Raw genomic sequence first — 57,671 nt, forward strand, 5'->3', positions numbered from 1 at the left:
CTTGCTTTCAATTTGCCGAGTGCAGCTTTTCTTCTGCAAAGATACGACTTTTCCTCATAACTTCCAAGGTTTTAGGAAAAAAATGTTGAGAGGGGGATAAAGAAAAAATAGGCGACTCCCGGATTGGAGGAGAGTCGTCTATTCTATGAGTTTTTAACCAAATCAAATGCTAGTGCGTACATACTGCCTCCTTTACTGGTTCAAATAAGTCTTTATATCCAAAGAAGATGTTCCCATCTGCGGTTTTTGCGGAGATGACAATTCCTACGAAAGGATTGTTCTCAACTTCAATCACTTCGCCCTGTGTCCAGTCTTTGGCATGTGTCAAGTCTGGAGATATTAATACTTTGTCGCCTGTTCTCATAATCATAAAAATATAAATGTTGTATTTATTCGGTGCAAAGAAAATGCAAACGAGCGCCAAGAAAACTTGCTTTCAATTTGCCGAGTGCAGCTTTTCTTCTGCAAAGATACGACTTTTCCTCGTAACTTCCAAGGTTTTAGGGAAAAAATACTTGAAAAGGATGGGGAGAAAGAAAAATAGGCGGCTCCCGGAATTGAGAGCCGCCTATAATGTATTATTAAAATAAATGTTTATTCTGCAACAGCAATGATAGCATACTCGAGAGTAATATCATTGAAGAAGATGCGGTATTTGCCAGCAGCAATCTTAATATCCTTACTGCCTCCGCTTGTAATCAACTTACCAGTTGAAGAGAATTTCTGACCCTCTGCAAAGCCCCAGTTGGCTGCATCGTTCCACTCATGGTTAGCACGGATCTTGAAGCTACCTTCAGGGATGGTTTTTTCAATAAACCAGTTGTGAGGAGTAACCTCTGTCATGTCAACATCATTGTCCCAATCGCCACCAACACCGATAAGACCAACTTTCTCGTATGCTGTAGGATTCTGGTTCTCGAGCTTTGTCCATTTGTAAGTCATGGTAGAGAAATCTGCAGTAAAGGTATAGAATGCACCTTTTTCAGGGCAAATGATGGCACCAGCATTATTGTCAGCTTTTAAGCTACCTGTTGGAGTATTGGCGTCAGCCATTGTTGCACTACCATAAGCATTTTCCCATTTTCCGAAATCGCTACCAAGCATAATCTTTAGATTTGCATCGCCATTCCACTTAGTAGTATAGCTCTGAACCATAGGAGTTTCTGCATACATGAGACAAGTCTTGTATTCAGGTTTATCAGCTTTCCAGTCCTGCAATGCACCTACAAGGTAATATTCTGGTGCAATCTGCTTGATGGTATAAGTGTAGTCCATCATGTTGATTGTCATCTGATACATACCTGCCTTGGCAATCTTACCAGCGCCAGCCTTATTACCCTTAGAGTTGGTAGTAAGAAGTTTACCGCTCATAGCGTTATCTCCATCTTGTTCAATACCAACAACACCCTTAGGAGCATTTTCTACAGCCCAAATGTTACCAGCATCTACATTTCCCTGTGGAATTATCTTCCAGCATTGATTGTCCTTAGTTGTTGTAAACATAAGGGTGAATACAGGATCCTCATAAACGTCTACATCAGAGTGAGCAAATTTCAATTTGGTATCCAAACCCCATCCGGTCAAGTCACCTACGAGGTAGTAAGCTGCATCTATGAATGGAGCCTCTGGAACAGCCTTTACCTGGAATTTTGCAGATGTAGCCATCTTTGCGGCTGTTGAACCATTGCTTAGCCATGCGTCAAGAGTGGCATCAAGGTCGCGCTCTGTTGGGCGCTTGCCAAACTTACCTGTGATGTAATTTACCAAGTCAGCTTTTGCCATGTTACCATTAGCATCAATGTCGAATGACTGACCATCGAAATTAATCTTGAAACTAGGCGTGTAAGTATCTTTGGTAGAAGTAGGAGCAACAATGCTCGCTACTTTTACCTTATCTCCTGTAACATCTGCCAAGTTGATGACACCTTCTGGAGTAACGCTACCGTTTCCAAATGATACAGCTTCCTCCTCAGGATTGCTCTGTGGGTTACCCCAATCTGTGTAGTCCTCGGTACAAGATACCATAGACATCAGCAGGGTCATTCCCAATAATATTTTCTTAATCATAATTGTCTATACTTTAAGTGATTTACAATTTAACGATGCTGAATGCACCTGTGATGTCGTTGAATGAGATGACATACTTGCCTTCTGCCAAGCCGAGGTTAGAGTTACCACCTGTACCACATTTACCATACATGTTGATAGCGCCATCTTCTGCGCCATATCCCCAGCTTGTATCCCAAGATCCTGCAATCTTGAACTTGAACTGTGCAGTCTCGCCAGCAGGAACTTCCATTACGTAGTACCAAGCATGGTTCTCAACGCCCTCAGTATTGTAAGGAAGCATTGGAGTATCTGCCCAATCGTTGAATGAGCCAGCAATCTGGATAGTACCATAATCCTTCACTGTACCCTCGTATTCTTTCATTGTAGCAGTATTGTCTGCAGTGTTAATTGTGATTGTGAAGTAACCTGCTTTTGGAGCTACGATGTGACCACTTTCGCCCTCAGTAGCACGATATACTATTGTGCCCGCAGTGTTGCCCTTGGAATTCATACTGTGAGTCCAATCGAAGTCTGACTGAATCTTGAAACCTGCTCCATCAACGTCTCCATTGTCCTTGTAATCACCCGTAATGAAGTAGTTTGTGTATTCTACCTCGCCTGCACCAGTCTTCTTGTCGTAAGAGTAGTTAGGCTTCAGGAACATAGGGAAAGCTTTTACGCCAATATCTTCCTTCTTATCGCCCCAATTGCCTCCGAACATGTTACCTACAAGATACCACATGATAGGAGTAGCATCCTTCAACTCTATGTAGTAAGGCTTTACGTTAAGCTTTACTGAGTTTGATGCGATAGGGTTCAGATGATTTGTGCCTTCCAGAATGAAAGCGTTCATACGAACGTACACCTCCTGCTCAGCAGGAACATTGTCTTCTTTCCATTTCAGAATCTTCACCAAAGCTTTGTCAACTTCTTCAGCAGAGGCTGAAATATCACATCTCTGTGTGGTATTGCTAAGAACAGCGTAGTCTGGCACCTTTTCGCCACTTTCGTCTGCCGCAGCTTCGTCAGTAGAAACTGTGAAAGAGTTAGTAGGAGAAACCTGTATCTCGTATGTTACATTGATTGGAGCATTGTCTGCTGTGTACTTAGGCTGTGACCATGTAAGGCCTAATTCTGTAGAATGCGCCAAGTCAATAGTAGAATTTACATATTCTGGAGTATTCAACTTGAACTCCGTAGGCTGAATCAGCGTTGGGTTTGAGTCGTTGTCATCCGAACATGATGCGAATAAGCTGATGATGCCGATAAGCAGAGCACCAATTATATATTTATTCTTCATATTGTGTTTTCTTTTATAATTCTATTATACTTTAGTTTTGAACCTCGTTGTATCCATCAATCTGTGTCAAGTTCTTGTTAGAACGAACCTCTGAAGATGGGAGAGGATATACATTATAGGTCTTGGTGAAGGTTGTACCATTAGTACTACCACCCTTAAGTTCCCATTTGTATGTAGCCTGAGTTCCACCAAACTGATTGAAACGAATCAAGTCGGTACGGCGCAGACCTTCGCAATACAACTCACGGGCACGCTCATCGAGCACGTCGTTAAGAGTATAAGAAGCACGTACGGCTGCGTGGGCACGATTGCGGAGAGCGTCGATATAACCCTTAGCCTTAGCCGAACCCTCGCCATTGATGTGCATCTCTGCCTCTGCTGCATTGAGGTAAGCCTCAGCTACACGGAAGAGGAAGAAGTCTATATCTACGTTATAGCTGTCGTGAGGAGTACCACCATTAGAATAGTTGTTATTCCATTTTGGTGTTGCAATACCCTTGACGAACTTATCGTTAGCACCAATCTCCAAAGTACGATCGCCGTCACTGTTGCCCTTACCCCAAAGGATAGCACGGTCGTCAACGTTCATAGCACGGATTTCGGAAGCTGACTTGTTTACAACAACTTTTGGATCGGTGAAGAACTTCTCTACGAATTGTGGACGAACACGCATACCTGACCATGTGTTGGCAGTAGTGGCAGCATCCTTACCTGTAACAGTCTGCATCGTAGCATCCCAAAGAGCTGCTACATAGAACATAGAACCACCCCATCCCTGAGTCTTTTCTCCATCTTGCATCAATGGGAGAAGAGCCTCGCAGCTTGCACCATTTGAACCATTGTCGCCCATGAAGAGCAGGTCGTATGGCTTGTAGCCATTAGCCTTTGCCTCATTAGACATCTTGCTGTCATCGAAGAGCTTATAGTCTGAATTGATAACCTTCTCGGCATATTCGAGAGCCTTATCCCAATATTGATTGTTCTGACCATCGTTATTGAGGTATGTACCAGCATTGAGGTACAGACGGCTTAAGAGCAACCAGCATGTGCCTTTGTCAATGCGACCATAGTCTGGGTCGCTGTCAGTCTCAGGCTTTGCTGCCAGCAAGTCTGGCTCTGCTGCCAGCAATTCGTCCTTTACCCAGTTGAACAGGAATTCACGGCCCATCTGAAGAAGCTCTGCGCGAGTGTAGCTCTTGCCTTCCTCAAAATTAGAGTTGTAAGAGTGAGCCTGACGCGGTGTCTCTGCAGAAATCTTGTCAATGAATGTCGGGTCTCCGAAGAAGTCGAGCATCAAGAAATAGCTGTAGGCACGAAGTACACGTACCTCTGCATACTTAGTTTTATCCTCTTTGGCTGCGTCGAGGCTCAAGAAATGATTCTCGTAAGAGATGTTCGACATCAGACGATAGTAGAGGTTCTTCAGAGTAGCATTACCCGGATCGAACTTATTGTAGGCAACATCTGCGATACCGCCATCCGACCACCAGCAGACAGCTTCGTCGGTAGGTACCTCGTTGAAGTTGAACAGGTTGCGTAGAAGGGTTGACTTACCATTGTCGTCGATAGTGAAATCGGCATTACCGTCATTACCCTCCATGATAAGACCAGCATAGCACTTGCTGTATAAGCCCATAATATTAGGATTGGCATCAACAGTAGGGTCAATGTTTCCCTTGTTCAAGTCATCCATGCAAGAGCTCAAGCTTGCTGAAAGCAGAAGAGCTGCTGCTGGGGCAATTATTTTGAATTTATTGAGTTTCATATCGAAATCTATTTTAAAATGTTAGAAGTTAAGGTTCAGACCGAGCAGGAATGTGCGGCAACGAGGATAGATGTTGTCGTCCTTACCTGATGTTACTTCAGGGTCGATACCTTTATACTTGGTGATAGTAAATACGTTAGAGCATGAGGCGTAGATACGGCCAGAGATGCCCTTGTAGTTGCCACCCTTCAGCAGATTGTTGAAGTTATAGCCCAGTGTGATGTTGTCGCACTTCAAGAAGCTACCATTCTGAACGAAGTAGTCAGTAAGAGGATAGTTGTATGAAGTCCAGCCCAAATTTACAATATCCTTTGTGCTGTTTTTGTAATATCCCTTAGCACTACAAATTTCTTTCGTATTTATTGCACCCTCAGCGTATCCATTGTAGAGATAGTTTCCGAAGCTTGCACGGAAATTACTGCCGAGATCCCAGTTCTTGTATGCAACCTTGAAGCTGAAACCGCCTGTCCAAGGAGCCACGATATTCTTATAGAAGTATCTGTCGTTCTCGTCAATTGTACCATCGCCATTACGATCTACGTAGCAACCCATGATTGGACGTCCGCTCTCATCGTAAACCTGCTGGTAAACCAAGAATGAGTTGGCTGGCTTTCCTACCTTATGATAGGTGATAGCCTGGTCCTGACCTACCTTCATTCCTGCCTCCATCAAATCACGACCGCCTGCAAGTTCGGTAATCTCGTTCTTGTTGTAAGCAGCGTTGACGCTCAATTCTACAAACCAGTCCTTGGTCTGGATAGGACGACCTGTGATAGCTACCTCAAAGCCCTTGTTTTCCAATGTACCTGCATTCATCAAGAGCGCATTGTCAAAGTTCTGACCTGCAGCGATGGTTGTTGTGCTGAGCAAGTCGGTTGTCTTGCGGATATAACCATCAAGGTTGATGGTGAGTCTCTGGTCGAACATACCATAGTCGAGACCTACGTTCCATGTAGTAGTCGTCTCCCAAGTCAATTCGTCATTGTATGCCAATGGACGGTAGAGCAAACCTGGGTTGTTGGCAATACCACCGATTGGATAGAGGAAGTGATTACTTGTACTCTTCTTATAGGTAGCGGTGTAGTACTCTTTACCTGTATCCTGCTGACCGGTCTTACCCCAACCAAGTCGGAGTTTCAAGTCGCTGATAGCATCAACATCTTTCAGGAATTTTTCGTCTTTGATACGCCATGCGAAGGCTGCTGATGGGAAGAAACCCCAACGGTGTCCGTCTGCAAAGCGGCTTGAACCATCATAACGGGCAGTGAATGTAAGGAGGTAACGATCCAACAGAGAATAGTTGGCACGTCCATACCAGCTCACGAGGTAAGTCTGTCCCTTCCAGTTGCTTGTATCGTAAGACTTCACGGTTCCTGCAAGAGCTTCGCCCTTGTCGTTCTTACCTTCGTAGGTAGATGGATACATAGACTTGCTCCACTGGTCTCCCCAATATTTCATGTGGCTATACTCATAACCAGCCATGATGTCGAAGTGGTTAGCCTTGTTGAAGTCCTTGGTGTACTGAGCATAGGCAGTAGCTACAACGTTATACTTCTTCTCCTTATTTTCGCTGTTGCCACCATAGTAGAATCCGTATGTAGATTGTGGATTGTTGGTGTTGTACTCTCCACCAGTGCTATATTCTCCAGCTATGTTGGCGTGAAGATGAAGGTCTTCGAAACCATGTATCTTATAGTCTGCCTCTACATTACCCAAGAGAATATGCGCACTCTTGTAGAAATCGTAGTTTTCAACTTTTTCTACAGGGTTTGTAGGAGCATCGTCGTTACGGTTATATGGGAATGTTGGGTCATATGAGGTAGTAGGTAATGCCCACTGCCAATAGCCACCCCAGTTCTTGAATTTCTCGTCGCTGCTCTTTACAGGGCGAGTAGGATCCATAGAGACAGCTGCACCTACTGCATCCTGTCCACCTGGATTTGTTTTTGAGTAAGAATACTTACCGTTGATGTTCAGGTTGAGGTGCTTGTCGAGCAATGAAGGATTGATGTTGAAGCCTGCGGTAACGCGCTTATAGTCAGAACCCTTCAAGATACCTTCCTGACCAGTGTAGCCTACGCTGACACGATATGGCATAGACCAAGACTGCTTGCTGATGCCACCTGTTAAACTTACATTATGCTCATGGCTGACAGCTGCACGGTAAATCTCGTCCTGCCAGTCGGTATCGTATGTGCCGGCAGAATAATCTGGAGTTCCATCTTCATTGAACTTCTTCCAGCCTAAACCTTTGTAGGCAGAAGAATCTTCACCATAATAGTTCTTGATGAAGTCTGTATATTCGGAAGCATTCATCACATCCATCTTCTTGGCAACAGTACTTACTGAAAGTGTACCATTGTAAGAAACCTGTGGCTTCTGACCGCTACGACCCTTCTTGGTGGTAATGATGATGACACCATTAGAACCACGGGAACCATAGATGGCTGTAGCTGAAGCATCCTTCAATACGGTGAAGCTCTCGATATCGTTAGGATTGACAAGAGAAAGAGGGTTGTTAACACCCTTTGTATTATTGTTATCCATAGGCATACCATCGATAACAATCAATGGGTTGTTGCTCGCAGTAAGAGAAGCACCACCACGGATACGAATCTGTGCACCATCACCAGGAGCACCCGTTGATGAGTTTACATTTACACCGGCAATTTTACCCTGGATCATATCCTGTGCGGAAGTAATGATACCATGGTTCTTCTCATCAGGCTTGATAGCTGTAACGGAACCTGTCAAGTCGTTCTTCTTTGCCACACCGTAGCCGATGACAACGACTTCGTTCAAAGACTTAGAGTCATCTTCCAAGGTAATGTTCATGTTACTAGATGCCTTCACAGTCTGTGGTGTCATACCCAGATAGGTGAATGTAATCTTGGCACCTGGCGCTGCATCAACTGAGAAGTTACCATCCATGTCGGTAATGCCCACTGCCTTACCGTTAACTGTAATGGTAGCACCCATGATAGGCTCACCAGAAGCATCCTTCACATGTCCCTTAATTGCATTACTCTGCGCAAAGGAACTCACCGTCAGAAGCAGACCGCTTGCTAGGGTCAACGCTCTGAGAGGCAATTTAATTTTTACCTGCTTCATCATTTGCTTGATTTTTAAGTTAATGTATTATATTTATTTACTTTTTCTTCTTTTCTTCTTGGCTTAAGTTGTTGTCGTTCCTACTCAAAATGCCGTTCTGGCTCTTGTTTAGTCTTTCTGGCATCTTACTTATATTATATAAGGTAGGAATGGGGCGTTTGCCCATAAACTTGTCGTTTCTGTGTGCAAAATTAAGTTCTTTTCTCTAATGTTGTACTATTTTTGTGTTAATTCCGTTATTTATTTTGTGCAAACGTTTGCACTGAAATTACTTGATTTAGGTCAAGATTTTTGAACTGATATTGAGGATATTTCGTAATTTTGCAGCAGATCTAAAAACAATGGGTGATAAAGAAATAATAACAATGAAAGATATTGCTCGCGACCTGGGCGTAAGTGTTGCCACAGTGAGCCGGGCATTGAAGGACAGTTCTCGTATCAGTACTGCCCAGAAGGAGCGTATTCAGAAATACGCGCGTGAACATAACTTCTTTCCTAATTTCCTGGGTGAAGCTTTAAGACATAATAAGGTGAAGCCGATGAAGGTGATTGGAGTTATTGTGCCTCAGGTGGTACACTATTACTTCATGTCGGTGCTTTCGGGTATAGAGGAAGAGGCTAGAGCCAGAGGTTACCGTGTGATGGTGGCGCAGAGTAACGAGCGTTACGATAAGGAGGTGGCCATCTGTGAAGACTTCTATCAGAACAAGGTTTGTGGCATCATCGTTTCACAGGCGAAGGATACCAAGCAGTATGACCATTTCGAAAAGCTGCTGCAGAAAGGGGTGCCGCTCATCTTCTATGATAGAATATGTACGGGCGTGAACTGCTCGCGAGTGGTGGTAGATGACTATATGGGTGCCTTTACTGCCGTTACCCACATGATTGATACGGGCTGCAAGAAGATTGCCTTCTACGGCTCGCCGATGAATCTGGAAATCTCCAAAAACCGATATAACGGTTATCATGATGCGCTGGTAAAGCATGGTTTGACGGAGAACCCTGACTGGGTGAAGATCTGTGATGACCGTGCCAATGCCGAAGCAATAACGCCGGATATTCTGATAGAGGAAGATCGTCCGGATGCTTTCTTTGCCATCAATGATGATACGGCAATCGGCATCCTCTATACCGCCAAGCGGATGGGGTTCAAGGTGCCTGAAGAAATCAGCATCTGCGGATTCACCAATGGTGACCGTGCCAAGGCGTGCGACCCGATGCTTACTACGGTTGAGCAGCGAGGTGTAGCCGTAGGCGAGGAAGCTGCCAATATTCTGATTGGTCAGGTGGAAGGCTCCATCCCTAGAGATGAGGTTGAGAAAAGAGTGGTGAGAACACGACTCGTGGTGAGAGGAACAACAAGATAAAAATATAAAAACAATATAACGATGAAACAAAAACCTGATTTAAGTTTCTGGAAGCTCTGGAACTTGAGCTTCGGATTTTTCGGAGTACAGATTGCCTACGCCCTACAGAGCGCCAACATCTCCCGAATCTTTGCAACGTTGGGTGCTGACCCACACAACTTGAGTTATTTCTGGATTCTCCCTCCTCTGATGGGAATCCTGGTTCAGCCTATCGTGGGCACGTTGAGCGATAAGACGTGGTGCCGCTTCGGTCGCCGCATCCCTTATCTCTTTGTGGGTGCTACGATTGCCGTCCTGGTAATGTGCCTGCTGCCGAACGCCGGTTCGCTCGGACTGACCGTGAGCGGTGCGATGCTCTTCGGACTGATAGCGCTGATGTTCCTCGATACGAGCATTAACATGGCGATGCAGCCGTTCAAGATGCTGGTAGGTGATATGGTAAATGAAAAACAGAAGGCAAAGGCTTACTCTATCCAGAGTTTCCTCTGCAATGCCGGTTCTGTAGCCGGATATATCTTCCCGTTCCTCTTTACCTTCCTCGGTATCAAAAATTATGCTGAGAAGGGTGTGGTTCCTGATTCTGTCATCTGGTCGTTCTATATCGGTGCGGCTATCCTGATTCTCTGTGTTATCTACACCACGATGAAGGTGAAGGAGTGGAATCCACAGCAGTATGCGGAGTATAATGAAGCGAAGAGTGAAGAGGGAGGAGTGAAGAATCCTAATGCTGAGGCTTCTGAAGACAAGGCCGGTTGGATTACTTTGCTGCGCAAGGCGCCATCTACCTTCTGGAAGGTGGGACTGGTTCAGTTCTTCTGCTGGGCTGGTTTCCTTTATCTCTGGAATTATTCTACGGGAGCCATCGCTGAAACCGTATGGAATACTACCGACCCTGCTTCTGAAGCATTTCAGGAGGCAGGCAACTGGGTGGGCATTCTCTTTGCAGTTCAGGCTGTAGGTAGTGTTATCTGGGCTGTGATTCTCCCTCAGTTTAAGAATACGAAGGTGGCATACGCTGTCAGTCTGGTTATCGGCGGTGTGGGTTTTGCCCTGATACCATTCCTGCATGACCAGTATCTGCAGTTTGTTCCGTTCCTGATGATTGGTGCCGGTTGGGCAGCCATGCTGGCGATGCCTTTCACCTTTGTTACCAATGCTTTGCAGGGATATGGTCACATGGGTGCTTATCTCGGTCTGTTTAACGGAACAATCTGTATCCCTCAGATTGTGGCTGCCATCTGCGGTGGAACTATCCTGGGGCTGGTGGGTTCTCGTCAGAGCGATATGATGATTGTGGCAGGTATTCTGCTGATTGCGGGTGCGCTGTCTGTGAGCATCATCAAGGATAAAAAATCAGAATAAAATGAGATGAACGATTAATTGATTGTTTCTACGGAGTGGGGATGTGCAAACGTTTGCATGATTTGTGAGAAAAAAATATGCAAATTTCTGATACGTTTTTCATGCGTTTTTCTTACCTTTGTGGCAGCAAATATAAATTATAACATTTTCAAGAGCCTTTAAGAGTCTTATGACAGTACAGTTTAATATTGAGTATAAAGCAATGTTCGGCGAACAGATCGTCGTAAACATTCAGACGGAGGAAGGTGAACTGAAACTTCCTCTCGAGACAACAGATGGTGAAAGATGGGCATGCGACTGGTGTGTTGAATCACCAGAAAAATCGTATACCTATTATTATAGTGTAGAACGTGAAGGAAGAGCAGTCAAGACCGAATGGCTTATGATTAAGCATCAGCTCGATGTAAATGCCAAGAAGGCTGCGGTTTATACCCTTTACGATCATTGGAAGGCAATGCCTGAGGATGCTTACCTCTACAGCAGTGCCTTTACCGATTGCATCAATCATCAGGCTCCACAGGAGATGAAGCCGGAAACGGGCAGCAAGATTGTGCGTCTGATAGTCCGTGCTCCTCAGCTTCGTGATGGTGAGCGTCTGGGTGTATTGGGTGCAGATAAAGTATTGGGTGCCTGGGATGTGCAGAAGATTCTTCCGATGACTCAGCATACCTATAATGAATGGGTTGCTGATATTGATGTGACTCATCTTGAGGGCAGCCATCTGGAGTTTAAGTTCGTTGCTTTCAGAAATGCAAAGAACGAGCTTCTCTGGGAAAACAGCATGAACAGAACCGTGGATTTGCCGGAGATGAAGGCAGGTGAGTTGGTATCTTATGAACTCGACCAGGCTTTCTTCGCTCTGTATAACCGCAAACTTGCCGGAACGCAGGTGCCAGTATTCTCATTGCGTACCCGTAAGAGTGCCGGTATCGGTGATTTCGGTGACCTGAAGACCATGATTGATTTTGTGGCTTCTACCGGTCAGAAGGTGCTCCAGCTCCTTCCTATCAATGATACCACCATCACTCATACATGGACCGACAGTTATCCATACAGCTGCATCAGCGTCTTCGCTATTCATCCGCAGTATGCCGACCTCCATGCTCTCCCAGAGCTGAAGGATGCCAAGGCTCGTGCTGAGGCTGAGAAGACACGTGCTGAGTTGAACGCACTGGATAAGATAGATTACGAGAAAGTAAATGATTTCAAGATAAATTACTTGCGCCAAATCTTTAATCAGGAAGGTGAAAAGATGATGAAGACAGCCGAATATAAGGCTTTCTTCCAGGATACTGAACTGTGGCTGGTTCCTTACGCACAGTATTCATACCTGCGTGATAAGAATGGTACGGCTGATTTCAACCAGTGGCCAGATCATCAGGTATGGGATGAGGCTGAGCGCAAGGCGCTTGCCGACCCTAAGACTGCTGCTTACAAGAACGTGGCGTTCTTTTATTTCGTACAGTTCGTACTGGACCGCCAGATGCAGGAGGCTCACGAGCATGCCAAGGCTAAGGGCGTTATTTTGAAGGGTGATATTCCAATCGGCGTAAACCGCAATGGTTGCGATGTATGGACGGAACCTAAATACTTCAACCTCAATGGTCAGGCGGGCGCTCCACCTGATGACTTCTCTGCCAATGGTCAGAACTGGGGATTCCCTACCTATAACTGGTTTGAGATGCTGAAGGATGGCTGCCAGTGGTGGAACCGCCGTTTCCAGAACATGGCAAGATATTTTGATGCTTACCGCATCGACCACGTATTGGGCTTCTTCCGTATCTGGGAGATTCCGGTACATAGCGTACATGGATTGCTCGGACAGTTTGCACCGGCGCTTGCCATGAGCCGTGAAGAGATAGAAAGCTATGGTTTGCACTTCCAGGAAGACCGTTTTACCCGTCCGTTCATTACCGATTGGGTATTGGACCGCATGTTCCATGAGCGTGCCGGCGAGGTAAAGGAGAAGTATCTCGACCGTCTGGATGACGAGCGTTATCAGATGAAGCCTGAGGTAGATACCCAGCGCAAGGTAGAGGCTCTATTTGCTGATGCAACAGATGAGAAGGAACTTTGGCTGCGTGATGGCTTGTATGCCCTGATCAGCGATGTACTCTTTGTACGTGATCATACCAACCCTAGCGTCTTCCATCCACGTATCTCAGCCCAGCTTGACTTTATCTACGAGTCGCTCTATGATAATGACAAGGCTGCGTTCAACCGCCTTTACAACGACTATTTCTATCGCCGCAACAACCAGTTCTGGTATCAGGAGGCGATGAAAAAGTTGCCTAAGCTGGTTCAGGCTACCCGCATGCTGGTTTGTGCAGAAGACCTTGGTATGGTGCCTGATTGTGTGCCATGGGTAATGAACGAATTGAAGATGTTGGGCTTGGAACTCCAGAGCATGCCAAAGGATCCATCGGTTAAGTTCGGACATCTGAGCCGTAACCCATACCGCTCGGTATGTACTATTTCGAGCCACGATATGCCTACTCTGCGCATGTGGTGGGATGAGAATATCCAGCGTACCCAGGAGTATTACAATACGATGCTCTACCGTCAGGGACCAGCACCTCATCCACTCCCAGGCTGGTTGGCTAGCGACATCATCAGCCGCCATCTCACCTCTCCATCCATGCTCTGCATATTGAGCATCCAGGACTGGTTGGCTACCGATGAGGCTCTCCGTCTGCCTGATGCTGATGCTGAGCGTATCAATATCCCGGCTAACCCTAAGCATTACTGGCGTTACCGCATGCACCTCAACATAGAGGATCTGGCAGCTGACAAGCGTTTCGTGCAGAATATCACCGAAATGATTTCGCAGTCTGGAAGAGTCTAACTAACATGATTATATATACCGTGCAAACGTTTGCACACTCATTTGCAGAAAAATACCCTCCCAAATGTGGAGGGTATTTTTGTTTTTTGTATCTTTGCACTATCTTAAGAATAAACAGATAATGATTGAGATAAACTAACGAAGATTCAAAAACAAGAATAAACAACAACTGAACAGTATGAAAAAACTGAATGTATTAGTGATGGGTCTCTTGCTTCCTATGTTGGCAGCGGCCCAGACCGTAAAGTCGCCTGACGGCAACGTCTCGGTAACATTCTCTTTGACCGAAAAGGGACAGCCTACCTATGAGATGAGCTATAAGGGAAAGACTGTATGCAAGCCATCCCACTTAGGATTGGAACTGGCTAAGGATAAACATGCCTCTAAGGGTATGGAGGAAACCAGCCTGATGGATGGTTTTACTGAAACCGGCAGCAAGACATCTACTTTCGATGAAACCTGGAAGCCGGTATGGGGCGAGACCGCTACCATCCGCAACCATTATAACGAGATGGAGGTAAACCTGAACCAGGCTGCTTCTAAGCGTAACATTACCATCCGTTTCCGTGTATATGATTATGGTATGGGCTTGCGCTATGAGTTCCCACAACAGGAAAGTCTGAATTATTTTGTCATCCAGGAGGAACATACCCAGTTTGCCATGGCAGGCGATCATACCGCTTACTGGATTCCTGGTGATTATGATACACAGGAGTATGATTACAACATTACTCCATTGACAGGCATTCGCCCAATTATTGCGAAAAACCGTGAAGCTTACAAGAGCAATTCATCTACCACCGTCTTCTCTGATACCGGTGTTCAGACCTCTCTCCAGATGAAGACCAAGGACGGACTCTACATCAACATCCATGAGGCTGCCTGTCTGGATTATCCTACCATGCACCTCAATCTGGATGAAAAGACATTGACCTTCGAGTCTTGGCTCACTCCTGATGCCGTGGGCAGAAAGGGCTTCATCCAGACACCATTCAATACCCCTTGGCGTACCGTGATGGTAAGTGATGATGCACGTGATATGCTTTCATGCAAGTTGATATTGAACCTTAACGAGCCTTGCAAGATTAAGGATACATCCTGGATTCATCCTACCAAGTACTGCGGTGTATGGTGGAACATGATTGTAGGCACCAAGACCTGGAGCTATACCAACGATCTGCCATCTGTGCGTCTCGGTGTAACCGATTACAGCAAGTGCAAGCCTAACGGTACTCATGGTGCAACCAACGAGGAAGTGAAGCGCTACATCGACTTTGCAGCCAAGAACGGTTTGCAGGAAGTATTGGTAGAAGGCTGGAACGAAGGTTGGGAAGACTGGTTCGGTCATCAGAAACTTGATGTCTTCGACTTCGTGACTCCATATCCTGACTTTGATATCAAGATGCTCAACGAATATGCTCACTCTAAGGGTGTGAAGCTGATGATGCACCACGAGACATCTTCTGCAGCTCTCAACTACGAGCGCCATCTGGAAGATGCCTTCAACCTGATGAACAAATATGGTTATGATGCCGTGAAGACCGGTTATGTAGGTGATATCATCCCAAGAGGTGAGTATCACTACAGCCAGTTGATGAACAATCACTACCAGCGTGTCGTCGAGACCGCTGCCAAGCATCATATTATGGTGAATGCCCACGAGGCAACCCGTCCTACAGGTATCTGCCGCACCTGGCCTAACCTGGTTGGCAACGAGAGTGCACGTGGTACAGAATATGAAGCATTTGGCGGCAGCAAGCCTTATCATACCGTAATGTTGCCATTCACCCGTCTGCAGGGTGGTCCGATGGATTATACTCCTGGTATCTTCGAGACCAAGCTTTCTGAGTGGAGCAACAATAAGAGTTATGTTCATACCACCCTCTGTGGTCAGCTTTCTCTCTATCTCGTAATGTACAGTCCTTTGCAGATGGCTGCCGATCTTCCAGAGCATTATGAGAAGTATGACGATGCCTTCCAGTTCATCCGCGACGTAGCTTGCGACTGGGACGACTCCAAGTATCTGGAGGCTGAGCCAGCCAAGTATATCACCGTAGCCCGTAAGGCTAAGGGTACCGATAACTGGTTTGTTGGTGGCAAGACTGATGCAGCCCGCACAGCCGTAGTAAAACTCGACTTCCTGGATAAGGGCAAGAAGTATGCTTGCGCTATCTATCAGGACGGCAAGAATGCTGACTATGAGAAGAACCCTAAATCTTACAAGATTGTTCACAAGACTGTGAAGAAGGGTGATGTTTTGAAGATTAACGAAGCACGTGGTGGTGGTTTCGCCATCTCTTTGCTCGCTAAATAAGCCTATAATTTCCGTATTTCCGTCCAACTGTCCGGTTGGTCGGAAATACGCTAAAAATGAGCGTAGATAATCTGTCACAGTTTTTTTCGCTCAGTTCGCTTTAATATCCTGTATAACAACAACTTAACAATATGAATGTCCAAAAACTAATAATTGCAGCATTGACAGCAACCGTTTTACCAACTTCATTGAATGCCCAGCAGACATTCAATGAGATGATGTATTCCAAGGAGAAAACCATGTTTATCCTGAATGCTCCAACAGCCCAAAAATCTTCTGTAACCCTCCGCCTTTATAAGCAAGGTCAGGGAGGAAAAGCATATAAAACGCTGAAGATGAAGAAGTTGGGTGACGAACGCTGGGAGGCTACAGTAAAGGGCGACCTCAAGGGAAAGTTCTATACCTTTGATATAGGCAAGGGTGAAACACCGGGCACATTTGCCAAGGCGGTAGGTGTGAACGGAAACCGTGGCGCCATAGTAGATTTGTATGATACCGATCCATCTGGATGGGATAAGGACGTGCGTCCTGCCCTGAAATCGCCAGCCGATCTCGTTGTCTACGAGCTTCACGTGCGTGATTTCTCCATTTCTCCTACATCCGGCTTGAAATATAAGGGTAAATATCTCGCCCTCACCGAGCCTAAGGCCATCGAATACCTCAAGAATCTGGGCATCAACGCCATCCACTTCCAGCCTGTATTCGATTTCGCTTCTATAGATGAGAACCGACTCGACAAACCACAGTTCAACTGGGGTTATGATCCGAAAAACTATAATGTGCCGGAAGGCAGTTACGCTACCGACCCTTATTCTCCAGCAACCCGCATCAAGGAGTTCAAGGAGATGGTGATGGCGCTGCATAAGGCAGGCATCCGAGTGATTTTCGATGCCGTATATAACCATACTTTCGATATCAACGGCAGCAATTTCCAGCGTACCTATCCTGATTATTATTATCGCAAGACCAAGGACGGTAAGTATTCTGACGGTTCAGGCTGTGGAAACGAGACTGCTTCTGAAAAGCCTCTCATGCGTCAGTATATGCTGGAGAGCGTGAAATATTGGATAGACGAATATCATATCGACGGTTTCCGTTTCGACCTGATGGGCGTTCATGACATCGAAACCATGCAGGCTATCCGTGAGATGGTAAACCGCATCGATCCTAGCATTTATATTTATGGTGAGGGATGGAGTGCAGGCAGTTGTGCTTATCCTACCGGGAAACTGGCGGTGAAGGCGAATACCCAGCAGCTCAAGGGCATCGGTGCTTTCAGCGATGATATGCGCGATGCGCTCCGTGGTCCTTTCTCTGATGACCATAATGGTGCGCTCCTGGCTGGTCTTACAGGTCAGGAGGAGAGCCTGAAGTTCGGTATTGTGGGTGGCATTGCTCATCCGCAGGTGGATATGACAAAGGTGAACTATGACAAGGAGCCTTGGACCAACAATCCTACCGAGCAGATTAGTTATGTAAGCTGCCACGACGATATGTGTCTGGTAGACCGTCTGAAGGCAAGCATCGCATCTCTTACCGACAAGAATATCCCTGAAGCGATACGTACTGCCGAGTTGCTCCGCATCGATAAGCTTGCGCAGACCTGCGTCTTCACTTCACAGGGTGTTCCTTTCATCCTTGCCGGCGAAGAGATGCTCCGCGACAAGAAGGGAGTACACAATAGCTATAATTCTCCTGACAGCATCAACCAGTTTACCTGGACCAATCTGCAGAAGTATCCGCAGGCGTTTGCTTATTACAAGAGTCTGATCCAGCTCCGTAAGAATCATCCAGCCTTCCGTCTTTCAACAGGCGATAAGGTGCGTCAGCATCTGAAGTTTCTGCCTGTTCAGGAGACTTGCCTCGTAGGTTTCCAACTCAAGAATCTGGAGGGCATTGATGCGTGGAAGAACATCATCGTGATCTATAACTTCAATAAGGAGGCAAAGAAGATGCAGATTCCTGAGGGTAATTATACCGTGGCTTGCTGCAATGGTATAATCAATGAGGAAGGCTTAGGCTTTGTTTCGGGAAAGGAAGTTGAGGTTGCCCCTCAGTCAGCCCTGATACTTTATCAGAAATAGTTTATATATATAATAAGGTGTAATATGAAAAAGATAATAGCTTCTTTATTGCTTATGAGTAGTGCAATAAGTATGAATGCGGCGGTCAACGTGAACCGCATTGAACCTACCGACTGGTATGTGGGCATGAAAGATGCTTCACTCCAGCTGATGGTGTATGGCAAGGATATCAAGAATGCCGATGTAACGGTAGACTATCCGGGTGTGAAGGTAGACAGCATCGCCCGCCTTGATTCTCCTAATTATCTCCTGGTTTATCTTAACCTCGATGGGGCAAAGGCTGGTGAGATGACCCTCAACTTCAAGCAGGGCAAACAGTCGAAGAAGGTAAAGTATGTGTTGAAAGACCGTGAGATGGCGGGCGATAAGCGCATCGGTTTCTCTAATGAAGATGTGCTCTATATGCTGATGCCAGACCGTTTTGCCAACGGCAATCTGAAGAATGATGCCTTTAAGACGATGCGTGATAAGACCTGCAACCGTGCAGAGCCTAGTCTGCGGCATGGTGGCGACCTGGAGGGAATCCGCCAGCATCTTGATTATTTCAACCAGTTGGGTGTAACCGCCCTGTGGTTTACCCCGGTTTTGGAGAACGACAGTCCAAGTAACGGCAAGAACAGCAGTTATCATGGTTATGCTACCACCAATTATTATCGTGTAGACCCACGTTTCGGAACCAATGCCGATTATAAGCAGCTGATAGATGAGGCTCACAAGAAAGGTTTGAAGATTGTGATGGATATGATTTTCAACCATTGCGGCTTCGAGCATCCTTGGGTTGCCGATATGCCTTCAAAGGACTGGTTTAATAAACCAGAATGGCTGGCTCCTGAAAATCAGACTGCCGAGCATCAGAAGAGCATCGGTACGGTGGATGGCGCTGCTAAGGTGAACGATAAGTATCTGCAGACCAGTTATAAGCTGACTCCGGTACTTGACCCATACGCCAGCAAGGTTGATCTCACAGAAACCGTAGACGGCTGGTTTGTTCCAACTATGCCAGACCTCAACCAGCGTAACCCACACGTTATCAAGTATCTGATTCAGAACAGTGAGTGGTGGATAGAGAGCGCTGGTATCGACGGCATCCGTATGGATACCTATCCTTATGCCGACCGCGATGCGATGGCACACTGGATGAAGGTGCTGGGCGAGGAGTATCCTCACTTCAATACCGTAGGCGAGACTTGGGTAACCGAACCTGCCTATACTGCAGCCTGGCAGAAGGACAGCAAACTTTCTGAGAAGAACAGCTATCTGCCAACCGTTATGGATTTCGCCTTCTTCGACCGCATCAACAGTGCAAAGAAAGAGGAGACCGATGACTGGTGGAACGGCATGAACCGTCTCTACAACGTGTTCTGCTACGACTATCTCTATCCTAATCCAAAGAGCGTAATGGCATTCATCGAGAATCATGATACCGACCGCTTTCTGGGCGAAGGCAAGGATACCCTGGCTTTGAAGCAGGCGCTGTCATTGCTTCTGACCATCAATCGCACTCCTCAGCTCTATTATGGTACAGAGGTGCTGATGAATGGTACCAAGAGCGTGACCGATGGCAATGTACGCAAGGACTTCCCTGGCGGTTGGGCTGGTGATAAGCACAATGCCTTTACTGCCGAAGGAAGAACACTGGCAGAAAACCAGATGTTCGACTGGCTCAGCCGATTATTGCATTGGCGTCAGGGCAACGAGGTTATCACCAAGGGCAAGCAGACCCAGTTCTGTCCACAGAAGGGTGTGTATGTCATTGCCCGCCAGTATAAGGGTAAGAATGTGATGACGGTTATCAATGGCAAGAACGAGGCAAACGAACTGAATGTTTCCCGTTATGCAGAGATTATCGGTTCTCATGATAAGGCTACGGATGTTACAAACGGTCGCACCGTTCTTATCAACAAGAACGTGAAGCTCCGTCCTCGCCAGAGCATGATTCTTGAGTTCTAAAACGCAAGTAGCTTCGTTGCCCGATGAAAGTACTTTCGATGCCTGATGAAAGTACTTTCAATTGCCAACGCAAGTATATTCCTATATGAACGTTCCTAGAGTTGTAAATTTACACTTCTAGGAACGTTTTTTTATATAAATATTCTTTGGTTTCATTTTTTCTTCGTACTTTTGCACGCATAACCTATATAGATAAATGATTAGATACATTCTTTCTATAATAAGCATTCTTTTCATAACCTTGAGCAGTTGGGCGCAAGGTGGGCTGCCTAGTCGCTATAATGTAAGCTATCTCAATATGGCTGCAGGTATGCCGAATAACTTTGCTGATGATATCTTTCAGGATTCCTACGGCTTCGTATGGATCAGTACACATGGTGGTGGATTGGTACGCTACGATGGTTTCAATTTCATGAACTTCGGTTTGGGGTCTGTAGGAATCAGTCTGCGAAGCAACAGTTGCCGTAATGTCTGCGAAGATCCGTTCAAGCGCCTTTGGGTGGCTTTCGAAGAAGGTCCGCAGGTGCTCGACCTCAATACCATGCAGCCTGTTGTTCCACCTTGTGAGAACAGTCAGGTAGAGGCACAACTCAACAAAGTATTCAAGAACCTTTGCACCCGAATATATTGTGATGCAAAGGGCAATATATGGATGCTGTCTTTCAACCAGCTTACCCGTTTCGGCTTTAACGAAAAGGGCGAGGTGAGCAGCGTCTTGTCCACATCCTATCCTTATAATGCTCCCGACCTCGGAATCTGTGATGTCTATCGCAGAGGAACAGTTGTATTATGCAACAATGGAGTGGTGAGCGAGTTCTCAGTGAAGAACAATCAGCTTGTGGCAAAGAACATCTCATCCCTCTTCCCTCCGCTCGAAGGTAGGTATGCCGGTGCCATCATCTCATATCATGGCAAGATATGGATGGGTACGAATCGCGGATTGTTTAATAGTGGCAAGCAGGAATTCCATAGCTCTGCTACCGACCATTCGCTCCAGCACGAAGTAGTGACGAGCCTTGCCGTTTCTCCAGATGACAAACTTTTGGTAGGAACGCTCTGTGGCGTAGATATCTTCAATGATAAGACCGGAGAGATAGAACATTGGAATACTGCTACGGCTGTGAATCCGCTGAGCAGCAACTTTATCAACAGTCTTTTCTCAAAGAACGGACAGATATGGGTAGGCTCTGAGACGGGTGGTGTTATCAAACTGGCTCCACGTCAGCTGGATTTGGAATTCTACCGTCACGACCCCGCCACCCCGGGCAGTATCTCTCCTAATGCTGTCAATGCCATGTATGCGGCAGCCGACGGAACCCTGTGGGTAGGAACAGTAGAGGGAGGTCTCAATGCTTTGGCTCCAGGCAGCAGGAACTTTATTCATTATACGGTGGCAAATTCCGGTTTGCCGCATAATACCGTCTCGGTTCTTGCAGCCGATAACCGCAATCAGCTCTGGATTGGTACCTGGGGAAGGGGCTTTGCTGTGATGAATCTCAGTCAGCCGGGCAAGATTATTCCTCTGGTGATAGATGCAAAGCATCAGCATTTACTCAACTTTGCCGGTGCCTTGGCTTACGATCCTATCAATGATGGTATGTGGCTCGGAACCAATGACGGTCTCTTCTTCTATGATATGAAGCGCCGCCAACTCATTGAACCTTTCAGGGGATGCCAGAATGTGCGCGGCTGCATTGGTTCTCTGATAACCCGAAAGGGCAAACTCCTGATGGGTTGTGTGCGGGGAATGGTAGAGGTCGACCTCAAGTCGCGTGCTCATGGCAAGGGCGATTTCGCTGTGACGTATCATCAGTATAAACTCGACAATCCGAAGAGTGGAGTCTTCGATAAGATATTGTCTTTCTGTCAGGCTAAGGATGGAAAGATATGGATGGGCAGTAACGGCTACGGTCTGTATTGCTATACCAGCGATAAAAACGGAAAGACTCAAGTGAAGTCGTATACCACCAATAACGGACTTGCCAACAATATCGTGAAGGGTATTGTAGAGGATAATCAGGGTATGTTGTGGATAGCTACCGATAACGGACTCTCTATCTTCAATCCGAAGACCGAGGCATTCTGCAGTTTCTCCCGTGAAGATGGTCTGATCAGTTCGCAGTTCTATTTCAATGGTGCCATCCGCAATGCCAAGGACGAAATATTCCTGGGCACCGATGTGGGTATGATGGCTGTAAAGGGCATAAACCGTTCTGTGCATCAGACGGGTAAGTTGTGCTTTACCGAACTTCTGGTAGATAACCAGCCTGTCTTTGCCGGCAGCGATTATCTGGAAGAAGACATTTCTATTGCCAGAAAGTTGCGTATCCATGAGAGTGATAAGTCGTTCACCCTCTTTTTCTCAGCGCTCAATTATGGCTGCGAGACACAGGGTGTGTACCTTTATCGCATGAAGGGATACGAGAATGAGTGGGTTCAACTCAAGGCTGGTCAGCATAGTGTGCGTTATTCCACTCTGCCAGCTGGAGACTATAAGTTTGAGGTGAAATATATCCCATCTATCAATTCCGACAAGGAGCAGGTGATCTCTGTAGAAGTTCAGATTACTCCTTATTTCTGGAAGAGCTGGTGGTTTGTTACCCTTATTATAATAGGTATCATCGCCTTGCTCCAATATGCTTATGTGCGCCGTCTCAACAAGATGCGCGAAGAGGAAGTAGAAGCTCTGTATCGTCCTATCGAGGCTGCCATGAAGGAAAGTGATGAACCAGAAAAACTGCAGAGTCGCATCCAGATGATTCTGCAGAACCAGAAGCGTTATCAGGACAGTCAGAAGAAGAGCATTGAGGTTGACAGGAAGATGGTAGAGGAGAATACGCGTCCATTCATGGAAGAAGTGATGGATGTGATGGAGAAAAACTACGATAATTCTGAGTTCGGAGTTCAGGAACTGGCAGATGCTTTGGGCATATCCCGCAGTGTGCTGAGCAAGAATCTCACCAAGGAGACAGGCTTGCCAACAGCCCAGTTTATCCGCAACTACCGTCTCGACATCTCGCGCAAGATGATGGCTGATAAAACTTCCAACCGAAATATCACGGAGATAGCCTACCGTGTAGGCTTCAACGATCCGAAGTATTTCACCCGTTGCTTCACCAGGCAGTTTGGCATCTCTCCGACTGCATATAAGGATCAGTTGGATTCTCAGGGTTCAGATATGGCATAGTTCTCCTTGGATTCTTCGGAGAAATAATGTTCCAGGATGTGATAATTTGTTAAGTAAACAAAATAAAACCATGGGGTTGCTTGATATAAGTCAAGTAACCCCCTTGTTTTGTATGTGTGGGTACACAACTGGTGGATAAGCACGTAATATCCTTAAAAATCCACTGTTTATACGTTTTGTCCACCTATAAAACCCATTTGTCCACCCAATATAATCCGATAAATTGTACTTTTGCCACTGAAAAATGATGGTTGATGTATAGTTTGGCCAGCATTAATCATTTCATCCGCAACCTAAAAAGAGAACGGACGAAGCAATAACAAACTGTAAAAATTGAATAAACAAAGTATAAACCTAAAAATTGATAAGCAATGAGGAAACAATTATTCTCTATGATGCTATGCCTAGGTGCTGTTGGTGGTGCTTCTTTTGTCACCCCAATGTCCGCAATGGCTGCAGTTGCACAAGATCAGGTGATCACGGTCAAGGGACATGTTGTAGATGATCAGGGTGAACCTCTGATTGGTGCAACAGTTAAGACTAAAGATGCCAAGACTGGTGCAGTTACCGACTTAGATGGTAATTTCGAAATTCGAGTAAAGGCTAATGCGACTCTTTTCGTGAGCTATCTTGGCTACAAGGAGCGTGAGATTGCAGTGCGCGGTCGTGCCATTATCGAATCTATCCAACTCTCTGCCGACAATCAGGTGCTCGATCAGGTTGTAGTAGTGGGTTATGGTACACAGAAAAAGGCAGACCTTACCGGTTCTGTATCTATCGTAAATGCTGAGGAGATGAAGAAGGTGTCAAACTCTAACATCTCTACTATGCTTGAAGGTAAGGTTGCCGGTGTGCAGATTACATCTGATGGTCAGCCTGGTGCAGATCCTAGTGTGAGAATTCGTGGTATCGGTTCTTTCGGTAGCACAGCTCCTCTTTATGTCATCGATGGTGTGCCAATGGGTACCACTATCCGTGACTTCTCTCCTAATGATATCGAGACCATTCAGATTCTGAAGGATGCTTCTGCGGGTGCCATCTATGGTTCTCGTGCTGCGAATGGTGTCGTTATTATCACTACCAAGAATGGTAAGAAAGATCAGCCTCTGAAGGTGAACTACTCTGGTTACTTCGGTGTTGACCAGATTCCTAGTGATGTATATGATGTGATGAATGCCGACCAGTATAGCAACTATCTCGGTCAGGCTTGCGCCAACTCTAATACAACTCTCGCAGGTGGTTATAAACTTGGTGAGGATGGCAAATATCATTTCCAGGATGCAACCAATACAGACTGGTTTGACGAGGTATTCAAGACTGGTACCCGACAGAACCATAACGTAGCCCTCAGCGGTGGTAGTGCCAACAGTACTTATAATGTATCTCTCGATTACTTCAACCAGAAGGGTACCTTGGAAGGTGCAGGTCCTAACTACGAGCGTTACACAGCCCGCGTCAACAACACTATGGACACCAAATTCGTGAAGTTCCGTACTAGCTTGGTATATTCTCATTCAGACCAGGACAATATGGGTCTTTCTAATGCCGGCGAGTATGTTCAGGGACTTTATGGATCTGTAACCAACGTGCTCCGTGGTACACTCTTGATGCAGCCAACCATCAAGGCTTATGATAAATCAACATGGGTTCTCGATGACAAGGTAGGTGCAGCTAATGGTTATCGCTACGATGCCTATGGCTATGGTGTTTACTATGATGGCATCCACGGTGATATCTCTGCATCCAACCCATTATTGGTGAATAACCTCTTGCAGCGCAACACTTTGGTAGACCGCTTCGTAGGTACGGCTTCTGCTGATGTAGACCTCTTTAAGATGGTAGGCATTAAGAGCAAGAACCATGGCCTTCATTATAATGTGAACCTCTCTTATAGCAAGACCGAGGCTAAGGACAAGACTTGGATTCCTTCCTGGATTCAGAGCAACCGTGTATACCTCGCCAAGGAGAACGAGCGCCTTACCAAGGGTTCACGCAACTACAGCGATGCCTTGGTTGAGAATACCATTACATACGATGGTAAGATTGGCAAGCACAACATCAACCTGCTCGCTGGTATGACCTATGAGGAGGAAAATACTAATGTCCTGACTGGTTGGGGTATCAACTTCACAGAACCTTACTTCCTCCAGCTTCAGAATGCCAAGAACACCTACTCTGAGTCATTTGAGTACAAGCATGCCTTGGCATCATACGTAGGACGTTTGAACTATAACTATGATGAGAAGTACTTGCTTTCTGCTGTAGTACGTCGAGATGGTAGTTCACGTTTGACCAAGAATATCCGTTGGGCAACCTTCCCTTCTATATCTGTAGGTTGGCGTTTCGATAAGGAAAAGTTCTTCCCTATCAGTCATGACATCGTCAATATGTTCAAGGTGCGTGCCAGCTACGGTGAACTCGGTAATGAGAACATCGGTGAGTACCAGTATATGGCAACAATGAACCGTAACAACATGACCTATAGCTTTGGTAATGACAAGGTGACAGGTTCTAAGATTGCAACATACGTAAATGAGAACATCGCTTGGGAGAAGAAGAAGACTACCAACATAGGTATCGACTTGGCTATGTTCAACAATCGTTTAGAGTTCACAGCTGAATGGTATAAGAATAAGTCAGAAGATTTGCTTTATGGTGTACCAGTACCAGCTCAGACTGGTGTTGCTAACACTAGTGTAACTATGAACGCTGCCTCTATGGAGAACAGTGGTTTCGAGTTCTCTGCTACTTATCGCAACCATGATCACGCCTTCAAGTATGATATCAGTGCCAACTTGAGTACCTTGAAGAACAAGGTAACTTCTCTCGGTTTCGGTACAGAGTCTTACATCACAGGTGCTTACGCTACATACGTAGGTCAGGAGGTTGGTCAGTTCTATGGTTGGGTATACGAGGGCATCGCTCGTACACAGGATCAACTTGATAACCATGCAACACAGCAGGGTGCCAACGTAGGAGACTGTCTATACAAAGATGTTTCTGGTCCTGATGGTGTGCCTGATGGCGTAATCGATACTTACGACCAGACCGTTTTGGGAAGTGGCCTGCCAAAGGTTAACTTCGGTTTGAGCGCTCGCATGGAGTATAAGAACTTCGACTTGAATATCTCTACATACGGTGTATTCAACTACCATGTATCAGATGATATCTATAATAGTTTAAATTCTTGCTATGGTCCTGGTAACAAGGATGTTGCTATGGGTGACGCCAACCGCTTTGCCGATGACGGTACCTATATCTCTAGCGTACCACGCACCTATTATACCAATAATGCGACATTGGCATGGAACGATCTCTTCAGTTCTCGCAAGATTCAGAATGCAGCTTACTGGAAGATAGCTAACGTAGAGTTGGGCTACAACTTCCCAGACAAGTGGTTTGGCGGCTACGTGAGCGGTGTGCGTCTCTATGTTTCTGCACAGAACCTCTACACCTTCACAGGCTACAAGGGATATAACGTTGACTACGCTGGTGGTACCTTCACTCCAGGTTACAACTTCTGTTCATTCCCAACTCCACGCACATTCATGTGTGGTCTCCACTTTACATTCTAATAGGGAGAACAAGGATTATAAGAATCATTATTATTTAAAAGAACATTTGATATGAAACTAAATAAATTATCATTAGCTATGATCCTCGGTCTTGGTGCGTTGACGATGGCATCGTGCGAAGGCAAGTTGGACTTAACAAATCCTAACCAGCAGACCACTGGTACTTTCGGTTTTAATGCCGATGACTTGGAAGAGTGTGTCATTGCTGCTTATCACGACATCCGTATGGAGGGCTCTATGGCTCGTGTAGGTTATACGCTTGATGCTGTGCGAGGTGACGAAGTGTGGAACACATCCCAGGTATGGTATCTTCCATTTGATGATATGGATGATCCTGCAACCGATGAAATCTCCATGTGGCCATGGCGTGAATCATACTATACCATCAATGTATGCAACTTTATCCTCTCTCGTACAACAGGCGAAGACTCTCAGCTCAGCGAGAGCATGAAGCGCATTAAGGGACAGGCTCTCTTCCTCCGTGCCTTCTCATATTATAACTTGGTAGGTTACTACAAGGAAGTGCCATTGATTACCGACTATTCTACCTATTCTTCATTGGATGGTCTCTATGGTGCCAACAACACCTTTGATGAGGTGCTCGATCAGGTTGAGACTGACTTGAAGGAGGCTATGGAGTTGCTCCCTAACCGCCAAGCTGGTGGTGAATGGGCAAAGGGACGTGCTACTTGTGGTGCGGCTGCAGGTTACTATGCACGTACTTTGATGCTTCGACATAAGTATAGTGAGGCCTTGACTGTGTTAAGGGATATCATTGGCGGTCAGAAGTATGGTCAATATAAGTTGATGACCAACTATGGTGACAACTTCCGTGAGGGCTCACAGTATGAGAACAATGACGAGAGCCTCTTCGAGGTTCAGTTCTTGGACTATGGCTCTCAGGGCGTTGACGATGAGTGGACTCCTGTCAATGTAAGTCCTAATGCTTCTCAAGGTCATGCTGTTGAGTCTAACTACTGTCCAGGAAGATTTGGTGGATGGGCAGACCTCTCTGCTTCACCATGGTTATACAACCTCTTCAAACAAGAGCGTACTACAGCTGGTAAATTGGATCCACGTCTCTATTGGACTATCGGTACATACGAGGCAGACTGGGAAGGTTTCGAGAATGGTAACGTAGCTTATACTACTAAGATGACGGCTACTGATACAATTCCAACAAATAATGATAGGGGTGGTCTGCCTATCGCTAAGTGGACCAACTTCCGTACAAACCTTTATGATAAGGTAACTACTGGTCTAAAGTGTGGTATCAACCTCCGTATGATGCGTTATTCAGATGTGTTGCTTCGTGCAGCAGAGTGTGAGAACGAGGTAAACGGTCCAACACAGCAGGCTATCGACTGGATAAATAAGGTGCGTGAGCGTGCTAACTTAAAGGATTTGCAGCTCTCTGACTTCACTACAAAGGATAAGCTCTTCGAGCAGATTGCCAATGTAGAGCGTCCAAAAGAGTTTGGTTGTGAGTCTGGACGTGGTCTTGACTTGATTCGTTGGGGATTCTTCTATAACAACGACCGTATGGCTCAGTTGAAGGACCACGCAACCTTCCGCATCTCTCCATACAAGATTAAAGAGCCTGTTAGCTACTCACAGGTCGGTATAGACCCACAGTTGAAATGCTCTTACGATACATACGTCGCAGGTCATGAGTTCTTGCCTATCTATCAGAATTTGCTTAATGATAACCCTAACTTGAAGGGTAACTCTGCTAACTACAATACAGACAACTCAACCGATTTCTTCGGGAGAGGTTGGACTGTTCATCCTGTAGTTAACTTGGGCAACTAATAATATCTATTCCTATGGGGTTTCTTAAGGATAGCCCCATAGGAAAACCAAAATAACAATTTATATATTTATAATAGGATATAATATGAAACGTCTAAATAAATTAGCAGCCGTCTTCTGCGTGGCAGCCATGGCATTGACAGCGATGACAGGATGTGAGGGAAGTGACATGTTTAGCGTCAACTCTCCTGATTGGCTCTCTGAAAAGATTGATTCAATCGAAAAAGCTAACCAATCTACAGAGGAAGTGCTCGTAGGTATGAATGAGGATGTCTATACTGTAGGTAATACTGATTTCTCTTCAGGCTTTTGGACTTCATTCTCAAAGTATTATGTGGTTCAAGACAACCAGAAGTGGAATGCCGTGTTCAATCTGAACATCAATCCTTCTGCGACTAACACCTATAAGAACTTCGCCCTCGTCATCACCAATGATGTGGATCGTGGCGGAACAGGTTATACCGAGTATGGTGCTATCCGTTTTGATAACCAACCAAGCGGTAACTCTGAGTGGGGTGACCATATCGACAGAAGCTGCGTGAAGAGTAATCTCACCTTTGAAACTGATACAGACAAGGGTGTAGATAAGTTGGGTGGTAAGGTAACATTGACGGTTGATCGTTCCCGTGTAGATACTTTCATGGTGAAGATTACCAATGGTACTGTTACCAAGACCTACATTCAGCCATCTAAGATTGCTAATCTGAATGCAGACGAGAGCAATACCAACATCCGTTGCTTCCTGGTACCTGAGGGCTCTTACATCGATTTCATGCAGAGCAACGTAGAACCTATCGGCGGTTATACATCTGCCCAGGATAAGGCTCCGGTTTCTATGGTGTTGAACAATGTTCCTGCCGAAGTAGACGAGAATACACCCCTAGAGAAGGCAATGGAGAATGTATCTGCTACCGTAACCTTCGAGGAAGGTATAACCAAGGTAATTCCTGCCAAGGAACTTTATTTCTCTGCCATCAACGATATGAATGTTTCTGGCACCAAGAACCTCATCGTCATCTATAACAAGACATTCAAGGGCGAGAATGCTTCTACTCCTATCGTTGCACAGAAGACATTCGAAGTTGTGCCAGCTATCAAAGCTCTCCATATAGTAAGTGCGCCTACACGTCTTGACTATACATATTATGAGGCTTCTGGTATAACATTGCCAGAAAATGCAACTTTGGCTTTAGATGTAAAAGGCTTGGCAGTACAAGCTACATATTTGGATGGCAAGACTCGTGACATTGCTCTTGATAAGTTAACTTTCTCTAACGTACCTATGAAGGTTGGTAAGCAAGCTATTACGGTAACTGCAAAAAATGGTGTTAAGACAACTTTCGATGTTAATGTAACGAAGAGTGCTGCTACATTCGTAACCCCTAGCCCTGCAGTTTTGGGTGCAGAGGATTGCACTAGTCCATGGTGGAGTGCTCACCTTGATGCAGATGTTCATGTCCCTTCTGGTGAAGCTCGTGCATTCTCTCTGACTAATTATGGTGCAGCTGCTAATTGGAACAATTATGATATAGTCCTCCGCAAGGCTGATTTGAGTGAGTATGGTGTGTTCCGTTCTGACAACTGGGGATGGGGCAACGCTGTAGGTGGTGATGGTGCTCCTAGTATCTCTCATGCAGGAACTCAGGGTGAATGGGCAACTTGGCTTGCTGGTATGAATGGTGCCAAAGTACAAGTTTATGTAGCCAATCAAAATGGTAAGGTTAATATTTTGGCAGTGATGGTTGGTACTACAGGACAGGTTTCTACACAGTATTATCTGGATATTCCTGTAGAGGCTGATGATGTCAATGTTGACTTTACTGTAGATAACAGCTGTTTGAAGTTCGACTCTGCAGCATCTGCTCGCAAGCACTATACTCGTGCTCACCGCAGATAATCCTCGAAGAGAAATCTTTGGCAAAACTATAATAATAAAGGTAGGTCTTGATGCTAACAGGCTTCCATAGACCTGCCTTTATTAGAAAGAAAATATAAAGGATATAAAAACTAACTAAACATAAGGAAACAATGAAGAAACTTCATACTTTAGTACTATTGCTCGCTTGTACTTTGGCGGTAGGCTGTAGCAGTGGAGGCGATGACCCAATTGACGATCCAAAGCCTACGCCTACACCAACTCCTACGCCTACTCCAACACCTAGTGATCCAACGGATGCCGACTTAGCAAACTACAAGTGCCCAACCTATGTTGATAACTATGTATCCATAGCCGACTGGAGTAAGCGTAGCCAGTGGAATCTTGCCAATGTGCACGACCCATCGGTGATGAAGGCAGCCGACGGCTATTATTATATGTATCAGACTGATGCCAGCTATGGCAATGCCCACGAAGGTCATGGACACTTCCATGCTCGTCGAAGCAAAGACCTCGTAAACTGGGAATATCTCGGTGGTACGATGACGGTGGCTCCTGCTTGGGTGAAGACTAAGTTGAACGAGATTCGTGCTGAGCAAGGTTTGGCTCCTATCGCCAACCCAAGCTATGGCTATTGGGCTCCTTGCGTAAGAAAAGTGAAGGATAATCTCTATCGTATGTACTATGCCATCGTGGTGAACAACTACATCAAGACAGGTGGCACTACCTATGATGGCTCTTGGACGGAGCGTGCCTTCATCGGTATGGCAGAGACTACGGACCCAGCCAGCAACAAGTGGACAGACAAGGGTTTTGTGATTTGCTCTTCTTCTGATAAGGGTAAGAACTGGACTCGCAAATCGAACAGCGACTGGGACGGCTACTTCAAGTTCAATGCCATCGACCCTTCGTTCATCATCACACCTAATGGCGAGCACTGGCTTATCTATGGCTCTTGGCACAGCGGTATCGCTGCCGTGCAGTTGAACCCAGAGACAGGCAAGACCTTGAAAGAACTTCCTAAGTCATACGGTACAGCAGATGAGATTGCTCCTTACGGAAAGCTTATCTTCACTCGTACCAATGGTAGTCGTTGGCAGGGAGCTGAGGCTCCTGAGGTTGTATACCATGATGGATATTATTATCTCTTCTTGGCTTACGATGGCTTGGATGTTCCTTACAACACCCGTGTGCTTCGTTCCAAGAATGTGGACGGTCCTTACGAGACGATGAACAACAGAGTGACTAATGCAGCCAATGGCGCAGGTGACAATCCTACCGTCTTGACTCATCCTTATAAGTTCAGTCAGGGATATGGTTGGGTAGGCATCAGCCACTGTGCCGTCTTCGACGATGGCGCGGGCAACTGGTATTATGTATCCCAGCAGCGTTTCCCACAGAATGTAGGTGGAAATGCTTATAGCAACGCCCTGATGATGGGTGGCGTGCGCAGTATCAAGTGGAATGAGAACGGATGGCCTGTTGTCATGCCTGAGCGTTATGGCGCTGTGCCACAAGTGGCTATCAAGGCTAGCGAACTGGCTGGCACTTGGGAAGGTATCGACCTCGCTTATGAGTATGGCAAACAGCGCGTCAGCACCGAATTTACACTCAATGCCGACGGCTCAATGACTGGTGGTACGGCTTGGCCTAATGTGAAGGTATGGAACTTCGATACTTCTTCCAACACCCTCACCATCGGTACTACCAAGCTCAAGGTACAGCGTGAGGTAGACTGGGAGGCTAGTCCTCGCAAGTTGACTATCGTATACTCTGGCGTCAGTGGTAGCAAGAGCTTCTGGGGCAAGAAAAAATAAATGTTAGTTAGTTTTTAAGGTATAAAAGAATCTAAGTAGAATCTTTGGGGGAGTTAAGCAGTGAAGCTATGACTCCCCTTTTTTGTTAAAAAAATAGAGAAGATATACAGATGAAACAAACTGCAATGAAATATTTTGGCATTGTGGCGATAGCCATGATGCTAGCGCCAGCTGAGTCTCGTGCACAACAGCCTTTGGTTGTAGATACTCCTTTTGTCCACGACCCCGTAATGGCGTATGAGAATGGCAAGTACTATCTCTACTGCACAGGTCATGGCATCACGCAGATGACCTCTACCGACCGCAAGCATTGGACTATCGTTCCTCAGGGCGTGCTCAAGAACAGCGAGATTCCGGCATGGACGCATGATAGTGTGCCAGGTTTTACCACGCATATCTGGGCTCCGGATGTTATCCGCTTCAAGAACAAGTGGTATCTGGCTTATTCCTGTTCTACCTTTGGTAAGAACACATCTGCCATCGGCTTGCTGAGCAATACTTCCTTATCTGATAAGGATGGATGGAAGGATGAGGGCTGCCTCGTCGCCTCTAAGGGCGATAGAGACAACTGGAATGCCATCGATCCGAATTTCATTGTTGATGAGAAGGGAAATCCTTGGCTTACCTGGGGCTCTTTCTGGGATGGCATCCAGATGATCAAGTTGGATAAGAAGACGATGCATGTCAAGAAGGGCGCCAAGCCTCAGACCATCGCCCGCCGTCATGCCGTAGGCGATGCATCAGCAGAACCGAATCCTACTTCTAAGTTTGCCGGTACCAATGCCATCGAGGCTCCTTTCTTCATGAAACATGGTGGTTATTACTATCTCTTCGTGAGCTGGGATTACTGCTGCCGTGGCATCAAGAGCAACTATCGTGTTGCCGTGGGCAGGAGCAAGAAGGTGGCTGGTCCTTATCTGGATAAGGAGGGTAGGGACATGCGAGAGGGTGGTGGCACCCTGCTGCTGGAAGGTGACAAGAAGGAATATGAGGCGATGGGCCATAGTTCAGCCTACTCCTTCCCTGATGGTGATTTCTTCTTCTGCCATGGTTACAGTATCGCCAAGAATGGCGCCAGCATCCTGGTTCAGAAGCGTATCTGCTGGACGGAAGATGGGTGGCTGACGCTGGAATAAGATGCATTAGTTAAGTGTTAAAACTGAGTTAAAATAGCGTTTATTTCGCTACGAATGGTAAAAAAACGGTTTCGTAGCGAAATAAACGCTATTTTCTCCCGGCGCCCTTGAAGTTACATGGCGATGTAGAAATCTATGCGTCGGGACGTAAGAAAGATTACGTCGCCATGTAATAAAGTCTACGTCGGGACGTAATTTTTGGGGCCGCCTAATCGTATGAAGTGCCCAAAAAACGTCCGACATTTTGGGTGCTCGATGCCCGCAGTACGGGCAATGAGTGCCCGTAACTTGGTCTGTCGATGCCCATTACTTGGTCCCTGAGTACCCACTTGACGGGCACAGACAGATTACTTAATAGTCTCTGACTGAACACCTTATGTGCATTTGTTCCTAATTCTGCTTGTCAGTTTTTTCTCTTATTCCTAGTTTGTATTGTCATTCATTACATACTGGAATAGTAGACGCTAAAGTTTTTATAAAACTGGAAGAGTAGACACTTCTTTTTAAGCCTTTTAAATCGATTCAAAGCCGAATTTTATGATACTTCTTGCGATTTTATGATACTTCTATGATACTTTTCTGTAAAATATATCGAAAGTCTCATTTTTGTATGTCGCAAAGTATCAGATATTTAGAATGTTATTTCCTCTAAATAATGATACTTTGATACTTTTTCTCGTAAAAAACTTTTTGTGCAGGAAATAAATATGGAGAAAAGGCAGAAGCAGGAAAATACATAAGAAGTGCCGATAGTGGTGCCAAAAGTTGCTTTTTTAGGCACTTTTGGCACCACTATCGGTACTTTTTGCAAATGAAACTTACTATCAAGCGTTCTGGTGAGTTAAAAACTTGTAAAATAAGGCATTCCTCATTATTTTTTCTTATCTTTGTTCGCCCCGAAGAAACAACGGGATTGGGTTGTGGAAAGGGGGAAAGAGAAAATAGAGATAAATATAAATATAAGAAATGAACAAATTAAAAGCTTTATTGGGTTTCGACCCAAAGACTACTACGGTCAAGACTGAGTTGATAGCTGGTATGACTACCTTCCTGACCATGTGTTACATTCTGGCAGTGAACCCTACCATCCTCGCCACTACGGGTATGGACAAGGGAGCTCTCTTTACTGCCACTGCCATCGCTTCAGCCATCGCCACCTTCCTGCTGGCTTTCATGGCAAAGTTGCCTTTTGCCCAGGCTCCTAGTATGGGACTGAATGCCTTCTTCGCCTTCACCCTTTGCCAGGCTATGGGCTTGACCTGGCAGCAGGCTTTGGCAGTGTTGCTCGTAGAGGGTATCATCTTCCTTGCTATCACCTTCCTTAATATCCGTGACAAGATATTGGAATGTATTCCGAAGAACCTCCGATTCGCCATTTCGGCAGGTATCGGTATGTTTATCGCCTTTATCGGTTTGAAGAATGCGGGCATCATTACTGCCAATGCTGATACTTTCGTGCAGCTCGGCAAGTTTACACCAGTCAGCATCCTGGGTCTCATCAGCATCCTGCTCTGTGGCTGTCTGATGGCGAGAAGAGTGAAGGGCTCCCTGTTTATCGCCATCATCATCTCTACATTGATAGGTATTCCGATGGGAGTTACCCAGTTCTCTGACAACTGGATGCCGGTATCTACCCCTCACAGCATTGCTCCTATCTTCTGCCAGTTTGATTTCACCGGCTTCTTTACTCCTAAGATGTTCATGGTGGTATTCTCGCTGTTGCTTGTCAACATCTTCGATACCATTGGAACAGTTCTGGGATTGGTTTCCAAGCTCGGTGTCAAGGAGAATGAGAAGGGCGAGATTCCGGGTGTGAAGGAGGCGATGATGAGTGATGCCATCGGTACTACAGCCGGTGCATTGCTGGGTAGCTCTACCATTACCACTTATGTGGAGAGTGCTTCGGGCGTTGCCGAGGGCGGTAAGTCGGGCTTGACATCTTTCTTTGTGGGTTTGATGTTTATCCTGAGCATCTTCCTGGCTCCAATCTTCCTCCTGATTCCGAGCGCAGCCACCAGTGGTGCCCTGGTAATGGTGGGTGTATTGATGATCGATTCGTTCAAGAAGATTGAGTTGGAGGATATCTCCGAGTCTTTCCCTGCCTTTATCACGATGATTACGATGGTGCTCTGCTACAGTATTGCCGATGGCATCTGCCTTGGTATTCTGAGCTATGTATTGATCAAGATGATGGTGGGTAAGTTCAAAGATCTGAATCCTACGCTGTATATCCTGAGCATCTTCCTGCTCTTCAATTATGTTTTCGGTTAATTAAACGACAGATAAAAAACGAGGCGGCAATCTGCATCACGCAGGTTGCCGCCTTCTCTTTTCTAACTAACTTTCTTATCAACTATTCAAAATGTTATTACCTATATATGGATTCCAGGGCATCCTGCCCTGGATGTAGTCTGTTATTTCAAACGGATGATATTCAGCGAGCTGGCTGGAATCTCTACTGTGGCACCATTCTTCTCTGTAGTTACGTAGTTTTCTACAGGATAGATATTGGTAGGATTGTCGATGGTGTTCTCCTCCAGACCGTTCTTGGCAGAAAGGCGGATGAGCTTGCCATCCTTGATTTCCTTGCCCTGAAGATTAATCTTCGCTGTGGTGTGCTCGGTGCTGGTGTTGGCAATCTTCAGGATTACTTCGCCCGTCTGTTCATCAAGTGTGGCTGTAGAGAAGATGCCAGGAAGGGTGTTTGCCTTCAACTTGGTAGAGAATATTTCCTTGCCATCCAACTTGGCGAAGATGCTGTCGCCTACTACTTTCAGCTCGATGTCATACCACTTGCCGGTCTCGATGCTGCCTGGGGTAGTAGCTATCTGGCTCTTGGCACCATTCACGATAGACTCCACACCGTGCTGGGTGTTGTTCCAGCCACCGAGGTTCAACCAGCAGTAGTTGTTCTTATCCACGTAGTTAAAGATGATGAGGAAACCTTCGTTTCCGGCATCCTTTTTCGCGCGTACCTTATATATATAGCCATTGCTGGTAATCTCGCCTGGGTTCAGACGGATGCAGCTCTCTTCGTTGCTGGTCTGCTTGATGAGGCTACCCTCAGTCTTCCACTGTCCGCGGATATCGGTAGGCAACTCCTGCACGGTCATCGGCAGCGCCTTTCCGTTCTCATCGCTGTAGCCCTTGTCCTCGAAAGAAACCTGAGTGCCCCATGTTCCCATACCTACACGGCAGATAGCTGGCTTCACCTGAGTCTGCTCATATTTGTATGGATTCTCCTGGTTCACCTTCAGTACACGGGTACCGATGTTGTTTGCCATCACGTTCTGAACGTAGTAAGATGGAGTTCCGAATACCTTGTCTGATGTATACTGAATCATATCCGGTGCCCACATACGGTTGTTGAGGTTGGCGAAGATAGGAGCATAGGATGCCATGGTCACGATATCCGAATTGTTCTCGATGCCCATCATATAGACAGCCTCACCGAGTGCTGCATCGAGCGAACCCATATTGCCGAAGCCCTGGGTTACGGCATATTCACCTACATAAATCTCGCTGCCCTTGCGGTCGTAGTTGTCATACTTGTTGAAGTTTTCAGCAAACCAGGCAGGGTTTCTGTAGTAGTGCTCATCGAGGAGTTCTACGCTCTCGTTGCTTTCCCACTTAGGGTTGTCATCGCCCCAAGCCACCACGTTACCGATGAGGTGCATCTTAGGATATTTCGCCAGAACGGCATTCTTGAACTTCTTGAAGCGCTCGTAGTAATGGTCGCTCTGAGCCGCAGGATCTGGCTGGTTGTTCTCATTACCAATCTCCAGATATTCGATGTTGTATGGCTCAGGATGACCATTCTTAGCACGGAGCGCACCATATTTAGAGGTAACAGGACCGTTGGCATACTCCAGGGCATTCATGCACTCGTCAATCCAAGGCTGGATGCTATCCACAGGAGTCATGCCGCCGTGCCACAAACCAACATTCACAACATAGAGAGGCTTGGCGTTCAAATCTTCGGCAAGCTGCAGATACTCGTCGAAGCCCATACCGTCGCTGGTACGGTAGCGCCAGTTTACGTTCTTATGACCTGGACGTTCCTCGATAGGACCGATGGTTTTCTCCCAGTGAAAAGCATTCTCTGGAGATTCCTGTCCTTCAACGTAGCAACCGCCAGGGAAGCGGACGAACTTAGGATGGATGTTATAGAGAAGCTGAGCCAAATCAGGGCGCAAGCCATTCTCGCGATTCTTGAAAGTAGGAGGGAAGAGGCTTACTACATCGAGAACGATGGTACCCTTTCCGTTGGCTACGAGTTCGAACTGAGCCTTGGCATCGTTTCCGTTGGCAGTCAACTCAGCCGTATATTTGGTCCACTTCTTGCCAACCTTGGCATTGAGTGCGGTTTCTGCATACACCTTATCGCCCTTGGCGTTGGTGAGGCGAGCTTTCAATCCGCCCTTGTAGCTACCTTTCGCCCAGAAAGATAGTTTGTAGGTTCTGCCCTGCACGGCGTTGATTCCCCAGAAGCCTTCGTTGATGAGAGAGGCTGTAGCAGCTGGTTTGGCAGCAATGGTAAGCTGGAGAGCCTTGCCCTGTGTCTTGTTGAGCAACCCCTTATTGATGAGTTGTGCATTGATTTTTGCACCTTCCTGAGCCGCAGTCTTCCAGGTTGGAATATTCTTGTCATCATCCTCAAAAGAACGATTACTGATGAGCTCGGCATAGAGTCCGCCATCTGCAGCATGGTTGATATCCTCGAAGAAGATACCATAGAGGTTAGGAGATACCTTGATACCTGGGTTAGAGGCATCTACATTGATGGTAACCTGTGCGTTGGCTGCCAAAGCAGAGGCCAACACTGCTGAAAGTAAAATCTGTCTTTTCTTATTCATTTCTTATTCTTAGGTTTGTTTGTTTACTTGTTGGTTGGCATGAAACCAAGCAAAGCCAGAATTCATGCCGCTATTAATACACAGTTGCAAAAGTACACAAAAAACACAAAGAAGAGGTGGACAAAAAGCGAATTATAGTGTAAAAGGTGGATTTTCTGATGAAAATCCACCTTTTTGTCGATTTATATTGGGCATATTAGGCTTTGCAAAAGAACAGGAAGTGGCGGTAGACTTCCTGCAGAAACCGGAAACTTAATCCGTTAAATAAACTAAACGCCGAAAAATGAACCAAATTGAACCAATCGGTTTATAATTAAATGATGTATCTTTGCCCCCATAGATAGAGATTATCTCTATAATAAATATGCAGTAATGATAGTTTAATTAATTAAAAATAATCGACATGAATAAAAAACTTTACTTATTAGTTTTGGGAGCAGCTTCGCTAGCCTTACAACCAGTAAATGCTAGAAACCAATTTGCTAAAAAGCAAGTAGCAAAGGTGGTTAACACAGATGCTGCAATTAGTCTTGCGACTTCAATTGACTCTACGCCAGAAATAGAAATTAGTGTGCCTAATATCATCTCAGTTGTCAAGCCTGCTGATATGCCAGTAGTTTCTTTTGGCAGTAAGAAGGAAGACCAATTGCTTGGATGTGATGTTATTTATAACTCAGATTCGTTGAATGTTTTACCAACCCGAACATTCGATGAGAAGGGACGATTGGCTTATGTGAAATCACCTGATGGAAGTTATGAACGCTATGTTTATGCTGAAGATCAGCAAGGCAGAACAATCAGCGAGGATAAGTATGAGCATAAAACTTCTGATGAGGCTGGCAAGGAAACACTTCTTTGCAGCAAGACTTATGGCTACGACCATCTTGTAGGCGATGATACCGATGGTAAGGCTTATCTGATGAAAGAGTTAACTTATGGTGTAGCTTATTTTTCTCAGATTCATTATATTTCTGAAATCAAAGAATACAACTGGTATGAGGCTGGAAACTGCTTCGTTCTTTCCGGTCAAAAGAAAAATATTAAGGTAACTGTTGAAATCAATGGTGACGTTTGTGAGGCAACAGCCTGGAAAGGAGAAGAACTCAAAGACGGATGGGGAAATTGGAGGAAATGCTTAGGACAGGTGTGGAATGCAGCAGACAATTCTACCATTTACAAAGAATATAATCCTTCTACGGGTGAAGTGAAATCTATAATAAAAGGATATAAAAATGAGGTGACATCCGAAAATGGTTATACCACTACCATCTCTTATGTCTATTCTTCTGACAATGGAGGTTCATGGATTCCAAAAAATAAAACGGCTGAGACTTCTGAAAACGGATATACTACTATCATCGATTATGTCTATTCATCAGACAATGGAGGTTCATGGATTCCAAAAAATAAAACGGTTAAGACTGCCAATTATAATGATCCATGGATTTACGATGGAAAACATCGTGAATGTATCACCTATACCTATGATCGTGAAAAGAAAGAATTCATACAGGATCACTATGATGCTTATGACTGGATACGTCAAAATCCGAACATCTTGCAATGGACTTATAAGTTTGATGGTGGAGATATGACTCGTGAATTCTTGGAGTATGATGATGCAGGAAATCTCGTTAACTATGATGTATATCCTTTTAAGGATGGAAGATATTGTTCTGAAATATATAAACATATAGGTAGCAGTTCTCAAGAATTGGATGAACTCACCTGGGTTTACTATGCTACCGATGGAAAAGAAGAAGCAAGATATAGATTATGTGATGTGGATGCTTCTAATAGACCAACCAAACCTCTCGAAATTTTCAAGAATGGTAAATGGGAGAAGTTTGCGATTCCTGATGCGACCTTTAAACTGGAATTGGGCGACTATGAACTCTGTCCTTACTATGAATTCAATAAGGACGGATATGTGACAAAAAATCAAAATTATGATAGTGATGGCGGTTATCTCTTGACTTATACTTATACAGAGAATGGGTATACAAGAAAGAGGAAAGATAGCTATAAAGGTCCTGATTCTTACGACATGAAAGAATGTTATATTGATGATAAAGGAACTTATCATGAAGTTGAGTTGGAATATGAGGATGGCGAAAAGGATTATGGACATAAGCGCTCTTTAACCTCTGATGGTATAGAATTTACTTATTATTGGTCTTATGAAAATAATGACTTTGACCCAGAGCCACGTACGAGTGTTTTTCCTATCACAGTCGAAAATAATGGCGTCAGTACCACTATCTATCGTGATCTGCAAGATGGTAAGATTGTAGAAACCAGTAAACGTGAGGAGACAAATAATGGGAATGGAAGTACAACCATTACTTATAATAAGGTAGGCGATGAGTGGCAGCCAAGCAGTAAGGAAGAAAACAGCCATGTTGCTAAACCTCAGTTTGCATTGATAATGCCAAGTTCTCCGGTAAAGGCATATAACAGTTCTGCTTATATCAGCGATATTGATTCTACATTCTTTGCAGATAAATCAGATTTATCTTCTCATGCCAACTATACATGGGATGCATCTACTGATTCCTGGAAAACCGAGTATGCAGACGAATCGGCATGTAACGTAGAGGGGAATACGCTTACTTATACAGTTAAGAACAGTTATATAGAAAGTGTCATGTCCTATACCCGTGATAACGACAACCGACTGGTACAGTATACAGAGAACAGCTCTACTGCAACAAGAGCAGCTGCAAATACGTCCTTAATTAAGGATTTCGAATACGATAAGAAAGGAAGATTGGCCTCTGTAACCATCACAACCGATCATGTAGAAAAGTATGTGATGAAATATGGTGATGAGGCAACTGGTATCAATCCTGTGGTTGCAGTTCCAGTATCAGCCATCCATATTTCTGTATCAGGTAAAATGATTACAGCTGAGGGATGCAAGCAGCTTGCTCTCTATTCTCTTGATGGAAAGAAATTGGCTGCCAGTCAAAACGCAACCATAATGGCTCCTACTACAGGTGTGTTCATCATAGTAGCTGATGGCAAAAAGATAAAGATGGTTATCCGATAATCATCCTTTTCTTATTATAAAACAAAATCCTCCCGAATTTATTTATTGCCAGTAAATAAATTCGGGAGGATTTGTCTTTATTACCTTCACGCCGATAAAGGTGGGGAAGAAAAGAGTGTTCTTATTGGTTGTTATAATCAATCATTGCTATTCACTTTAAAAATCTTGCAAGCCTTGTTTCCTGCGATATAAGTTACGTATGCTTTTATTTGATAGTGAGGATAGGCTTTCTGCATATCTGCTGCATAAGCCTTCACCTGTTGGGTATCTTCTAGGTGTGCCTCTTCCAATTGATCAACAATGCCTGCGTCTTTAGACTTGTAATATTTAAACTCAATGATGCGACAGTCGTTGTGGAATGATGTGCCAGGAATGCCGGTCAAGACTAAGTCGGCACGACCTGATGGCAAGTTCTGTTCGATGGCGAATGTATAGCAATTGCTTAAGTAGCGGCTCAGTAACTCGAAAAATGAACAGCGAATGAAATTCTCGTTCATCTTGTCAAAGGCTTGGGCTGGAAGCTGACCTAAGTATTCCTTAACATAGTTATGGAATAATGGCTCTAGTTCTCTGTCTCTGGCAAATGCCTCGTATGCAGGAACAAACTTACGGGCATTGTCGCTGATACTATTCAATTCGTTGTAGTAACTCATATATACACTCTTGGTCGTCAAGTTTGGCAAAGCCATTTTGTAATTGTCCTTCAGGGTGGTCATACCCAAGTAGTAGAGGCTGATAGGGTAGAACTCTGGGGAGAAGAACTTTTGCTTGTTGAACTTGCTGCGTAAATCGGCTTGTGAATAGTACAATTCTCCATCCATCAACAGGCTGTCGAGCATTTCTTTGGCATTGTCAAGCGTGATGGTCAATCTTCTTATCCAACTAGTGTCAGTGCGCAGGTTCTCATCTACCATTTCCGTAGGGATGCCGCCTTTCAGTTCTGCAAAGTTCTTGAGGAAGTAAGTTAGAATGGTAGAGTTGAACAACGGTTCTGCATTTGGCAAAAAGTGGTAACCGTCATAATTGTTGAGTATCAGAGTCCATAATTCCTCGAAAGAGGCTTGAGGGCCATATTTATTGATGACATACTTCAGATATTGGGCTGCTTCCTCATGGGTAAAGCCCAATAGATTGGTAAATTCCGGCTTCAGAGTCAACATCTCTGCGATGTTATAGCCACTGGTTAAGTCATCCATGGTGACAGGCAGTACTCCTGTGCAGAAGCAGGTGCGGATGGTACCTTCGCCAATGCCTGCCTTGATAACCTTGAAGAATGTTCGTAGGAAACTTTCCCCTGTGGTCAGGTCCTGGTACAGCGAGTCCTTATAGACAACTAGTAGCTGGTTGGTAAAGTTGTCGTATTCATCTATTAATATATAAAGAGGTGGAAGATTATGGGAAGAGATAAACTCGCATACTTCAACCAACATGTTGGAGGCATTGCCATCCTCTCTGAACCTGAAATCTCCAAAAAGGTCTCTGTTGCGTTCCACCAATGTACGGAGTGGACTGCAATTCACGGCGTTGAAGTTTTTCTCGATGTCTTCCTTCTTGCTGGCAACGGAAGTTGTGGAAAAGTCATATCTTACAACGAGATATTGGTTGTGCTCGTTTGTTGGGTGTTCGCCAATCCAAGTTCCACCAAACAAATCTTTGAATTGTGTTGCCATGTTGCGGTCGTAATAGTGAGCCAACATGGAAACGAGCAGACTCTTTCCGAATCTGCGAGGACGGAGAAAAACTGGTGCTTTGTAACGCTCAAGCAGTGGAATATAGTTGGTCTTGTCCACATAATAATATCCCTTGTGGCGAATCTCTGCAAAGTTCGCCACAGCGTATGGAACGGTAATATCTGCCTGTGAGTATGTCATGGTCTATCTCCTTTTTGTTGCAAATGTACGATTTTTATTTATTACTACCAAATAAAATCGAAAGATTTTGTTTAATATAGTAATACCAGTCCGGCAAAAGCCGAGTAGAGTATCATGCGGATAGGATTGATCTTCATCACTTTTACGCCGATAAAGGTGGCAAAGAAGAGGGCGATGGAGATGTAGAAATGCCAGGGATTGGCTGGCGTAGAGAAGTTTTCGCCATTCATCAGGAGCAGGGCTGCGGCTCCTACCAGACCGACAATGGCTGGGCGAAGACCGATGAAGATGCTCTGGACGGCTGAGGTGTTCATATACTTGTACAGCATCTTGCTGATAAGAATCATCAAAACCAAGGATGGGAGAACCAAGGCAAAGGTTGCCATGGCACTTCCGAGTACTGCCATCATGCCACTCATGCCGGCATTATGGACAGCAGTATAGCCACAATAGGTAGCAGCGTTGATACCGATAGGTCCCGGTGTCATCTGAGAGATGGCAACCACATCGGTAAACTCTTGCATCGTCATCCAATGATATTGCGTAACAACCTGTCCCTGAATCAGGGATATCATGGAATAGCCACCTCCGAATCCGAAGATGCCTATCTGAATGAATACGATGAAAAGCTGAAGAAATATCATATATATATAATAATGTGTAAAGTTAATAGGGCATTCCTACAATAAGGCGTAGCCCCTATAAACTATTAACTATAAACTTTTAACTAATCTTACTCCGTTGGCTGGATAAACTGTCCATAGATGTAGCCACCTACGGCAGCTGCGATAATCACCCAGATTGGGTTGACGCCCAAAAGCCAAATCAGAAGGGCGGATAGAATAGGTATCCAGCAGTTGACAAGCGAAATACCGGCACTCTTGGCAAGCGAGAATGTTGGTACGGCTATCAATGCTACAACGGCAGGACGGATGCCCGCAAACATGGCAGCAACAACCTTGTTGTCTTCAAACTGATGGAAAAACATGGCTATCGCTAAGATAATAAGGAACGAAGGCAACGAAGCGCCGAGGGTGCAGACGATGGCTCCCGGTGTCTTTGCCAACTTATATCCGAGCAGGGAACTCATGTTGATGGCCAAGGCTCCCGGACAAACCTGGGTGGTAGCGATGGCATCCAAGAATTCCTCCTTCGTCATCCAATGATGCTTGTCGACGACTTCGGATTCTATAATTGGAATCATGGCATAGCCACCACCAAAGGTGACTATGCCAATCTTCAAAAATGTCTTAAATAAATCTGTATATTTCATTTATTTACTTTACTCTTTCTTCAATCCACTGACGTGCATTGACAAATGCCTCAATCCAAGGAGTTACCTCATCGTTGCGGCGGTCTGCTGGATACCAGGCGTTCTGCCATGGGAAGATGGCACGCTCCAAGTGTGGCATCATAGCCAAGTGGCGACCATCTGCTGAGCAGATACCTGCTACATTGTAGTCACTGCCGTTAGGATTACCTGGATACTCAGCGTAGTTGTACTTCGCAATGATGTTGTAGTGATCCTCTGGCTCTGGCAAGTAGAAACGGCCCTCGCCGTGAGCTACCCAGATACCGAGCTTATCACCGCTCAGGCTACCGAACATCACACTGTCGTTCTGAGGAATAGTCAGACCGAGGAATGTACTCTCGAACTTCTTGGATGTGTTGTGGCAGAGGTGTGAACGATGCTTGTGCTCAGGATTGATGAGGTTCAACTCAACCATCAGCTGGCAACCGTTACAGATACCGAGTGAAAGGGTATCCTCACGAGCATAGAACTTATCGAGTGCCTCCTTAGCCTTAGGATTGTAGAGGAATGCACCAGCCCAACCCTTGGCAGAACCGAGAACATCGGAGTTAGAGAAACCACCGCAGAATACGATGAAGTTCACATCCTCCAGAGTCTCACGACCAGAAATCAAGTCGGTCATCATCACATCCTTTACATCGAAGCCGGCGAGATACATAGAGTATGCCATCTCACGCTCACCGTTGGTACCCTTCTCACGGATGATAGCTGCCTTGATGCCAGATGGAGTGCGACGGTTAGCGTCGAGACCATAGCTAGAGAGAGTTCCCTTGAAGCCGTAGCCGAAGTTCATCTCGATAGGCTGCTTCTTATAGTTGGTGTAACGCTTCTTAGCCATACCGTTCATACTCTGCTTGCGGTCGAGGAGGTAAGATGTCTTATACCAGTCGTCGCGCAATGCATCGATATCAAACTCGTGCTCGAAGCCTTCCTTCTTGATGATAATCTTGCGGAGTTCAGGAGCTGGATAGCCAATCTTGGCATAACCGATACCGTTCTCATCGAAGAATGCCTTCAACTCATCCTTGTGAGCATCGCTTACCTGGATGACAACACCTGGGTTCTCAGCGAAGAGAGTCTTGATGATGTCGGCATCTGCGATGTCGTGGAGGTTGATCTTCATACCACCCTCTACGTTGGCGAATGTCATCTCGAGGAGAGTTGTAATCAAACCACCGGCACTGATATCGTGACCAGCCATTACCCAACCGCGGTTGATGAGTTCCTGTACAGCGTTGAAGCAGTCAACGAAGTACTCTGGATTCTTTACGGTAGGAACATCGCTGCCCACCTTGCCCAGGCTCTGAGCGAAGGCTGAACCACCGAGACGCTGCTCGTCGAAGCTGAAGTCGATATGGTAGAGGCTAGAGTTCTTGTCGTTAACGAGAACTGGGCTAACCACCTTCTTGACATCTGAAACCTCACCGCCGGCACTGACGATAACGGTACCAGGAGCGATGATCTTCTCGCCGTTAGGATACTGCTGGGTCAATGAGAGAGAGTCCTTACCTGTTGGTACGTTTACGTGAATGGCGCAGCAGAAGTCTGACAAAGCCTTCACACCCTCGTACAAACGGGCATCTTCACCCTTCTGGCTGCGGCAAGGCCACATCCAGTTAGCAGAGAGGCTGATGCTGTCCATGCCATCTGCCAATGGAGCCCATACGATATTGGTCAATGACTCTGCTACAGAGAGTACAGAACCAGCCTTAGGATCGGCAAGACCAGCCTGAGGGGCATGACCCATTGCTGTTACGATACCCTTCTCGCCACGGTAGTCGAGTGCTACGACACCACAGTCAGAAAGTGGCAACTGAATCTGACCCTGACCCTGCTGACGGGCAATCTTACCTGTTACGGAACGGTCAACCTTGTTGGTCAACCAGTCCTTACAAGCCACAGCCTCCATCTGGAGAACACGCTGCAAGTACTCGTCGAGGTTATCTGCAGAATAAGTTACATCTTCATATTTGCGCTCTACGGTCTCATCTACCATTACAGTCTTAGGAGTATGACCGAACATCTGAGCTACATCGAGGTCGAATGGCTTCACACCGTCAGCCTGCTTGAAGCTGAAGTGAGCATCGCCAGTAGTCTCACCAACCACGTACATTGGAGCACGCTCACGGTCGGCAATCTTCTGAACCTCGCTGATATACTTCTCGTCGATGAGCAAGCCCATACGCTCCTGGCTCTCATTGGCGATGATTTCCTTGGCGCTCAAAGTCTTGTCGCCGATAGGCAACTTAGACATATCGATTTCGCCACCGCACTCTTCTACCAACTCAGAGAGACAGTTCAAGTGACCGGCTGAACCATGGTCGTGGATGCTGACTACTGGGTTCTCATCGTTCTCAACGAGTGCACGAACCAGGTTGTAGGCACGCTTCTGCATCTCAGGGTTGGCACGCTGAACAGCGTTCAACTCGATACCATTGCTGTAACGGCCTGTATCTACAGAAGAAACAGAACCACCACCGAGACCGATGCGATAGTTATCACCACCTACTACGACAACCTTGTTGCCCTTCTGTGGCTCACCCTTCTTATAGTCACGCTTCTTGCCGTAGCCTACACCACCAGCAAGCATGATAACCTTATCATAAGCATACTTCTCACCATTCTCCTCGTGCTCGAATGTAAGCACAGAACCGGTGATGAGAGGCTGACCGAACTTGTTACCGAAGTCTGATGCACCGTTAGAAGCCTTGATCAGAATCTGCTCTGGAGTCTGGTAGAGCCACTTACGTACTGGCATGATGTCTTCCCAGTCGCGCTCAACATCGCTCTTGCCGTTGTCATCCTTCAGGCGAGGATAAGCAGTCATGTAGCAGGCTGTACCTGCGATAGGCCATGAACCTACACCACCACCCATACGGTCGCGGATTTCACCACCCGTACCGGTAGCAGCACCATTGAAAGGCTCTACGGTAGTAGGGAAGTTGTGGGTCTCAGCCTTCAGAGAGATAACGCTCTCGATATCCTTCACCTGGAAGAAATCGCTGGTAGTCTGATCGGCTGGAGCAAACTGCTCGATAACAGGACCCTGAGAGAAAGCCACGTTGTCCTTGTAAGCAGAGAGAATCTTGTTAGGATTCTCGTTGGTGGTCTTCTTGATCATGTTGAAGAGAGAAGACTCCATCTCCTTACCGTCGATGATAAACTGGCCGCCGAAAATCTTGTGGCGGCAGTGCTCTGAGTTGATCTGTGCGAAACCGAAGATTTCGCTGTCGGTGAGAGGACGTCCGTTCTCTTTCTCCAGCTTGTGGAGATAAGCCATTTCGTCCTCGCTGAGGGCAAGACCCTCTTCCTCGTTATACTTCTCGAGGTCATCGACGTACTTGATAGGTTCTGGCTGGTGGTTCACGGTGAATACATCCTGTCCGATACCGTTGTACATACGCTGGAGCATAGGGTCGTGCTCAGCGTCCTCGCTATCCACAGGGAAGTACTCCTCAATACGTGAAATGCCGTTAAGACTCATGTTCTGAGTAATCTCAACGGCATTCGTACTCCAAGGAGTAATCATTTCACGGCGTGGGCCGACATAGAAGCCCTGCAACTGCTGGGCGTCCTCTAAAGTCGCGTCACCATAAAGCCAACAAAGTTCATTGATTTCGTCCTGAGATGGTTTGTGGTCAATCTCGGTCGCAATCACACTCTTAGATGGAGTTCTAAAAAAAAGAATCATACTTGCTTTCTTTTATATTATTAATGTATTTATTTCTTTTCGAGTGCAAAGATAGTGCAATTTCAAGACACTACAAAATAAAACACTGTTTTTTATGTTTTTTTTGTTGAGATTTGGGCTATTCTTACCTTAAGAGGCTACATTTGACAGTTTTGCCGTAAGAAAAGTGCTTTTAGTTGCCTTTTTTGGTTAAAAAGGTGATAAATAAAGATTTAGAGGTTAAAAATGTCTAAATGCATTTGACAAATAGTGTTTATTCGAGTCTTATCTGTAACTTTGCAGCAGAAAGAAGTGAATTTGCTTCTGAATGCCCTAAAAGGTAGAAGCTTCCGGATAACGGATAAAAGCCGGGAGAACTCTAATATATAAAGGTAGTAAACGACGCTGAATATACTATAATCAATTAACAATAACAAGAAAATTTAAATTAGAAAGAATATGAAACAGACAAAGTTAATGGTAATGGCAATGATGGCAGTAGCTCTGATGGCTACAAGCTGTGCAAGTAAGAAAGATCTTCAGAATTGCCAGAATGAGAATAAGGAATTGTCAAGCAACTATCAGGCTACCAAGGAAAAACTGGCAGCTACAGAGGCTAGTCTGGCAGCAGCCCAGGAGCAGCTCGCTTCTGCAAAGAGCGATTACGCTAAGTTGCAAGGCTCACTTGACAAGAGTTTGAACAATGCAAGCCAGAACAACGTGAGCATTGAGAAACTCGTTGACCAGATCAACGAGAGCAACCAGTATATCCGCCACCTGGTTGAGGTAAAGAGCAAGAGCGATTCGCTCAACATGGTTCTTACCAACAACCTGACCCGCTCTTTGAGCAAGGAAGAGATGAAGGAGGTTGATGTTCAGGTTCTGAAGGGTGTAGTTTACATCTCTCTGGCTGACAATATGCTCTATCAGAGTGGTAGCTATGAGGTAAACAGCCGTGCTCAGGAAACATTGAGCAAGATTGCTAAGATCATCACAGACTACAAGGATTACGACGTGCTCGTAGAGGGTAATACCGATAACGTACCAGTAAGCACTACAAGTGCCAAGATGAAGAATATCCGCAACAACTGGGACCTCTCTGCTCTCCGTGCAGCTTCTGTTGTTCAGTACTTGCAGGATCATTTCGGTGTAAATCCTAAGCGTCTTACAGCTGGTGGCCGTGGTGAGTACAACCCTGTAACAACTAACGATACAGAGGTAGGCAAGCAGCGCAACCGCCGCACTCAGATTATCATCACTCCTAAGCTCGACCAGTTCATGGACTTGATCGACAAGGCTCCTGAGGAGAAGTAAAATGGTAAAAAGTAAATAGATAGAGGCATCAATGAGTTGTTAAAGACTTATTGATGCCTTTTTCAGTATAAATATACATGTTTTATGTTTTAAAGCCGTGAAAAAGTGCTTTTTGTTGTCATTTTGCTAGAAATATTCTTAATATCCTTTCTTTTCTTAATTATTTTTATTAATTTTGCAGGCAAAATATCAAGGGGCTACTTGGCTGCCCTAATCATTGTACATTGTAAATTATTAATTATACATTATATTGTGTTATGGAAAAGATTAAGATGACAACTCCATTGGTAGAGATGGACGGTGATGAGATGACAAGAATTCTCTGGAAGATGATTAAGGACGAACTGATTCTTCCTTTCGTTGATTTGAAGTCTGAGTATTATGATCTCGGTCTGCCTTATCGCGACCAGACCAACGACCAGGTAACCATCGACTCTGCCGAGGCGGCTAAGAAATATGGTGTGGCTGTGAAGTGTGCTACTATCACTCCTAATGCACAGCGTATGGACGAGTATAAACTCCATAAAATGTGGAAGAGTCCTAATGGAACTATCCGTAGCATCATGGATGGTACTGTGTTCCGTGCTCCTATCACCATCCCTAGCATCCACCCATGTGTAAAGAACTGGGAGAAGCCTATCACTATCGCCCGTCATGCTTACGGCGATGTATATAAAAGTGTAGAACTTCGTGCAGATGAGCCAGGTACAGCCAAACTCGTGTTCGAGGGTAAGAGTGGCAAGAAGCAGGAGATAGAGATTCATTCTTTCGATGGCGCCGGAGTTATCCAGGGCATGCACAATACTGATAAGAGTATCCGCAGCTTTGCTCACAGCTGCTTCAAGTTTGCCATTGATACCAAGCAGGATCTCTGGTTCGCTACCAAGGATACCATCTCTAAGACTTATGATGCCCAGTTCCGTAAAATCTTTGAAGAAGTATATGAGAGCGACTATAAGGAGAAGTTTGCAGAACTCGGCATCGAGTATTTCTATACATTGATTGATGATGCCGTAGCCCGTGTTATCCGCAGTAAGGGCGGTTTCATCTGGGCTTGCAAGAACTATGACGGTGATGTGATGAGCGATATGCTCAGTACAGCCTTCGGTTCTCTGGCGATGATGACTTCCGTATTGGTTTCTCCTGACGGCAAGTATGAGTATGAGGCAGCCCATGGTACCGTGACCCGTCATTACTATCGCTACCTGAAGGGTGAAGATACATCTACCAACCCGATGGCTACCATCTTTGCATGGAGCGGTGCGTTGAGAAAGCGTGGCGAACTGGATGGCATCAAGGAACTTCAGAACTTTGGCGACCAGTTGGAGGCTGCATGTTTCGATACTTTGAATGATGGTATCGCTACCAAGGATCTCGTAAACCTGATGGAAGGTGTTGAGGCTAAGGCTGTAAACTCAGCTGGCTTTATCGCTGCCATCCGCGAGCGTCTGGAAAAGCGATTGGCATAAAAACAATAAGACCTGGGGTGATTAACCTCAGGTCTTATTGTTTTAGTTATTTTTAGTTTAAATCTTGATTCTTTTTCTTGCGCTTACGCAAAGCGTCTGAATAAACCTTAAACAAATCAATGTTCAGCAACTGATAGATATGGTAAAGCATACCCGTATCTATAGTGGCTCTGCCGTATACCTTATATATATTAGTACGGTGGCAGCCTAATTGCTCAGCAAGCCATACTGTTGTCTTGCCTTGCTTGCTTAACTCCTCCTTAATGATTTCACCGATTAAGGGAATTGCATTTACTTTATCTTTCATACTCTTTCAGTTGTGTTATAATGCTCACTTATAGTTATATTGGGTGCAAAAGTAGTATTTCTGTTTCTAACTAGCAAAGAAACATGTAGCGATTTTGGAACACTAAGTTAAAATGTGTAACAAAATGGCCTTTTTTTTATGTTTTTTTTCTTTAAAGTACTAAATGTCACGAAAATGTAATCAAATGTAACGCTTATTACGAAAGAAAAGTCGTAATTTTGCAGCGATATTTTAAATAACATAAAATATGGAAGAGAATATGAAAAGAATACTTGTTGTTGATGACGAGCAAGACTTGTGTGAAATCCTGAAGTTCAATCTCGAAACCGAAGGATACGAGGTAGAAACAGCCAATTCGGCAGAAGAGGCTTTGGAGATGGACATTGCTTCGTTCGACCTGCTGCTGTTGGATGTCATGATGGGTGGAATGAGCGGTTTTCAGCTGGCTAAGCAGTTGAAGGGCAATCCGATGACAGCCAATGTTCCAATCATCTTCCTTACAGCCCGTGATACGGAAAACGATACGGTGACAGGATTCAATATCGGTGCCGATGATTATATCTCGAAACCTTTCTCTATCCGAGAGGTGATGGTCAGAGTGCGTGCCGTCTTGCGCCGTACGGCTGAACAGGCTGGCGATGCTGATGAATCGAAGACCATCAACTATCAGGGACTGCAGCTGAATCTGGACAAGAAGACAGTGAGCATCGATGGTGAGGATATCCCTTTCACCAAGACCGAGTTCGAACTCCTGCGTCTTTTCCTCGAAGAGCGCGGCAAGGTGTTCTCCCGTCAGGAACTTATCGACCGGGTATGGCCTAAGGATGTGATGGTACTCGACCGCACGGTGGATGTCAACATCACCCGTATGAGAAAGAAGATTGGTAAGTTTGCCAAGTGCATCGTTACCCGTCTGGGATTTGGTTATTATTTTGATGCGTAATTAAAATGTTTAAGTTAAATAGTGTAGGTAGAAAGTTGTACTTCAGTGTGCTGGCGGTGTTCCTTGTGTTCGCTGTCAGTTTTATCGTGTTCCAGCAGGCACGAGAGAAACAGTATAAAATAGGTACGCTTACTATCAAACTGGAAAATTATAATGAACTGCTGGCAGAAGATCTGGCGCTCTCTCCTGGTGAAGGAATTATTCTGCAGGATAGCCTTCACAATAAGAATGTGACTGTGGCTCATGAAAAGTTGCAGGCTTTTGTACGCGAACATGAAAGCAAGGATCTTCGTGTTACGTTGGTGCGTCCGAACGGTAAGGTGATTTATGACAACATGAGTTCCGACTATGAACATTTTGCCAACCATGCTAAGCGTGAGGAAATAGCAGAGGCCTTGAAAAACAGGGTAGGCTCAAGCGTGGAGCGACAGTCTAAAACCCTGAAGCATGACTATTTCTATGTGGCTTCTTATTTTCCGGAAAGCAAGCTCATCATCCGTACGGCACTACCTTACAATAATGATTTGGCAAAATCGTTGCAGGCCGACCAGCATTTCATCTGGTTTGCCATCGTAGCCGTCATTCTGCTTACCATCGTGCTCTACCGTTTTACGGACCGTCTGGGTAAGAATGTTTCCAAACTGAGCATCTTTGCTTATAAGGCTGACCACAACGAGAGCCTTGAGGTGGAAGATCTCGCCAAGTTCCCTAACGATGAGTTGGGCGAGATAGCCGAGCGTATCATCAAGATGTATAAGCGCATACAGACCACCCGACGTGAACAGGATGTACTGAAGCGGCAGCTTACCCAGAATATCGCCCATGAGCTGAAGACTCCTGTGGCAAGTATCCAGGGTTATCTGGAAACGATACTCGACAATCCGCATATCAACGAAGAGATGAAGTCGCAGTTTCTGCAGCGCTGTTATGCTCAGAGCGAACGCCTCACCTCTCTGCTCCGCGACATCTCAACCCTGAACCGGTTGGATGACGGTTCGGATATGATAGATTTCGAGGCGGTAGACATTACGCAGATGGTGAGAGAAATAGCCCGTGAGACGGCGCTCGAAAGAGAGTCGCACCAGATGACTTTTGAGAATCTTCTTCCCGACCAGCATATTGTCGTGAAGGGTAACCGCAGTCTGCTCTATAGTGTGTTCCGCAATCTTACCGACAATGCCATAGCTTATGCCGGCGAAGGACGTAAGATAACGTTGAGTGCCAAGGAGCAGGGCAATAAGTGGCATTTCATCTTCTGTGATAACGGTCAGGGTGTTCCTGCCGAGCATCTCTCCCGTCTTTTTGAGCGTTTCTATCGGGTAGATAAGGGACGCAGCCGCAAGATGGGTGGCACCGGTTTGGGTCTTGCCATCGTCAAGAATGCCGTTCTCCTACATGGCGGAACCATCCGGGTGAGCAATCAGCTGGAAGGCGGCTTGAAGTTTGAATTTACGCTTAAGAAATAAAAATGTTTTTTGAATAAAATATCTAAGCGGCAAATATAAATAATCAAGTGGCTGATAAAGGTACTTAAGTAGTAAATATAGGTAAAGAAAGGCAAGACTTCTGGGAAACTTCTGAATGGGGTTTTACAGAAACCTTGCCTTTTTTGTGTTTTAGAACATTTTTGTTTTCTTTTCGTAAACTTTGCTTAAATCTATTATTTCTGACTTTTTTCTATTAAAAGTGTAGACGATATTTCTAAATGTAGACGAAAATCAAGAAAATCTAACTTTTTTCTATAAAAATATCGATAAAGTTTGCATTAATTCAATACTTTTTCTTATCTTTGCACCCGTAAATTAATGAGAGATATTTAAAAAGTGTAAGAAGAGAAAAAATAATAATATAAAGTTATAAGAGTTGTTTAATTTTTAAGAGAGGATTTTATGGAAAAAAAATTGCTTTTCTTGTTAGTCAATCTCTTCCTTTTATGTGGGGGGGCATTGGCTCAAACGAAAGTAACAGGTACCGTAGTTTCTCTGGAAGATGGTGAACCTGTCATCGGTGCATCTGTCGTAGTCGCCGGAGCGGCACGTACAGGTACCGTCACCGATATTGACGGTCACTTCTCTTTGGAGGTACCTGCTGGTAAGAAACTTGTAGTTAGCTACATCGGTATGCAGAGCCAGACCTTGACTCCAGCCGCCAAGATGACTATCCGCCTGAAGGCAGATAGCAAGAGTTTGGGCGAGGTGGTTGTAACGGGTATGCAGAAAGTGGATAAGCGACTTTTTACAGGTTCTGCCACAAGCGTAAATGCTGCAGATGCAAAGTTGGATGGTGTAGCTGATATCAGCCGCTCCCTCGAAGGTCGTGCAGCCGGTGTGTCTGTACAGAACGTTTCTGGTACTTTCGGTACCGCTCCAAAGATTCGTGTCCGTGGTGCTACTTCTATCTATGGTTCTTCTAAACCTCTTTGGGTTGTAGATGGTGTCATCATGGAGGATGTGGTAGATGTTAGTGCAGACCAGTTATCTTCTGGTGATGCTAATACCTTGATTTCTTCAGCTATTGCAGGCTTGAACTCAGACGATATTGAAAGTTTCCAGATTTTGAAGGATGGTTCTGCTACCTCTATTTATGGTGCCCGTGCCATGGCTGGTGTCATCGTAGTTACTACTAAAAAAGGACGTGCCGGTCAGGCTCGTGTTAGCTATACAGGTGAATATACAATGCGTTTGAAGCCTAGCTATGCTAACTTCAATATCATGAATTCTCAGGACCAGATGTCTGTTTATCAGGAATTGGAACAGAAAGGTTATCTTAATTATGCTGAGACTTCCGTAGCTTCAGAAAGTGGTGTGTATGGTAAGATGTATCAGTTGTTGAGTCAGTATGATCCTACAACCGGTCAGTTTGCTTTGGCTAATACTCCAGAAGCTAAGGCTGCCTATTTGCGTAGCGCAGAGTATCGCAATACCAACTGGTTTGATTCTCTTTTCTCAACTGCCATTCAGCACAACCACTCTGTAAGTGTAAGTGCAGGTACTGATAAGGCTCAGTATTATGCATCTGCCAGTGCTATGTTTGATCCAGGATGGACATTGCAGAGTAAGGTAGAGCGTTATACAGCCAACTTGAATTCAACTTTCAATATTTCGGATAAGTTGAATTTGAACTTGATCAGTAATGCATCATATCGTAAGCAGAAGGCCCCTGGTACATTGAGCAGTTCTATTGATGCTGTATCTGGTGAGGTAAAGCGTGATTTCGATATCAACCCATATTCTTATGCGTTGAACACATCTCGTGCGCTTGATCCTACTCTGTATTATACCCGCAACTATGCTGATTTCAATATCTTCCATGAGTTGGAAAGTAACTATATGGATTTGAATGTTTCTGATTTCCGTTTGCAGGGACGTGTTAACTACAAGCCAATCAAGAAGGTAGAACTCTCTTTGTTGGGTGCAGTGAAATATTCTGCTACTTCACAGGAACATTATATTTTGGATAGTTCAAACCAGGCTTTAGCTTATCGTGCGATGGCTACATCAACTATCCGTAATAATAATAATCTTCTTTATACCGATCCTGATGATGTTTATGCGTTGCCAGTCTCAGTATTGCCTAATGGTGGTATTTATGAGCGCACCGACAACCGTCTTTTTGGATGGGATATGCGTGCTGCCATCAGTTATAACGATGTATTCAATGAAGATCACATCGTAAATTTCTATGGTGGTATGGAAACCAACAGTAACGACCGTCATTCTACATGGTTCCGTGGTTGGGGTATGCAGTATAGTATGGGTGAGATTGCCAACTATGCTTATCAGGTATTTAAAAAAGGTGTAGAGGATAACTCTGAATATTATACTTTGGTAAATAAGCACCAGCGTAGTGCTGCCTTCTTTGGCAATGCTACCTATTCTTATAAAGGAAAGTATACAGTGAATGGTACTGTTCGTTATGAGGGTACCAATGGATTGGGTAAGAGCCGTTCTTCCCGCTGGATGCCTACATGGAATATTTCCGGTGCATGGAATGCTCATGAGGAGAGTTGGTTTAAGGCTCTTGAGCCAGCTTTGTCTCACTTGACATTGAAGGCTTCTTACTCTTTGACTGGTGACCGTCCTTCTGTAACCAATTCTCTTGCAGTGATAGGCAGTACTGTTCCTTGGCGTCCTTTTGCAGGTGTAAAGGAAAGTGCTTTGTATCAGAAAGAGGCTGCAAATAGTGATCTGACTTATGAGAAGAAGCATGAGTTGAATCTTGGCTTGGAGGCTGGTTTCTTGAATAACCGTATCAATCTGGCAATTGACTGGTATAAGCGTAACAACTACGATTTGATTGGTCTTGCCAATACGTGGGGACTTTCTGGAGAGGTACAGCGTTATGGTAACATCGCTTCCATGAAGTCTAGTGGTTTGGAGCTTAGTTTGAATACTACCAATATCAAAACAGAGGACTTTACATGGTCAACCAGCTTTATTTACTCTCATACTCATAATGAGGTTACAGACTTGAAGACAAGTAAACGTATGATTGACTTGGTTTCTGGTACAGGTTTCGCTCAGGAGGGCTATCCTGTCAGAAGTTTGTTCTCTATTCAGTTTATGGGCTTGAACAAGGAAGGTCTTCCTACCTTTATCAATCAGGATGGTAATGTTACAGTAAGTGACATCTATTTCCAGTCATCAGATCCTGAGAACTTGAAATATCTGAAGTATGAGGGTAGTGTAGATCCAACCGATGTAGGTAGTTTGGGTAATATCTTTAAATATAAAGGTTTCACATTGAATGTCTTCCTTACTTATTCGTTTGGTAATGTAGTTCGTCTGGATCCTGTTTTCAGTAATGAATATGATGATTTGACTTCTACTCCTAAGGAGTTTAAGAATCGTTGGGCAGTGCCAGGTGACGAGAACAGAACTTCGGTTCCTGTTATCGCCAGCAAGACTCAGAACAAGATGGATACCGATTTGAAGTATGCTTATAATGCATATAACTATTCAACAGAGCGTATTGCTAAGGGCGATTTTATTCGTATGAAGGAAATATCTTTGGGCTATGAATTCCCTAAGGCATGGGCTTCAGCTTTGAGATTAAGCAATCTGTCATTGAAATTGCAGGGTACCAACCTCTTCTTGATTTATGCAGATAAGAAGCTGAATGGTCAGGATCCTGAATTCTTCAATACGGGTGGTGTTGCCGTTCCTATGGCTCGTCAGTTTACAATGACATTGAACTTGGGTATTTAATTTTTTAAGGAAGAAAAACGTATGAAGAAGAAAATATTATATGTGTTGATGGTACTTGCTGCGGGAGCATCGTTTACATCATGCGATGATTTCCTGGATACATTGCCAGACAACCGTACG

The 57,671-nt window shown here is 45.2% G+C and carries 31 protein-coding genes (1 of these 31 running past the window's edge); 20 read left to right on the top strand and 11 right to left on the bottom strand.

The window, feature by feature from the left end; all coding sequences use genetic code 11:
• Positions 1–169: 169 nt before the first annotated feature.
• From KSW37_RS06090 to KSW37_RS06110, 5 genes are all read right to left on the bottom strand, one after another.
• Positions 170–364: a transcriptional regulator gene (locus KSW37_RS06090; RefSeq protein WP_117588153.1), complete on the bottom strand. Its 195-nt coding sequence runs from the start codon at positions 362–364 to the stop codon at positions 170–172.
• Between the two features lie 230 nt (positions 365–594).
• Entirely contained in the window at positions 595–2,067 is a 1,473-nt protein-coding gene (locus KSW37_RS06095; RefSeq protein WP_254368565.1) for an Outer membrane protein SusF domain-containing protein, read from the bottom strand.
• 22 nt (positions 2,068–2,089) lie between these two features.
• Positions 2,090–3,349, bottom strand: a complete 1,260-nt coding sequence (locus tag KSW37_RS06100) for a SusE domain-containing protein (protein WP_217313683.1) — start codon at positions 3,347–3,349, stop codon at positions 2,090–2,092.
• A gap of 31 nt (positions 3,350–3,380) precedes the next feature.
• Positions 3,381–5,114 carry a RagB/SusD family nutrient uptake outer membrane protein gene (locus tag KSW37_RS06105; RefSeq protein WP_217313684.1) on the bottom strand — a complete coding sequence of 578 codons (1,734 nt, stop codon included), beginning with the start codon at positions 5,112–5,114 and terminating at the stop codon, positions 3,381–3,383.
• Between the two features lie 21 nt (positions 5,115–5,135).
• A complete protein-coding gene (locus tag KSW37_RS06110; protein WP_437183110.1) occupies positions 5,136–8,228 on the bottom strand; it encodes a SusC/RagA family TonB-linked outer membrane protein in 3,093 nt (1,030 codons plus the stop codon).
• A 338-nt stretch (positions 8,229–8,566) separates the two neighbouring features.
• Between KSW37_RS06110 and KSW37_RS06115 the strand changes: the two genes are divergently transcribed.
• From KSW37_RS06115 to KSW37_RS06175, 13 genes are all read left to right on the top strand, one after another.
• Positions 8,567–9,592, top strand: coding sequence for a LacI family DNA-binding transcriptional regulator (locus KSW37_RS06115; RefSeq protein ID WP_217313685.1), 1,026 nt, complete (start codon positions 8,567–8,569; stop codon positions 9,590–9,592).
• Positions 9,593–9,613: 21 nt separating this feature from the next.
• Entirely contained in the window at positions 9,614–10,954 is a 1,341-nt protein-coding gene (locus KSW37_RS06120; RefSeq protein WP_217313686.1) for an MFS transporter, read from the top strand.
• A gap of 169 nt (positions 10,955–11,123) precedes the next feature.
• The gene (locus KSW37_RS06125) at positions 11,124–13,799 is read left to right on the top strand and encodes a 4-alpha-glucanotransferase (protein WP_217313687.1); all 2,676 of its coding nucleotides are present in this window, start codon (positions 11,124–11,126) and stop codon (positions 13,797–13,799) included.
• 178 nt (positions 13,800–13,977) lie between these two features.
• Positions 13,978–16,113 carry a glycoside hydrolase family 97 protein gene (locus KSW37_RS06130; protein WP_217313688.1) on the top strand — a complete coding sequence of 712 codons (2,136 nt, stop codon included), beginning with the start codon at positions 13,978–13,980 and terminating at the stop codon, positions 16,111–16,113.
• A gap of 131 nt (positions 16,114–16,244) precedes the next feature.
• Positions 16,245–18,197, top strand: coding sequence for a type I pullulanase (gene pulA / locus KSW37_RS06135; protein ID WP_217313689.1), 1,953 nt, complete (start codon positions 16,245–16,247; stop codon positions 18,195–18,197).
• 24 nt (positions 18,198–18,221) lie between these two features.
• Positions 18,222–20,147: a glycoside hydrolase family 13 protein gene (locus KSW37_RS06140; protein ID WP_217313690.1), complete on the top strand. Its 1,926-nt coding sequence runs from the start codon at positions 18,222–18,224 to the stop codon at positions 20,145–20,147.
• Positions 20,148–20,343: 196 nt separating this feature from the next.
• Positions 20,344–23,334, top strand: a complete 2,991-nt coding sequence (locus KSW37_RS06145; RefSeq protein WP_217313691.1) for a two-component regulator propeller domain-containing protein — start codon at positions 20,344–20,346, stop codon at positions 23,332–23,334.
• A gap of 371 nt (positions 23,335–23,705) precedes the next feature.
• A complete protein-coding gene (locus tag KSW37_RS06150) occupies positions 23,706–26,909 on the top strand; it encodes a SusC/RagA family TonB-linked outer membrane protein (RefSeq protein ID WP_217313692.1) in 3,204 nt (1,067 codons plus the stop codon).
• Positions 26,910–26,960: 51 nt separating this feature from the next.
• On the top strand, positions 26,961–28,721 hold the full coding sequence (locus tag KSW37_RS06155; protein ID WP_217313693.1) for a RagB/SusD family nutrient uptake outer membrane protein: 1,761 nt from the start codon (positions 26,961–26,963) through the stop codon (positions 28,719–28,721).
• An 85-nt stretch (positions 28,722–28,806) separates the two neighbouring features.
• Positions 28,807–30,618 (top strand): bacterial Ig-like domain-containing protein, encoded by a 1,812-nt coding sequence (locus tag KSW37_RS06160; protein WP_217313694.1) that lies wholly within the window; start codon positions 28,807–28,809, stop codon positions 30,616–30,618.
• Between the two features lie 131 nt (positions 30,619–30,749).
• On the top strand, positions 30,750–32,414 hold the full coding sequence (locus tag KSW37_RS06165; RefSeq protein WP_217313695.1) for an arabinan endo-1,5-alpha-L-arabinosidase: 1,665 nt from the start codon (positions 30,750–30,752) through the stop codon (positions 32,412–32,414).
• Positions 32,415–32,524: 110 nt separating this feature from the next.
• Positions 32,525–33,550 carry a family 43 glycosylhydrolase gene (locus tag KSW37_RS06170; protein WP_217313696.1) on the top strand — a complete coding sequence of 342 codons (1,026 nt, stop codon included), beginning with the start codon at positions 32,525–32,527 and terminating at the stop codon, positions 33,548–33,550.
• A 966-nt stretch (positions 33,551–34,516) separates the two neighbouring features.
• The gene (locus KSW37_RS06175) at positions 34,517–35,821 is read left to right on the top strand and encodes an NCS2 family permease (protein WP_022121461.1); all 1,305 of its coding nucleotides are present in this window, start codon (positions 34,517–34,519) and stop codon (positions 35,819–35,821) included.
• Positions 35,822–35,964: 143 nt separating this feature from the next.
• Here the strand turns inward: KSW37_RS06175 and KSW37_RS06180 are convergent, their stop codons facing one another.
• Entirely contained in the window at positions 35,965–38,406 is a 2,442-nt protein-coding gene (locus tag KSW37_RS06180; protein ID WP_217313697.1) for an alpha-L-arabinofuranosidase C-terminal domain-containing protein, read from the bottom strand.
• Positions 38,407–38,809: 403 nt separating this feature from the next.
• Here KSW37_RS06180 and KSW37_RS06185 point away from each other — a divergent pair, with 403 nt between their 5' ends.
• On the top strand, positions 38,810–41,458 hold the full coding sequence (locus KSW37_RS06185) for a hypothetical protein (RefSeq protein ID WP_217313698.1): 2,649 nt from the start codon (positions 38,810–38,812) through the stop codon (positions 41,456–41,458).
• 137 nt (positions 41,459–41,595) lie between these two features.
• Here the strand turns inward: KSW37_RS06185 and KSW37_RS06190 are convergent, their stop codons facing one another.
• From KSW37_RS06190 to purL, 4 genes are all read right to left on the bottom strand, one after another.
• Positions 41,596–43,329, bottom strand: coding sequence for an ATP-binding protein (locus KSW37_RS06190; protein WP_217313699.1), 1,734 nt, complete (start codon positions 43,327–43,329; stop codon positions 41,596–41,598).
• Positions 43,330–43,400: 71 nt separating this feature from the next.
• Positions 43,401–43,973, bottom strand: a complete 573-nt coding sequence (locus tag KSW37_RS06195; protein WP_217313700.1) for a chromate transporter — start codon at positions 43,971–43,973, stop codon at positions 43,401–43,403.
• Positions 43,974–44,062: 89 nt separating this feature from the next.
• Positions 44,063–44,602 carry a chromate transporter gene (locus KSW37_RS06200; protein ID WP_217313701.1) on the bottom strand — a complete coding sequence of 180 codons (540 nt, stop codon included), beginning with the start codon at positions 44,600–44,602 and terminating at the stop codon, positions 44,063–44,065.
• 4 nt (positions 44,603–44,606) lie between these two features.
• Entirely contained in the window at positions 44,607–48,332 is a 3,726-nt protein-coding gene (gene purL / locus KSW37_RS06205; protein WP_217313702.1) for a phosphoribosylformylglycinamidine synthase, read from the bottom strand.
• A 438-nt stretch (positions 48,333–48,770) separates the two neighbouring features.
• On the opposite strand from purL, the gene KSW37_RS06210 reads away from it, so the two are divergent.
• Both KSW37_RS06210 and KSW37_RS06215 read left to right on the top strand, forming a co-directional pair.
• Positions 48,771–49,625, top strand: coding sequence for an OmpA/MotB family protein (locus KSW37_RS06210; protein WP_153082951.1), 855 nt, complete (start codon positions 48,771–48,773; stop codon positions 49,623–49,625).
• A 257-nt stretch (positions 49,626–49,882) separates the two neighbouring features.
• Positions 49,883–51,094: an NADP-dependent isocitrate dehydrogenase gene (locus KSW37_RS06215; protein ID WP_117693399.1), complete on the top strand. Its 1,212-nt coding sequence runs from the start codon at positions 49,883–49,885 to the stop codon at positions 51,092–51,094.
• Between the two features lie 52 nt (positions 51,095–51,146).
• Here the strand turns inward: KSW37_RS06215 and KSW37_RS06220 are convergent, their stop codons facing one another.
• A complete protein-coding gene (locus KSW37_RS06220; RefSeq protein ID WP_217313703.1) occupies positions 51,147–51,401 on the bottom strand; it encodes an XRE family transcriptional regulator in 255 nt (84 codons plus the stop codon).
• A 247-nt stretch (positions 51,402–51,648) separates the two neighbouring features.
• Between KSW37_RS06220 and KSW37_RS06225 the strand changes: the two genes are divergently transcribed.
• The 4 genes from KSW37_RS06225 to KSW37_RS06240 all read left to right on the top strand — a co-directional run.
• A complete protein-coding gene (locus KSW37_RS06225; protein ID WP_217313704.1) occupies positions 51,649–52,344 on the top strand; it encodes a response regulator in 696 nt (231 codons plus the stop codon).
• A 5-nt stretch (positions 52,345–52,349) separates the two neighbouring features.
• Entirely contained in the window at positions 52,350–53,810 is a 1,461-nt protein-coding gene (locus tag KSW37_RS06230) for a sensor histidine kinase (protein WP_217313705.1), read from the top strand.
• Between the two features lie 423 nt (positions 53,811–54,233).
• Positions 54,234–57,551 carry a SusC/RagA family TonB-linked outer membrane protein gene (locus KSW37_RS06235; RefSeq protein ID WP_217313706.1) on the top strand — a complete coding sequence of 1,106 codons (3,318 nt, stop codon included), beginning with the start codon at positions 54,234–54,236 and terminating at the stop codon, positions 57,549–57,551.
• Positions 57,552–57,572: 21 nt separating this feature from the next.
• On the top strand, positions 57,573–57,671 hold the start of the coding sequence (locus KSW37_RS06240; protein WP_217313707.1) for a RagB/SusD family nutrient uptake outer membrane protein. It continues 1,527 nt past the right edge of the window; 99 of the gene's 1,626 nt are visible here — the first part of the coding sequence; its start codon is at positions 57,573–57,575; its stop codon lies beyond the right edge, outside the window.

The sequence above is a fragment of the Segatella copri genome (genome assembly GCF_019127135.1).
In the GTDB taxonomy this organism is placed as follows: Bacteria; Bacteroidota; Bacteroidia; order Bacteroidales; family Bacteroidaceae; genus Prevotella.

Coding starts and splice junctions, on each gene's coding strand:
- KSW37_RS06090 (WP_117588153.1), bottom strand. CDS start 364: ATGAGAACAGGCGACAAAGTATTAATATCTCCAGACTTGACACATGCC.
- KSW37_RS06095 (WP_254368565.1), bottom strand. CDS start 2,067: ATGATTAAGAAAATATTATTGGGAATGACCCTGCTGATGTCTATGGTA.
- KSW37_RS06100 (WP_217313683.1), bottom strand. CDS start 3,349: ATGAAGAATAAATATATAATTGGTGCTCTGCTTATCGGCATCATCAGC.
- KSW37_RS06105 (WP_217313684.1), bottom strand. CDS start 5,114: ATGAAACTCAATAAATTCAAAATAATTGCCCCAGCAGCAGCTCTTCTG.
- KSW37_RS06110 (WP_437183110.1), bottom strand. CDS start 8,228: ATGATGAAGCAGGTAAAAATTAAATTGCCTCTCAGAGCGTTGACCCTA.
- KSW37_RS06115 (WP_217313685.1), top strand. CDS start 8,567: ATGGGTGATAAAGAAATAATAACAATGAAAGATATTGCTCGCGACCTG.
- KSW37_RS06120 (WP_217313686.1), top strand. CDS start 9,614: ATGAAACAAAAACCTGATTTAAGTTTCTGGAAGCTCTGGAACTTGAGC.
- KSW37_RS06125 (WP_217313687.1), top strand. CDS start 11,124: ATGACAGTACAGTTTAATATTGAGTATAAAGCAATGTTCGGCGAACAG.
- KSW37_RS06130 (WP_217313688.1), top strand. CDS start 13,978: ATGAAAAAACTGAATGTATTAGTGATGGGTCTCTTGCTTCCTATGTTG.
- pulA (WP_217313689.1), top strand. CDS start 16,245: ATGAATGTCCAAAAACTAATAATTGCAGCATTGACAGCAACCGTTTTA.
- KSW37_RS06140 (WP_217313690.1), top strand. CDS start 18,222: ATGAAAAAGATAATAGCTTCTTTATTGCTTATGAGTAGTGCAATAAGT.
- KSW37_RS06145 (WP_217313691.1), top strand. CDS start 20,344: ATGATTAGATACATTCTTTCTATAATAAGCATTCTTTTCATAACCTTG.
- KSW37_RS06150 (WP_217313692.1), top strand. CDS start 23,706: ATGAGGAAACAATTATTCTCTATGATGCTATGCCTAGGTGCTGTTGGT.
- KSW37_RS06155 (WP_217313693.1), top strand. CDS start 26,961: ATGAAACTAAATAAATTATCATTAGCTATGATCCTCGGTCTTGGTGCG.
- KSW37_RS06160 (WP_217313694.1), top strand. CDS start 28,807: ATGAAACGTCTAAATAAATTAGCAGCCGTCTTCTGCGTGGCAGCCATG.
- KSW37_RS06165 (WP_217313695.1), top strand. CDS start 30,750: ATGAAGAAACTTCATACTTTAGTACTATTGCTCGCTTGTACTTTGGCG.
- KSW37_RS06170 (WP_217313696.1), top strand. CDS start 32,525: ATGAAACAAACTGCAATGAAATATTTTGGCATTGTGGCGATAGCCATG.
- KSW37_RS06175 (WP_022121461.1), top strand. CDS start 34,517: ATGAACAAATTAAAAGCTTTATTGGGTTTCGACCCAAAGACTACTACG.
- KSW37_RS06180 (WP_217313697.1), bottom strand. CDS start 38,406: ATGAATAAGAAAAGACAGATTTTACTTTCAGCAGTGTTGGCCTCTGCT.
- KSW37_RS06185 (WP_217313698.1), top strand. CDS start 38,810: ATGAATAAAAAACTTTACTTATTAGTTTTGGGAGCAGCTTCGCTAGCC.
- KSW37_RS06190 (WP_217313699.1), bottom strand. CDS start 43,329: ATGACATACTCACAGGCAGATATTACCGTTCCATACGCTGTGGCGAAC.
- KSW37_RS06195 (WP_217313700.1), bottom strand. CDS start 43,973: ATGATATTTCTTCAGCTTTTCATCGTATTCATTCAGATAGGCATCTTC.
- KSW37_RS06200 (WP_217313701.1), bottom strand. CDS start 44,602: ATGAAATATACAGATTTATTTAAGACATTTTTGAAGATTGGCATAGTC.
- purL (WP_217313702.1), bottom strand. CDS start 48,332: ATGATTCTTTTTTTTAGAACTCCATCTAAGAGTGTGATTGCGACCGAG.
- KSW37_RS06210 (WP_153082951.1), top strand. CDS start 48,771: ATGAAACAGACAAAGTTAATGGTAATGGCAATGATGGCAGTAGCTCTG.
- KSW37_RS06215 (WP_117693399.1), top strand. CDS start 49,883: ATGGAAAAGATTAAGATGACAACTCCATTGGTAGAGATGGACGGTGAT.
- KSW37_RS06220 (WP_217313703.1), bottom strand. CDS start 51,401: ATGAAAGATAAAGTAAATGCAATTCCCTTAATCGGTGAAATCATTAAG.
- KSW37_RS06225 (WP_217313704.1), top strand. CDS start 51,649: ATGGAAGAGAATATGAAAAGAATACTTGTTGTTGATGACGAGCAAGAC.
- KSW37_RS06230 (WP_217313705.1), top strand. CDS start 52,350: ATGTTTAAGTTAAATAGTGTAGGTAGAAAGTTGTACTTCAGTGTGCTG.
- KSW37_RS06235 (WP_217313706.1), top strand. CDS start 54,234: ATGGAAAAAAAATTGCTTTTCTTGTTAGTCAATCTCTTCCTTTTATGT.